Origin of the sequence: Streptomyces sp. NPDC017202 (genome assembly GCF_044331705.1) — a bacterium.
Lineage (GTDB): Bacteria > Actinomycetota > Actinomycetes > Streptomycetales > Streptomycetaceae > Streptomyces.
Genome location: NZ_JBIRNP010000004.1, coordinates 228800 through 286470, shown reverse-complemented (window position 1 = coordinate 286470; position 57671 = coordinate 228800). Strand labels below are relative to the sequence as shown.

Genomic DNA, 57671 nt, shown 5'->3' with positions numbered 1-57671 from the left:
TACGGCCGCACCCTCGACCCCTTCGTCGCCCTCGGCCAGGCGGCGGCCGTGACGGAGCGCCTGGGGCTCGGCACCGGGATCACCCTCGTCGCCCAGCACGACCCGATCGACCTCGCCAAGCAGATCGCGACGGTGGACCACCTCTCCGGCGGCCGCTTCACCCTCGGGCTCGGCTTCGGCTGGAACGTGGAGGAGGCCGCCGACCACGGCGTCGAGTGGCGTACCCGCCGTGAGCTGGTCCGCGACCGGATGGCGTTGATGCGGGCGCTGTGGAGCGAGGAACCCACCGCTTACGAGGGCGAGTTCGGCGGCGTGCGGGCCAGCCACGCGTACCCCAAGCCGGTGCAGAGGCCGCGCGGCCCGGTCACCGGACCCCGCACCCTCGTCGGCGGCGCCGCCGGTCCGAAGCTGTTCGCGCACATCTGCGAGTACGCCGACGGCTGGCTGCCGATCGGCGGGCGCGGCCTGTCCGAGTCGCTGCCCGTGCTGCGCGCTGCCTGGGCGGACGCGGGCCGGGACCCGGCGGGCCTCCAGGTCGTGCCGTACGCCGTCCACCCCTCGCCCGGCAAGCTCGCGCACTACGCCGAGCTGGGCATCGAGGAGGTCGTGGTGCAGCTCCCGCCGGCCGGGGAGGCGGACGTCCTCAAGGCCCTCGACGCGTGCGCCCCCTACCTGCCCGCAGCGGCCGACCTCGCGTGATGCCGACCGGCACGGGCGCCGACCGCCAGTGGCACCGCGTCACGCATGCCGCCGAGGGACGACCCCGGCGCCCCCGCCGGTCCTGATCAGCCCGAACGTATGCTCAAGGGATGACGACTTCCGCGACCTCCGGAACCGGCCCCACCGAGAACTCGCTGCGTCGCGCCCTCAAACGTGCCCGGGACGGCGTCGCCCTCGACGCCGCCGAGGCGGCGGTCCTGCTCCAGGCCCGGGGCGAGCACCTCGTCGACCTGGCCGCGTCCGCCGCCCGGGTGCGGGACGCGGGCCTGGAGGCGGCCGGGCGGCCCGGCGTCATCACGTACTCGAAGAGCGTCTTCGTCCCGCTGACCCGGCTGTGCCGGGACAAGTGCCACTACTGCACGTTCGTCACCGTGCCCGGCAAGCTGCGGCGCGCCGGGCACGGGATGTTCCTGTCCCCGGACGAGGTGCTCGACATCGCCCGCAAGGGCGCGGCCCTCGGCTGCAAGGAAGCGCTCATCACCCTCGGCGACAAGCCCGAGGACCGCTGGCCACAGGCGCGCGAGTGGCTCGACGCGCACGGCTACGACGACACCATCGCCTACGTCCGCGCGATCTCCATCCGCATCCTGGAGGAGACCGGCCTGCTGCCGCACCTCAACCCGGGCGTCATGAGCTGGACGGACTTCCAGCGGCTCAAGCCGGTCGCCCCGTCGATGGGCATGATGCTGGAGACCACCGCGACCCGGCTGTGGTCCGAGCCCGGCGGCCCGCACTTCGGCTCCCCCGACAAGGAACCCGCCGTACGGCTGCGGGTGCTGGAGGACGCCGGCCGCTCCTCGGTCCCGTTCACCTCGGGGATCCTGATCGGCATCGGGGAGACGTACGAGGAGCGCGCCGAGTCGCTGTTCGCGCTCCGCAAGGTCTCCCGCGCCTACCACGGCATCCAGGAACTGATCATCCAGAACTTCCGCGCCAAGCCGGACACGGCGATGCGCGGCATGCCCGACGCCGAACTCGACGAGCTGGTGGCGACGGTGGCCGTCGCCCGCCACCTCATGGGCCCGAGCGCCTGCCTCCAGGCCCCGCCCAACCTGGTGGCCGGCGAGTACGAGCGCCTGATCGGCGCGGGCATCGACGACTGGGGCGGGGTGTCCCCCCTCACCATCGACCACGTCAACCCCGAACGCCCCTGGCCGCAGATCGACGAACTCGCCGCACGGTCGGCGGCTGCCGGCTTCGAGATGCGCGAACGGCTGTGCGTGTACCCGGAGTTCGTGCGGCGCGGCGAGCCGTGGCTGGACCCGCGCCTGCTGCCGCACGTGCGCGCGCTCGCCGACCCGGAGACGGGCCTGGCCGTGCCGGACGCCGTCGTCGAGGGCCGGCCGTGGCAGGAACCGGAGGACACCTTCGAGGCCACCGGCCGCACCGACCTGCACCGCACCATCGACACCGACGGCCGCACCTCCGACCGCCGCGACGACTTCGACGAGGTGTACGGCGACTGGGGCGCCCTGCGGGAGGCCGCCGCGCCCGGCATGGCACCGGAGCGCATCGACACCGACGTACGGCAGGCGCTGGCGACGGCGGCCGACGACCCGACGAGGCTGACGGACGACGAGGCGCTGGCCCTGCTGCACGCCGACGGGCCCGCGCTCGACGCCCTGTGCCGCATCGCCGACGACGTCCGGCGGGCGGCGGTCGGCGACGACGTCACCTACATCGTCACGCGGAACATCAACTTCACCAACGTCTGCTACACCGGCTGCCGTTTCTGCGCCTTCGCGCAGCGCCGCACCGACGCCGACGCCTACACGCTCTCCCTCGACCAGGTGGCCGACCGGGCCCGACAGGCCTGGGACGTCGGCGCGGTGGAGGTCTGCATGCAGGGCGGCATCCACCCGGACCTGCCCGGCACGGCGTACTTCGACATCGCGAGGGCGGTGAAGGAACGGGTGCCGGGGATGCACGTGCACGCCTTCTCGCCGATGGAGGTCGTCAACGGCGCCACCCGCACCGGCCTGTCGATCCGCGAGTGGCTGACGGCCGCCAAGGAGGCCGGCCTGGACACCATCCCCGGCACGGCCGCCGAGATCCTCGACGACGAGGTCCGCTGGGTCCTCACCAAGGGCAAACTGCCGACGGCGACCTGGATCGAGGTCGTCACGACGGCCCACGAACTGGGCATCCGCTCCTCGTCGACGATGATGTACGGCCACGTCGACCAGCCCCGGCACTGGCTCGGCCACCTGCGCACCCTGGCCGGGATCCAGCAACGCACCGGCGGCTTCACGGAGTTCGTGACGCTCCCCTTCATCCACACCAACGCACCGGTGTACCTGGCGGGCATCGCGCGGCCCGGCCCGACCGTGCGGGACAACCGCGCGGTCACGGCGATGGCCCGCCTGCTGCTCCACCCGCACATCCCGAACATCCAGACCAGCTGGGTGAAGCTGGGCGCCGAGGGCGCGGCGGAGATGCTCCGTTCCGGGGCGAACGACCTCGGCGGCACCCTGATGGAGGAGACCATCTCCCGCATGGCGGGCTCCTCCTACGGCTCCTACAAGTCGGTCCGGGACCTGATCGCGGTCGCCGAGGCGGCCGGCCGCCCGGCGAGGCCCCGCACCACCCTGTACGGCGAGGTCCCCGAGGAGCGGCAGCGGGCCGCCGCGGCGTCCGACGGCCACCTGCCGGAGCTGCTGCCGGTGCTGGACTGAGGGCCGGGGGAGCGGGAGACCGGAGGGCCGGGGGACCGGGGCGTCCACTGGGCTGAGGGCCGGGGGACCGGGGGCATCGCAGTACGATGATCGGGCTCCCGGTGTCGGGGGCCCGAGACTGAGGAGATGCGTGCCCGTGCCTGCCCGACGGCTTCCTTCGTGGGCCTGGGTCACCGGTCTGACGGCCGGCGCGATCGTCGTGGTCGGCGCCCTGACGGTGCAGGCCGACAAGGGCCCGCACCCGACGGCGACGACGGCGAAGCCGTCCGCCGCCGCCTCCGCGGACGCCAAGCCCTCGGCCTCCCCGTCCCCGACCCCGAAGGCCGCGCCCGTCCCCGACGGCTCGGGCGCGGGCCGCCGCATCGTCTACTCCCTCGGTCAGGACCGGGTCTGGCTGGTCGACGCCGACGACGCGGCCCGCCGCACCTTCACGGTCTGGCCGGGCACCGTGGACCCGGCGTCCGGCAGCTACACGGTGTCCCTGCGCAAGGACGCCACCACCGGCTCCGACGGCGTGCAGATCGAGCACATCATCTACTTCTCCGCCAAGTCGGGCGTCAACATCGCCTTCTCCAACGCGGTCGACGGCTCCTCCCCGCCCCCCGCCTCGGGGGCGCAGACCGGGGGCATCCGCATGCCGAAGGCGGACGGCGCGGCCCTGTGGGCGTTCGGCGCGACGGGGACGAACGTCCGGGTCGTCGAGTAACCGCGGGAGCGGAGAACGCGACCGCCGCGGGGGAGCTCCGCCCGGACGGTACGTCTGGCATGTTCACGGCCTTCCCCCGGATCCTCCACCTCCGTTCGATTACAGTGACGGACGTCGTACGTACGGACGGTGCCCGGGAGGTCTAGGTGGGTGCGACGGGCGGTGCCGTCTGGGGGCGTACCGAGCAGCAGGACTTCCGCAGCCGGGTGCGCGGCACCCTGCTCGGCGCCGCCGTGGGGGACGCCCTCGGGGCGGCCGTCGACCGGCTCGGCCTGGAGGAGATACGGCGGGCGCACGGGCCCGAGGGGCTCGTCGACCTGGCGCCCGCCCACGGCCGGCGCGGCGCCGTCACCCATCTCACCCAGCTGACCCTGTTCAGCGTGGACGGGCTGATCCGGGCCCAGGTCCGCCGCGACACCGGCGCCTGGCATCCGCCGACCGATCTGCACCGGGCGTACCGGAGATGGGCCGCCACCCAGCGCGACTGGGGGCCCGACCTGCGCCGTGAGGACGACGGCTGGCTGGCCCACGAGGAGTGGCTGTACGTCCGCCGCGACCCCGCCCGGTCCCTGCTGCTCGGCTTCGGCGACGACACCATGGGCACCCTCGACGCACCCAAGAGCCCAGGCGAGGACGGCCCCGAGGCCACCGCCCGCTCGGCGCCCTTCGGGCTGCTCGTCGGCTGGGAGCCGCACCTGGTGGCGCAACTGGCCGTGGAGTGCGCGGCGCAGACCCACGGCCACCCGTGCGGACACCTCGCGGCGGGCGCGTACGCGGTCACCGTGCACGCGCTGGCCCGCGGCGACAGCCTCGACGGCGCGGTGCGGCGGGCGCTCGCCCTGCTGTCCGCCCGGCCGGGGCACGAGCCGGTGTCGGAGGCGCTGCGGCACGCGCTGGACGCCGTACGGCAGGGGGTGCCCGGTCCGGAGCGGGTGGCGGGACTGGCCGGGACGGGGACGGCCCAGGCCGTGCTCGCGGCGGCCGTCTACTGCGCCCTGGTCGCCGAGGACGTACGGCACGGGCTGCGGCTCGCCGTCAACCACGGCGCCCCGTCGGCCGCGACCGGCGCGCTGGTCGGCGGGCTGCTCGGGGCGCTGCACGGCGAGACGGCCCTCCCGCCGGCCTGGGTGGCCGAACTGGAGGGCCGTCCCACGATCCTGGAACTGGCGGACGACTTCGCGATGGAGATGACCCAGGGCCCGGCCCTGCACACCCCGGCGAGCGCCTCCCCGGGCTGGCTCGCCCGGTACCCGCGGGGCGTCTAGCCCCGGCCGGGTGCCGCCCGGTGCTAGTCCTTCACGGGTGCCGGCGTCGAGTCCCGCGGCGCGGGCACCTCGGCCGCCGCCGTGGCCGCCCCGCCGCCCCCGTCCGTGTTGATCCGGTCGATGATCGCGAGCCGTTCCGGGGTGTCCTCCGGCTTCAGGAAGCCGATGAGGACGTAGAGGACGAGGGAGACCGCGAGCGGCACGGAGACCTGGTACTGGAGCGGGACGCCGCCGTCGACGTTCCAGTTGATCGGGTAGTTGACCAGCCAGAAGGCCAGCAGGCCCATGGACCAGCTCACCAGCGCCGCCGTCGGGCCGGAGCGGCGGAACGGCCGCAGCAGACCGAGCATCATCGGGATCGCCATCGGGCCCATCAGGCCGGCCACCCACTTGATGACGACGGTGATGATGTCCTTGAACGCGGGGGAGTTGACCTGCGTGGCCGCAGCCATGGACAGGCCGAGGAAGACCACCGTCGCGACGCGGGCCGCGATCAGCCCCGACCGCTGGTTCCAGGCCCGCGCCCGTGCCGAGATCACCGGCGCGCAGTCACGGGTGAAGACGGCGGCGATGGCGTTGGCGTCGGAGGAGCACATCGCCATCGTGTGGGAGAAGAAACCGACGATGACCAGACCCAGCAGTCCGTGCGGCAGCAGCTGTTCGGTCATCAGACCGTAGGAGTCGGAGCCGTCCGGCTTCTGCGACTCGACCAGCAGCGGTGACATCCACATCGGGTAGAACAGCACCAGCGGCCACACCAGCCACAGCACCGCCGACAGCCGCGCCGACCGCTGGGCCTCCTTCGGGGTGGCGGTGGCCATGTAGCGCTGGGCCTGGTTGAGCATGCCGCCGTTGTACTCGAACAGCTTGATGAAGAGGAACGCGAGCAGGAACACCGTGCCGTACGGCCCCACCAGCGGCTTCCCGTGGCCCTGGAGCTCCGGCTCGTCCCACGCGCCGAGGAAACCGATGCCGAGGTCGGACAGTTCCATCACCACGGCGATGAACATGGCCACGCCCGCGAGGAGTTGGATGATGAACTGCCCCAACTCGGTGAGGGCGTCGGCCCACAGGCCGCCGATCGTGCAGTAGACGGCCGTGATGGCGCCGGTGATGAGGATGCCCTGGTTCAGCGAGATGCCGGTGAACACGGACAACAGGGTGGCGATCGCGGCCCACTTGGCGCCCACGTCCACGATCTTCAGGAGCATCCCGGACCAGGCCAGCGCCTGCTGCGTCTTGAGGTCGTACCGGTTCTTCAGGTACTCCAGCGGGGAGGCCACGTGCAGCCGTGAGCGCAGCCGGTTGATGCGGGGCGCGAACAGCCTGGAACCGATCGCGATGCCCAGGGCGATCGGGAAGGACCAGGTGACGAACGAGGTGACGCCGTAGGTGTAGGCGATGCCGGCGTAACCGGTGAACATGACCGCGCTGTAGCCCGACATGTGGTGCGAGATGCCCGACAGCCACCACGGCATCTTGCCGCCGGCGGTGAAGAAGTCGCTGACGTTGTCGACCCGTTTGTGGGACCAGACACCGATGGCGACCATCACGCCGAAGTAGCCGATGAGCACGGCCCAGTCGAGACCGTTCATGTGCGTCCTCCCAGGGTTCAGCCCGGCGCTCATCGTGGGCGTTGGTGCGTGGACACGACAAGGCGATGTAAGGTCAAGGGGAGGTAAAATCATTCTGTATGGTGGTCCCGGTTCACCTATGTGAACTCATGGTGGCGGTCCTCCGGCACTGACCAGCAGCGACTGCCCGGTGCGCGCCCGCGCCCGGTTCTCCAGATGATCGATGCCGCCGATGCGCGGCAGTACCCCGAGGCAGCACGCGCCCGAGGCGGTGCGCCCCTCGGGGGAGTACGCGCCCCCGGGCGGTGCGCCTTTCGAGGCAGGACCCGACCCGAGCCGGTACCCGCCCCGGGGCGGCGCGCCCCTCGAGCGAGTACGCCCGTACGTTCCGCCCGGCGGCTACTTCTTCAGCTCGTCCGGGCACGGCGTGCCCCGGGGCAGCTGGTACGGCGCCGCCAGCCGGTAGGTGCCCGCCTCCGGCGCGATCAGCACCGTCCACCGGTCGCCGTCCGCGTCCTCCTCCGTCTCGAAGAGGCAGCCGTTGACGTTGTCGTACGCCTTCGGCTCCCCCTCGGCCCGGTCCTTGGACGCCTCCGTCTCCTGCGGCGGCTCCAGGCTCCTGCCCTTTGCGTCGACGATGCTCAGCCACGGCGAGTACGGGATCCGGATCAGGATCCGGCCCGCCTCACGCACGTCGATCGTCATCTCGCCCTGCGCCGCCCGCTGCACGACCGCGTTCGGCTCGGCCAGCGACCCCGGGGCCTTCACCTGGAACAGCTGCCAGTTGGCGTCGCCCCAGATCTGCTCCAGATAGGGCAGCCCCCGCTGCACCAGCTCCCGTTCCCGCTGCCCGCCGTCCCCGTCCGGCACGTCCTTGGGCACGACCACGAAGTGCACCGCCCACCGCTTGAGCCACTCGCGGTAGTTCGCCGAGTTCAGGGTGTCGTCGTAGAAGAGGGGGTTGCGCTCCATGTCGGCCTGCCGGTTCCAGCCGCGGGCCAGGTTGAAGTACGGCGCGAGCGCGGACGCCTCGCGGTGCGAGCGCGCCGGGACGACCTCCACCCGGCCCTTCTCCGCGCCCACCTCCTGCAACTCGTTGACCAGCGGCGCCAGCTCGCGCGCCCAGGACGCCGCCGGAGTCGTCCGGTAGACGTCGTCGACCGACTTGAAGCCGATCCAGCCGACGAAGACCAGCGAGGAGAGAACGATCGCGTACCACTTGCGGCTGCGCGGCACCGCGAACGGCAGCGCGGCCATCAGCACCACACCCGAGAACAGCATCGCGAGCCGGGTGATGTTGGACCCGATCTGCGAACTGATCACCCACACCCCGAGCACCCCGAGGCCGTAGACCGCCGCCGTGATCCGTACGGTCTTCCAGTCGCGCGGGACGACCGCGAAGACGATCACCGAGAACGCCAGCGGCAGCGACGCCGAACCGAAGGACATCGGCTGCGTGCCGGAGAACGGGAACGCCCACGCCGACACCGCGACGACGGCGGTCGGGGCCAGCCCGAGCGCCCACGCGCCCGGCCGCCGCTTCTGCAGGAACAGCGCGACCGCGACCAGCCCCAGGAACAGGCCCGCCACCGGCGACCCCATCGTGGCGAGCGCGGCGAGCGGCGCCGCGCACAGCGCCTTCGCCCACCGCTTGTAGCGCCAGCGGTACGGCCAGCAGAACACGACGGCGACCGCGCCGAGCGCGAACATGTTGCCGAGCCCGAACGTCACCCGGCCCGACGCCGCGTTGCACAGCAGCGCGAACACCCCCGCCAGCGCGGGCCACACCGGGTTCCGCACCGGCCGGCAGCGCAGCAGGATCAGCGTCAGCAGCCCGGCGGAGATCGTCCCGGCGATCATCATCGTCGTCCGGACACCGAGCACCGACATCAGGTACGGCGACACCACGCTGTACGACACCGGGTGCATGCCGCCGTACCAGGCGAGGTTGTACGCGGAGTCGGGGTGCCGGCCGACGAACTCGGCCCACGCGTCCTGGGCGGCGAGATCCCCACCACTGTTCGCGAACGCGAAGAACCAGGCGAGGTGCAGCACGCCGGACAGGACCGTCACCGAGAGCACGAGATGCCGGCGGAGCCGGTCGCGCACCCGGTCGGCGAGCGCCCTCACGCGGGAGTCCCCGGCGGCCGCTCCCCGCTCACCCGCCTCCGGGGCGGAGCCGGGGGCGGGCCCGGCGACGGCCGGCGCACGGTCCTGATCGGCCGCCTGGCCGCGGTCGTGGTCACCGGACTGGGGCGCGGGCAGGCGCACCTGCCGGCCGCCGTCCGGGTCCGGACCGGTTCCGCCGGCGCGTGTCGGCTCCGCAGTCGCCACCTGAAGGCACTCCCCGTGTCCCGTCTTCTGCTCTCGGACGCGCCCCGTTCGCGACCGCTTCGCGGCCGCGTCGCCGCGACCGCCGACCTGTCCCGTTTCGTGACGCTAGCACGCACCCCGCCGAGCGGCTGCCCGGCGGGGTGCGTGCACGACGACGCCCGTGCGGCGGCTCAGCCGACGCGCGTCAGCTTGTCCGGGAAGCCCGGCTCGGTCAGCTCCCGCTGGAGCGAGACGGGCACCTTCACCGCGCCGCCGGAGCCGTCGCCGACCGTCAGCGTGCCGACCTGGGTGCCGGCCTTCGCGGTGTGCGGCACCTCACCGCCGGCGAAGGACAGCTTCACCGTCAGCCCGGCCCAGCCGACCGCCGTGACGTCCTCCGTCACCACGACCGGGGTGTGGTTGCCCATCCTGTCGTCCACGTAGCCGACGACGTCCCCCTTCTTCAGGATCTTCGCCGAGGTCATGGCGTCCTGGGCGGCGAGCATCGCGGTCTTGCTGACCGCGTTCACCGTGTCGATGATCGGCGACCTGTGCTGGCCGAGGACCGCGCCGACGACGGTGACGGTCTCCCCGCCGACCTCCTTGGTGGCGGCGAACAGCAGGTTGCCGCCGGCCTTGGTGGTCGAGCCGGTCTTGATGCCGAGGGCGTTGTTGTAGGGGACGAGCGTGTTGTAGTTGCGCCACTTCTGACCGGAGGGGTCGGTCCACTCCGGCAGCTTGGTGATCTCCATCAGGGCGGGGATCTTCACCAGCTCGTTGCCCAGCTTCACCTGGTCCGCGGCGGTGGAGACGGTGGTCTCCTTCAGTCCCGAGGCGTCGGTGTAGGTCGTGTTCGTCATCCCGAGGTCCTTGGCGGCGTCGTTCATCTTCTTGATGAACTCCGCCTCCGTGCCGGCGTCCCAGCGGGCCAGCAGCCGCGCGATGTTGTTCGCCGACGGGATCATGACCGCCGAGAGGGCCTGGCGGAGCGTGAGCTTGTCGCCCTCCTTGACGGTGTTGAGCGTGGACTCGCCGTCCGCGTCGTAGCCGCCCTCCTTCTCGGCGGTGGCGTCGACGGGGACGGTCTCGCCCTCCTGGCCCGACTTCAGCGCGTGGTCCTTGAGGACGACGTACGCCGTCATCGCCTTGGCGACGGAACCGATCGCGACCGGCTTCTGGTCGCCGAAGCCGTCCATCGTGCCGATGCCGTTCACGTCCATCGCGCCCTGGCCCTCGGACGGCCACGGCAGGGAGAGCTTCCCGCCCTCGAAGGTGTACGAGTCCTTCGCGGTGAGTGTCAGCGCGGCCGCCGGCAGCGGCCGTACGGCCTGCGCGATCGCAAAGGCGATCACCAGCAGGACGACCAGCGGCGTCCAGATCTTCACCCGCCGGGCCAGCGTCCGCAGCGGGGTCGGCGGCGGCGGCGGGGTGTTCGTCAGCTCGGCCAGCAGGTCCAGCGGCGGCTTCGGCGGCAACGGCTGCTGCGTCGTCCGCTCGGGCCCGATCTGCGGCACGACGGCGGTGGCGTCGGCGGCGGGCTTCACCGACCGGCCGGCGGAATCGTCCAGCGGCTTCAGCGCGACGAACTTGCTGGTCCGCCCGGCGGGGGCATCGGTCTTGGCCTCGGGCTCGGGCTCGGGTTCCGCCTTGGTCTCGGGCTCGGACTCGGGTTCGGCCTTGGGCTTGGCTCCGGTCTTGGCCTTGGCCTCGGCTTCGGCCTTGGCTCCGGTCGTGGCCCGCGGTCCGGTCTTGGGCTCGGCTCCGGCCTTGGGCTCGCCCTGGGAACCGGGTCCGGTGCCCGGGGTCTTCGCGTCGGTGCCGGGCTCGGCGTCCGGGGTCTTCGCGTCGGCGGGCTTCCCGGCCCTGGGGACGTCGCCCAGCTTCAGCATGGTGGTCGGCTGGTCGACCCCGCGCCCGGCAGGCGGCCGTACGGCCTTGAAGACGGCGGTGGGCTGGTCGACGGGGGAGTCGGGCTCGTCGGCCCCGGACTCGTCCTCGGCGTCCTGGCCGACGGTCTCGTCCCGAGGCTCGTCCGCCGCGTCGGCGTCGGCGTCGCCGGCCGCGTCGGTCTTCGGTTCGTCGGCCTTGGGCTCGGTCGCCTTCGGCTCGTCGGTCTTCGGTCCGTCGGCCTTCGGTCCGTCGGACTTCGCGGCGGTGGCGCCGAGCCGGGGGTCTGCGGCCTTGACGGCCTTGGCGGCCTCGGTGCCCGTACGGGTTCCGGCCGCGTCGTTCCCGTCGGCGGTGTCGGCCTCGGAGCCGGAGTCCTCGCCGGAATCGTCGGCAGGGTCGGCGGCGTCGGCCTCGGGCTGCTCGCTCCCGTCGCTCCCGGACGTCTCCTCACCGCCCTTCGCCCACTTCGGCGCGGCCTTGGACAGGTTCTGGGGGGTGGAGCCCTCCGCCTCGCCCGACGCCTCGTCCGGTCCTTCCGGCTTCTCGTCCGACGTCTCGTCCGGCTTCCCGTCAGCCGTGGCCACCCACTGGGCCACGGCCGACCGCAGCCGGTCGTCACGGCCCCCGGCGCCGCCGGCCGCCGTCGCGGAGGCGTCGGCGTCCTCGGCGTCCTCCGGGGCCTCGAGGCCCTCCGGAGAGCCTTCAGCGGCCTGCCCGGCCTCTGCCTGCTCCTCCGCGTCGCGCCCGCCCTCCGAGCTCTCGGCGGAACCCCCGTCGGCGTCCGCGCCGGGCTCGTCGGCCGGAGTCTCGGCCGTCTCGGCCGTCTCGTCCGGCCGCTCCGGCTTCTCGGTCGTCTCGTCGGCCCTCTCCTCGGCCGTCAACTCCCGCACGGAGAACACCCGCGTCGCCGTGTCCACCCCGCCCCGGGACGTGGCCGAGGACGCCGTGGAGGCGCTCTCGGCGTCCCGTGCCACCGCGAGCCGCGGATCGCGTGCCTCGGGAACCGCTCCCGCGCTCCCCGACGTCGGTTCCGCCGACGACTCGCGCTGCTTCGACCTGTCGGGGGACTCGCCCGCCACCGATGCCTCCTCGCTGTGCCGCACGCCCACCGCGCGCCTGCCGAACCGTGAACCGCCCGCCCGGGACCCGCCTCGCGGCAGTGTCCGAACCATGTACCAGTGTCCTGTGTAGTGGGCTTGGCTCCTGCGGTAGACGAGAACGACATACCTACTGGTTCCACTACGAACCGGTCACGCACTCTCGACAGATGAATGTGAGAGGGGTCACCCTGTCATTCATCCACGCGGGGAGGCATGGATGGGCAGGAGCCGCAGAACAATTCCGGAAGAGCTTCTTCTGCTGGCATTGGACCCGGCCACGGGTACCACTGCACAGCCGCAGTCGCTCGACCTTGGTCTGGCCGGAGCACAGCTAGTGGAGCTGGCGCTGGCCGGACGGATAGCCCCGGACGGGGATCGTATCGCCGTGGTGTCCCCACGGCCGACCGGAGATCCGACTCTGGACTGCGCGTTGGAGTTGCTGCGAAGGCGTGGCGCTCCCGTACGGGCGGTTCATTGGATCGGCGGACCCCGACTGGGGCTCCGTCAGACGTACCTCTCGCATCTGGAGCGGTGCGGCATGGTGCATGCCGTGGCGGGCCAGATGTGCGGAGTGCTGCCGACGACTCGCTACCAGGCGACGGAGACGGCGATCAGCCGGGAGATCAAGGCCCGGCTGGACACGGCCATCCGCACCGGCGTCCCGCCGGACCCGCGGACGGCGGCGCTCGCCGCGCTGGCGCACGCGGTCGGTCTCGGCAAGCACCTGTACCCGGGGAACGAGGGGCGTTCGTCCCGATCCCGGTTGCGGGACCTGATCAGGCACGACCCCATGGGCGGTCTCGTGGCGCACGCCGTGATGGACGTCCAGAACGGCGCGGTCGCACAGCCGCGCCGCAACCCGGCCCAGGCCGGCCGCCAGGCCGGACCGGGAGCCAGGCCCGCTCCGGAACCCGCCCGTGGTGTTCCGGCGCAACCGCACCGAGGTTCCATGGCACGTGTCGTGGCGCACTGAGCCGCGGTCCCACGACACCGCAGCCGCCAGGCCGTGAGGCCGAGACAGACCCGTTCGGGAGCCGCCGCGCCCGCGCGGGGTGGTGACGTCCTGTGTCCCCGTGACGCAGGGCCCACCGCCCCGCGCGGACGCATGTCCGCGAACGGGCTGCGGGGCGGCCGCATATCCCTGGTTTTCCAGCGGTATGAAGTGCCTTGGTGGCAGTCTGCTCAACAGCAGATACGCAAAGTGTCAGTTCAGGCACGCAGCCGGAGGTGCACGTCCCGTGGCGTCGAATGTCAATCCCACCGTCCGGCGGCGCCGGCTGGGGCAGGAGTTGCGCAGACTCCGCGAGGACAAGGGCATGACGGCCGAACAGGTCGCCGACCGCCTGCTGGTGTCCCAGTCGAAGATCAGCCGCCTCGAGAACGGCAGACGCAGCATCAGCCAGCGCGACGTGCGCGACCTGTGCGGGGTCTACGAGGTGGAGGACCAGCGGATCGTCGACTCGCTGATGCAGATGGCGAAGGACTCCCGCCAGCAGGGCTGGTGGCATGCCTTCGGCGATGTCCCCTACAGCGTGTACATCGGCCTGGAGACGGACGCGGCCAGCCTGCGCGTGTACGACCCGCAGGTGGTGCCCGGCCTGCTGCAGACCCGTCAGTACGCCGAGACCCTGATCTCGGGGGCGCTGCCGGAGACCGCGGCGACCGAGATCGAGAAGCGGGTGCAGGTGCGGATGCGGCGGCAGGAACGCATCAGCGCCGAGGAGAACCCGCTGCGCCTGTGGACGGTGATGGACGAGGCGGCACTGCGCCGGGTCGTCGGCGACAAGTCCCTGATGCGCGACCAGTTGGAGCATCTCGTCGAGCAGTCCCGGCTGCCGCACGTCACCGTGCAGGTGATCCCCTTCGAGATGGGCGCGCATCCCGGTCTCAACGGCCAGTACGCGATCCTGGAGTTCCCCGACGCGGCCGACTCCAGCGTGGTCTACATCGAGGGGGTCACCAGCGACCTGTACCTGGAGAAGCCGAACGACGTCCAGAAGTACAGCGTGATGTACGAGCACCTGCGGGCGCAGGCCCTGAACGTGGACCAGTCCCGCCAGTTCATCGCCGACATCGCCAAGCAGTACACCCTCTGAGCACTCTCTGACGTGCTCCCGGGAGCCTCCCGGCCGGGAAAGTGCCGCACGGTACACCCTCATCCGGCCGGGATGGAAGTCCCGTCTGGAATATGCCATCCGGTCGAGTGAATAGTCGCTTCGGACCTCGAGGGTGGCGAGTAGCGTCGATCACGCCACCGATCAACACCGTTGGCGGAAACCGTGCCGTGGGCCCGCAGTCGGGCCCGCCGCGCGGCGGCAGCAACTCATCACATCTGGCAATCCGGAGCAAAAATGGCAATTCGTCAGGGCACCACGGACGCGTGGACCAAGTCCTCCTACTCGACGGGCAACGGCGCGTGCGTCGAGGTCAAGTCACCGGTCGTCGCGGCCATGGCCGTACGGGACTCCAAGGTCCAGGACGGGCCCGTGCTGGACTTCCCCGCCGACGCGTGGAACCTCTTCGTCGCCTCGGTCAGGGCGTAAGGGGAAGGGACCTTCCGGCCCCACGGCCCGTGCCGCGGCTGACCACCTCGTACGCGGCACCACCGCTCACGCGGTACGACGTCACACGCGGTACCGAAAAGAGCCCTCTCGACGAGCTCGCCGTCCTTGCCGAGAGGGCTCGGTCTCTTCCCCGCCGCCACGGTCTCACCGCACCGGGAACGCCACGTCGCACACCGGGTCCTGCGGTCCCGCCGAGGACCAGTCGGCGAAGTAGACCTCCCGGCACGGGCCGTCGTACTCCAGGCCCTCCCGCCTCGTCCACGCCTCCACCGCCTCGAACGCGGCCAGGATCTGGGGGTACGCGACCTGTGCCTTGCCGATCCGGGTGAAGGCGAGCCGCCTGGCCGGTTCCACCCGGACCGCGACCTCCCGCCCGCGCCCCCGCGCCGCCGCCCAGGCCCGCGCCGCCGTCTCGTCGGCGACCGGCACGCAGGCCTCCACCGGCCCGTCGCTCTCCGTCGTCACCTCGGAGTGGTAGACGACGAACGGCGCCCCGGCGACGCCCCCGCAGCCCCGCGCGGCCTCCTCCAGCCGGCCGAGCGACGCGCCGATCCAGGCGGGCAGTTCGTCCGCCAGTGTGTGCCGCTTCTCGGTGATCACCACCTGTGCGGGCACCTCGACCGTCTCGACCTCGAACGTTCCGTACATCTCGGAGCTCCTCCCCGACAGACGTCCACGGAGGTACTCGGCGAGGGTGCGCTGGGCGGCGATCCGCGCCTCGACGTCCGCCCAGTAGGCGGCGAGCCGGTCGGCGGCCTCGACGCCGTCCGCCGAGCCGATCACCTCGGCGACCCGCGCGAGGGGCATGTCGAGCTGCCGCAGCAGCGCCACCAGCCGAGCGCGTTCCACCTGACCTGCGCGGTAGTAGCGGTACCCGCTCACCTCGTCGACGTGCGCCGGAACCAGCAGCCCGAGCCGGTCGTACAGCCGCAGCGCCTTGGCCGACAGCCGGGCCCGCGCGGCGAACGCGCCGATGGTGAGCAGTGCCTCGTCGTCCATCCGGTGCCTCGTCCTCCGTCGCCGGGCGGCCTTCTCCACCCGGCGACGGGAACGCTCGGCCCTGCCCCAGGGGCAAGGTCAAGCGGGCGGGTCAGCCCAGCTGCTTCTCGACGGCGGCGACGATCTCGGGCGACTCCGGCTCGGTCTGCGGCGAGAAGCGGGCGACGACGGTGCCGTCCCGGCCGACGAGGAACTTCTCGAAGTTCCAGCGGATGTCCCCGCTGTGCCCCTCGCCGTCGGCGAACCCGACGAGCCGCTCGTACAGCGGGTGCCGCCCGTCCCCGTTCACCTCCGTCTTCTCGGTCAGCGGGAAGGTCACGCCGTACGTCGCCGAGCAGAACTCGGCGATCTCCTCGGCGCTGCCGGGCTCCTGCCCGAGGAACTGGTTGCAGGGCACCCCGAGCACGGTGAAGCCCTGGGCGGCGTACCGCTCCTGAAGCTTCTCCAGGCCGTTGTACTGGGGGGTCAGGCCGCACTTGGAGGCCACGTTCACGATCAGGACGACCTGGCCCGCGTACTGCGAGAGGTCCGCGGAACCGCCCTTGAGGGCGCCGATCTCGACATCGAGGGGGGAAGCACCGGCATCAGTAGTCATCCCCGGATGCTAACTCCGCCGGACGGCAGACGGGTTGCGGGGCCTGCCACCGATCCCCCCGGTCGCGCCGCTCACTCCGTTCCGCGCGCCCGCGGCCCCGCCGCTCCCCGTGCTTTCTCCGGTTCTTCCGGTTCCACTGGTTCTTCCGGTTCCACTGGTTCTTCCGGTTCCACTGGTTCTTCCGGTTCCTCTGGTTCCTTCGGTCCCTCCGGTTCCGTCTCCTGCCGGGCCCGCACCAGCACCTCTCCGGCCCCGCTCCGCGAGTACAGAACCGACCGCCCGACCCGGCCCCGCTCCACCAGCCCCGCGTCCCACAGCACGCGCAGGTGCCGCCCGACCGACCCGAGCCCCTGCCCGGTCAGCGCGACCAGCTGCGTCGTGCTCAGCGGCCCCTGCCCGAGCAGGACCAGAACGGCCGCCCGGCCGGGCCCGAGCAGCGCGCTCAGCGCGGCCGGCACGTCCCGCTCGCGCCGATCGGCGGCGAGGACCCCGGAACAGGGGTAGACGACGGCGTACCGCTCCCGCTCCTCCCACGACACCCACCCCGCCCGAGGCGTCACCGGCACGAACAGCAGCTCCGCGCCGGAGATCTCCCGAGGCGGATACTCGTGCAGGTTCACCTGGAACCGGCTCTCCCCGAGCCAGCGCGTCCCCGGCCGCAGCGAGTCCAGCACGGCCGCCCAGCCGCCCCGGCTCACCTGCGCGGTCCGCGCGACGACATCCGCCTCCAGCACCCGGCGCCGCCGCTCCCAGGAAGGCCGTACGGCGCTCTCCCACACCCAGGTCAGCAGGTCCGCCGCCCGTCCGGGCAGGTCGTCGCGGTCCAGGGGGCCCGGCAGCGGTCCGGCGAGGGAGGTCCGCAGATGGGCGCGGGCGTCGGCGGGCCGTACCGCACGGACCCGGGCGACACCGTCCCCGAAGCTCTCGCCGTCCCTCGGCGTGGGGGTGAGGAAGTCCGCGATCCAGTCCCGGCCGAGCCCGGCCCGCACGAGCGCGGCGGTGACCGGGTCGGCGGCCAGCCGGGCGCGATGCGCGGGCAGCCACTCCCGCAGCCACGCCGTCTCGCCGGGATGCGCGCCCACCCCCGCGTGCAGCAGCTTCAGGCACGCGAAGGTCTCGGCCAGCGGCGAGACCACGAACCGGCTGCCCGCCAGCGTGTCGGCGTTCACCTGCCACCAGCCCACGAAGCCCCCGCCCCCACCCACACACACGACACACACGACGCGGGACGCACGGCGTTTCGCGCTCCCGCGAAACAGTAACGACCACGACCGCCGTCGCCCGAGACTCCCCGCATGACCGGCTACCGACAGCTCCTGCGCACCCCCGAGTTCACCCCGCTCCTGCTCTCCTCCGCCGCCCACACCGCCGCCCACACGGTCGCGGGTCTCGCCCTCGGCACCCTCGTCCACCGCGCCACCGGCTCACCGCTGCTGTCGGCGACGAGCATGTTCGGCCCGTCCCTCGTCCAGGTCCTGGGCGCGACCCTCCTGCTCTCCGGCGCCGACCGCCTCCCGCCGAGAACCGCCCTGGCCGGCCTCTCCCTCGCCTTCGCCGCCCTCACGGCCGTCCTCGCCGTCCCCGGACTGCCGGTCGCGGCGGTCTTCGCGGCCGTCCTCGCCACGGGCCTCGTCGCGGCACTCGGCGGCGGGGTCCGCTGGGGGCTGCTCCACGAGATGCTCCCCGAGGACGGCTACCTGCCCGGCCGTTCGGTCTTCAACATGATGAGCGGGCTGACGCAGATCACCGGCTACGCCCTCGGCGGCGCCCTCGTCACCGCCCTCCCGCCCCGCACGGTCCTCCTGCTGGCAGCCTTCCTGCACGCCACCGCGAGCGCGACCGCCCGCCTCGGCCTGACCGACCGCCCGCCCCGCGCCGCGGGCCGCCCCTCCGTCGCGGCGACCTGGCGCGCCAACGCCGTCCTGTGGTCGTCCCGCCCCCGCCGCCTGGTCTACCTGGGCCTGTGGCTCCCCAACGGCCTGGTCGTCGGCTGCGAGGCCCTCTTCGTGTCGTACGACCCCGGCGCCGCGGGCACCCTGTTCGCGTGCGCGGCACTGGGCATGCTGGCCGGCGACCTCACCGTCGGCCGACTGCTCCCGCCCGCCGTCCGCACCCGCCTGGCCACCCCCCTCCTGCTGCTCCTGGCCACCCCGTACGTCTTCTTCGTCCTGCACCCGCCGCTGCCCGTCGCCGCGCTCTGCGCCACGCTCGCCTCGGTCGGCTTCGGCGCGAGCCTGGTCCAGCAGGAACGCCTCATGGCCCTCACACCCGCCGGACTCGGCGGCCACGCCCTCGGACTGCACTCGGCGGGGATGCTCACCCTCCAGGGCGTCGGCGCGGCCTCGGCGGGCGCGGTGGCCGAACTCACCTCACCCGCGACGGCGATGACCGCGCTGGCACTCGCGTCGATCACGGTGACGCTGACCCTGGCGGCGGCCTCCCGCCGACAGACCCGCTGCCCCGCCGAGGTCCGCGTCGCCGACGGACGCGGTACGTGATCCGCCCGCGGGACCTCTTCCGCGGCAGACCCGTCGTCCGCGCGGCGGCCCCGCTCCGCACCCGGGACCCTCCGCCGTCGTCAGGTGCGTCGGCATCCCGGCACCCGGCACTGTCTGTGGGAAAGTGCCGTCCTCCCGGTACCGTACGGGCATGGCAGCGAGCGACCCGACATTCGTGGACCGCGTCCGCGGGGAGGACGGCGACGGCCCGTGTCCCCACCGCCTGGTCATGGAGCACGTCACCAGCCGCTGGGGCACCCTGATCCTGATCGCGCTGCTGGACCGCTCCTACCGGTTCAGCGAACTGCGCCGGGCGATCGGCAAGGTCAGCGAGAAGATGCTGACCCAGAGCCTGCAGACGCTGGAACGCGACGGCCTGGTCCACCGCGACGCCAAACCCGTGATCCCGCCCCGCGTCGACTACTCCCTGACTCCCCTCGGCCGGGAGGCCGCCGAACAGGTCCGCGCCCTGGGCCGGTGGGTCGACGAACGCATGCCGGCGGTCGAGAAGGCCCGCGAGGAGTACGACGCGAAGCGGGCGTCGGCCTGAGACGGCGCCGGCCTGAGCCCCAGGGTGCCGTCCGCTGTCCGCCGACCGCCGTCCGCCGACCGCCGACCCCCGGCCTTCCGGCCGCCCTTCCCGGCCCTTCCGACGTCGAGGACCCGCCTCGCCCCTCGTCAGTGCCGCTTCGACCGTCAGTGCCGCCTCGACCGTCGGTGCACGCTGAGGAAGCAGGCGAGCATGCCCAGGCCCCAGGCGATCAGGAGGGCACCCCAGAGCGGCATGGTCACGGTCGGGACGAGGAGCCGGATCTCGACGCTCGCGCGGTTCTCGAAGATGAAGATCAGGGCGATCGCGGTGGTCACGACGAACGGTGCGAGGCGGCGGACGCCGGGCCGGGAAAGGAACGGCGTCCGGGCCTTGTGGTCGTTGCTCTGAACCATGGGGTGCCTCTCCCTCACCTTGCCCCCACCACCAGCGTCCCCTCCCCGTCCGCGGCGCGCCACCGAGCGCACTCGACAGGCGCCGGGCGGCCCTCGTGGCCGTACCGGGCGGCGCCGACGGCGTCGAGCCCCGGAAGACGACGGCCCGGGTGCCGTGCGCCGCTCCGGGGCCGTCGGAGCGGTGAGGCGAACACGGCCCGGTTCCGGCGGCCCGCGGCTACGGCCCCGCCGAACGGGGCTGGGTGTCCGGGATCCGCGAGGTGAAGAACAGCGCGAGGAGAGCGGTCAGGGCGAGGATCGCCAGCGCGGCGCGCAGACCGTCGATCCTGGCCGCCTCGTTCGCGTCGAGGGCCGCCTGAGTCACCTTCTCGCTCGTGCCCGCCTCGTCGAGGGCGGACTCGAGCTGGGCGTCCGACAGGAACGGTGCCCCGCTCTGGAGCTCGACGTTCGCCTGGGCCTTGACCTCGGACGGGACCGCCGGATTCTGCTCCACACTGGTGAGGAAGGACGTCGTCATCGCGGCGATCAGGAGCGATCCGGCCAGTGCCGTACCGATCGAGGCGCCGAGGTTGGTGACGGCGTTCTGGACGCCGCCGACCTCCGCGCTCTGCGCCTCGGGCACCGCGGACACGGTGACCGACCCGAGCTGGGACGCCAGCGCGCCCATGCCGAGCCCGATCAGCAGCAGGGGGAGGGTGACGATCTCCGCGCCCGCGTCCACGTCGAGCGCCGCCATCAGGAGCACCGCGCCCGCGAGCAACGCGAAGGTCCCGAGCCGCACCACCCGCCGCGGTGACACGTCCGGGAGGAAGCGGGGGATCAGGACGGCGGCCGCCAGCAGGGTCACGGAGAGCGGCAGGATGCGGGCGCCGGTCTGGAGCGCGGACAGGCCGAGCGCCACGGACAGGTAGAGCGGTACGACGAAGAAGACGCCCATCTGGACGAGGTACTGGAAGAAGAACATCGTCAGCCCCCCGGTGAGCTGCCTGTTCCGCAGCATCGCCGGGTCGACGAGCGGCTCCCTGTGCCGCTTCACCGTGCGGGCCTCCCAGCGCAGGAAGAGCCAGACCAGCAGAAGACCGGCCAGCATCAGCCACACGGTCAGCGAGACCCCGAGCCACGAGGGCGCGCCGGGCTTCGGCTGGAACCAGCCCCACTCGTCGGAGCGCAGCACGCCGTAGACGAAGATCCCGAGCCCGAGCGCGGACAGCACGGCGCCGACGAGATCGATGCGGGGGCGTTCACCGACCGGGGCGTCGGCGATGCGGCCGGCGAGCACCAGGATGCCGAGCACCATGACGACCTCACCGGCGAAGACCCACCGCCAGGAGAAGTACGTGGTCGCGATGCCGCCGACGAGCGGCCCGACCGCGATCGCCACGGCTCCCGCGGCGGCGACGAGACCGTAGGCGGCGGGACGGCGTTCGGCGACGAAGTTGCTCGCCACGAGCGCCACGATCGCGGGCAGGATGAGTGCCGCCCCGATCCCCTCGAGGAACGACCAGCCGAGCAGCAGCACGGGCAGGTTCGGTGCGAGTGCCGTGGTCAGGGAGCCGCAGCCGTAGACGACGCAGCCGATCATGAACGCGCGCCTGCGGCCGATCAGCGCCCCCACCTTGCCGCCGAGGATCATGAACATCGCCATCACGAGGGTGTAGGCCGTGATGGCGCCCTGGACACCCGTCACCGTCGTGCCCACGTCCTCGGCCACCGTCGCGATCGAGACGTTCATGACCGAACTGTCGAGCGCCATCAGGAACTGACCGGCCGCGAGTGCCAGCAAAACGATGCGCGCCTTTGCCGAACCCTCGGCAGTGCCTGTCCTGGGTGCCATGCGCGCATCGTCCCAGCCGCCCCGCAGGACGGACCCCGACCCGCTCCGGAGGTCAACCGGTTGGCGGACGGAGACCCGCGAAGCCGTTGCGGGCCGGAGCCGCGGCTCCGTGGCCTTCTGTGCGACGGCGGCCGCACGGATCGTCCGTGCCGGGCCGGTTGCTGCCCTCAGTCCTGGGCCGAGATCTCGGCATCGACGACGGCGATCGCGATGCCGAGGGCCGTGGCGATGTTGCCCGCTGCCGTCATGACGCGGGCCGTGCCAACGATGGGGGCGATGGCGACCAGGACGTCCTGCACCGGTCGGCGGTCAGGCCGGCCTTGAGGGCGGGGTCGATGTGGGCCGCGTAGGAGATCGGCGGGGCGTCCGAGGCGGCGAGTGCCGCGATGCGCGTGAGGACGAGCATGTCCGGGGGCAGGAGAGAGCAGGCGAGGTATTCGCGCGTCCTGACGCGCATCAGTTCGCCGCTGGGCATCTGCATCTCCATGCCCTTCCCCCATCTTTTTCACCCTCTTCAACGACGACTGGCGATCCAGATCGCGTGCTGCCTGGGTGACCACGCTCCGTGATGACGACCAGGCACGGATGCTCATGTCCGTCATCGCCCGCCGTCGTTGACGTCAGCTGTGGATGTCGGAGGGCATGGTCGGCCCAGACGCCCGCGTCCCTTCGTTCCGAATCCCGACGCGAAGTCGACGCGGTCGGCCGGAGCCGCGGTGGTTGCTGCTCCGCTGCTGTACAGCAACCACCGCCGCAGCCTCCGGACGAGGGACATGGCCCGACTGCCCCATGGCAGGTGAGCGCTCGCCGGCCCGGCCACCGCTCTTGGGGCCTGCCGTTTGGATCAGGCCGGGCTCGCGGGGCCTGGTGCCGTCCCTCGCCGCGTTGTCGTCGGTTGCCATGGCTCCGCCATGGCGCCCTCCTCCGCCTTGCGAGGCTCCCCCACTGCCCGAAAGGCGTGGGACGTGCCCCCAGCACCAGGTCCCGCTCCCTGATCCGGCCTGATCCAAACGAAAGACCCTAGCCGTCGGTCACCGTGATGAGCAGCGGTCCGCCCGGCACGGGCAAGCTGTGGCCGCTGGGGTAGCCGTACTGCGTGTGGAGGCCACCCGCGTCCGTGAGGGTGAAGCCGACCGTGTAATCGCCCTTGGCGAGGCCCTGTTGGAGGGGCACGGTCAGTTTGAGCGGGCCGTTCGTCACAGAAGCGATGCCGCCGGACATACCGTTGACGGAAGCGCCGCTCGCGTCGTACACGGTCAGGCTGAAGCGGTTGACGCCCACGAACGACGTCACATCGAGGGTGAGCACGGCGTTGCGCGGCAACATGCTCGCGGGCACGGACGTGACGTCCAGTGAGGCCGAGTTCACCACCGGGGCCGCCGTGTCGGGGATCTGCGTGGCCACGAGGTCCAGCACGGGGCCGTGGAAGGCGGTGCCGTAGGCCGCCGATTCGCCGACGCCGTCCGTGATGCCGATTCCCGTGACGGTGCACCGCTTGGTGTAGATCGGCGGCACCGTGGCCCGCAGCGAGATCGAGCCGTCGGGCGCGATCACGGGGTTCTCCGTGACCGATCCGCTGCAGCCGTCCAGCAGCACCGTCGCGGAGGCGATGCCGTTGCGAAAACCGGACGGTTTCATGGTGATCGTCAGCGGCGCCGTTCCGTCCCAGTTGTTGTACTGGGCGGGGGTGATGGCGAAGTCCGACGCCTGCACCGAGCTGTTCTGCGTGACGTGCACCGGATCCTGCGACAGCCCCTTGACCACGCTGACGTTCCCCGACGCGTCTGTCAGTCCGACTCGAGAGACGGACCACGTACCGGCGGGAGCGCCGGCAGGAAGGGTGACCTCCACCGTGCAGAAGACGTCGTGGCTGTCATACCCGTTGTAGTCCCCGCACCGCAGCGTGCCGTCGGTGTTCTGAGTCAAACGGATGGACCCGCTCGCCGTCGCACCCCGCGGGCCGCTGAGGACGAGCTGTCCGCGGAAGAAGCCGGACTCGGCGTCAGTGATGCTCAACCGGTACCGTGCGGTGACGGAGGCGTCGGCGTTGTAGAGGTACTCCGGCTGGTCGAGCACCGCTCCGAGGCCGTCGTACGTCGGTCCGGTCGAGTCGACGACATGGGTGGCGGTGAATGCCGCGTGGAACCTGCCCAGGTCCTGTCGTCCCACGGTGAACGTGCCGCCCCGGTCGTCCCGCGCCGTAACCTTCACCACGGCCCAACGAGCCGTGGACTGTGCCGCGTACCGCGGTACGGGGAAGGCGTGGCTGTAGTCCGCGGAGGCCATCGTTCCGGCGACCGCACTCGCCTGGTAGGGCCATTGCGGCTCGAACGAGAACGTCAGGGTCTGCGGCGCCCCGATGAGGCGTCCGTCCGTGTCCACCTGCTGAAAGGCGATGTCACCGAACATTTCGGTGGCCGCCGCGTTCCCGTCCGTGATGTGCCAGTTGACGGTGACCGTGGCGTCGCCGGACGTGGCGTCCACCGTGCTCTGCTCGACCGCGAGGGCCGTCAGTTCCGGCCCGGCTTGTCCTGCCTGCCCCTCGGCTTGCGCGGGACCGGCCGCGAGCGTACCGATCAGCAGCCCGCCCACGGCCGCCGCGAACAGCCGGAATCCCCAAGGTCTTTTCTTGACCCGTAACACAAAAATCCCTCCCCTTGAGCCGCTCATGACACTGCGTCGGGCGATGCTAACAGCGGTGACTTCGCGGCACGGAGCGCTTTTCCTGTGGCGACGTCCAACACCACCTGGCCGCCGAAACACCGGTTGCACGCGGGGAAGGACCCGATTTTCCCTGAAGTGACGAAGCCGAACATCCGCACCGAGCCGTCGTCGGTGACCTCGCAGACGCTGATTCGGAGCAGACTCCGCACTCGCAGCGGTACCCGCAAGGCGTGGAACACGGACGAAAACGGCACGGCAAGGGCGCGTTTCCGCAGACTCGTCGGAGTTCCCGTGGCCCATCGGTCATGTTCGGGCGGATTGTTGCTGTCGGTGGCGGTCGGTAAATTTCCGCTATGAGCGACGACGAGGAATACCTGGACAAGAGCCCGGCTGCCGCACGGATGGGGAAGGCGGCCGAGTACCTGGTTGCGGCCTCGTGCATCCTCGCCACGGGCGGTGAGTTGAACGTCTCCACCTCATTGGTGGACGACGAGGGCGTGGATCTCGTCTTCCACCGGCGGGGGAGCTCCGTGACTTTGGCGGTGCAGGTGAAGGCCCGCATGTCTACCGGAGTGCAAGTCCAGCAGGGCAGGTTGATGGCTTTCGTCCGGTCGCAGACTTTCCAGCCGCGGACCGACCTGGACATGCTGTTCGTCGCCGTGGATGTCGAGCTGGGGGCGGTGATGACGGCCTGGCTGATACCGAGTGGCACGTTTGCCGGGATGGTGCCCGAGCCCAACAGCAAGGGACGCTTCCGCTTCTCCGCATCGATGAAGCCCGACTCGAAGGATCGCTGGAGTCCGTTCCGGCTGACAGCTGCGGAACTTCCCAGACGTATCCTCGCCAGGCTGGTCGAACTGGAGGAGGCGGGCATCGAGTAGGTAAGGGACTCAGCAGACCTGCCCCTGACGCCTCCCGCCTGCCGGCGAGACGGGCACTGTGACAGGTGGATCGCCGGCCGGACGCTGACGCCTCAACACGTGGCCATCTCCGCCGCCCGCCTCCTGGAGATCAACCACACCCTGCCCGCTCCTGCCGACCGCCTCTATGTGCGCCCCTGAACGCGCACTGCGGGCACGACGGTCGCCGAGGTCTCCGACGCTGTTCACGGGGCCATTGCCGACCATGGACGAACGCTTGCCGTCAACGACGGTTGCTGTACCGCGGGGATCGGGTGCGGAGCCACCACCAGACCGACGAACGGCGACTGAGGGCAACAGGTGACGGCCTGTCACATGCCTGTGACATGGGGCCGACGATTCCGGAACGCATGATCCAATAACGTTTTTCTCGCTGGTCAGAGAGGCTGGCGCGTCAGAAGCCAAATCGCCAGGAGCCGTCATGCGCACCGCACTCCGTACCGCCCTCACCGTCGTCGCCCTCGTGGGCACGACCACCGCTTCTGTCGTGACAGCCACTGCCGCCGGCGCCGCCACCGCGGCTGCGTCCTCCACGAGCAGCGCCTGCCTTGCCACCAAGACCATCCCCTCCGTCTTCGGCGGCTGGAAGGTCAAGCTGGTCAACAGCGCCGACAGCGGCGCGTCCGCCAAGCTCCTCGACGAGAAGGGCCACGTCGTCTCGACCGTGGACCAGAGCAGGACCGTCGACTCGGCCCGTGGTCTGCGGATCACCGGAGTGCTCAGCGCCAAGCCCGTCTTCGGGCAGCGCAGCCAGGGCGGGTCCACCCCCTGGAAGTCCACCGCCTTCCCGGTGCTGTCCGCCGACTGCACACAGAGCGGCAAGCTCGTGCGCACCCTGCGCCTCGACTCCCGTACGACCGCGCAGATATTCAAGGTCTCCGCCGGCCACTACCAGGCCCGCGTTTTCCAGAGCGGCAAGCTGGTGCGGTTCATCGACGCGCACGGTCGCTCCGGCGCCGCCCTGTTCGGCAGCCGCACGCTGGTGCTGAACCCCGACGGTACGACCGTCACCTGGACCGGGGCCAAGACCGCCGCCAACCCGCGTCTCGGCCGCTACAAGCTTGCCAACGGCGCCATGGTGAAGCTCGTCAAGCGCGCGGGTGTCTACGGGGCGCAGCTGACCACCAGCCACGGCACGTTCTCCGTCGAATACGCCAAGGGTCGCCCGTCCGTCCAGCAGGACGATGTCACCCTGGTCGTCCTGGGCGCCGACGGCACCCTCAGCGGCTACGTCTACGGCAAGGCCCAGAAGCCCCCGGTCTACCTGGGCGCCTGAGGCACCAGCGACCCCTGGCCTGTCTTTCCGGGCAGGTCAGGGGCCATTTCCGTCGGCGAGTTCCTTGGCGGGACCCTCAGAAGCACCTCAACTTGCGAGGCGGTACTTCTGCCGGTGGAGACAACGACTGCGCGGGCTGCTCCATCCGCCACCTGTACCGCAAGAGGGCGTGCGACTGGGCGGCCGACAGCTTCAGGGAGTCCGCATCACGGCCAGGAACACGACCACCACCATGTACATCGGGATCGCCAGGGCCACGGCCAACCCGGCAAGGCAGCCCCATATGGTCAGTCGCATACTGGTTCTCGCGTAGTCATCACTCTTCGACACGTCCATATCCAACAGCGAGAGACACCGACTCTCCGCCCAGGGGATGTGGACTCCGCGTGGACTCAAGTGGCACGCCCCCGAACACGACGAAGGGCCAGCCCAGGAGGAAACCCTCCTGAGCTGGCCCTTCTTCTGTGCCCCCGGCAGGATTCGAACCTGCGACACCCGCTTTAGAACGGCTAACACAATGAGGTGCTCTGGCCCTTGTAGCCGTGCCTGATAGCCGTGGTGAGCGTTGTTCGGGTCGTGGGCACTTCACCGTGGATCGTGTCGGACGACATGTGGGAGCGGATCGAGCCGCTGTTACCGAAGAAGGAACGCCGCTTCCGGTACCCCGGCCGTCTGCCAGTCCCGGACCGCCAGGTGCTGTGCGGGATCCTGTACGTGCTGTACACCGACATCCAGTGGGAACACCTGCCCAGGGAGCTCGGCTTCGGCTCCGGGATGACGTGCTGGCGCCGGCTGCGGGACTGGAACGACGCTGGCGTCTGGCAACGCCTCCACGAGCTCTTGCTGGCCGAGCTGAACGCCGCCGCGCGGCTCGATTGGTCCCGCTGCGTGGTCGACTCTTCCCACGTCAGAGCCCTAAAAGGGGGCTTCACACCGGCCCCTCGCCGGTCGACCGGGGCCGGGCAGGCTCCAAGCACCATCTGATCACCGACGGCCACGGCACCCCGCTTGCCATCATCCTCACCGGCGGCAATCGCAACGACGTCACCCAGCTCATGCCACTACTGGACGCCATCCCGCCCATCCGCGGGCGGATCGGCCATCCGCGGCGCAAGCCGGACTCGCTCTTCGCGGACCGCGGCTACAACCACGACATCTACCGCGACCAGGTCCGAGCCCGTGGCATCGTGCCCGCCATCGACCACCGAAATACCGCCCATAGCAGCGGACTTGGCGTCTACCGATGGGTGGTGGAACGGACCTTCGCCTGGCTCCACAGCTTCCGAAGACTCCGCGTCCGCTGGGAACGCCGAGCCGACATCCACGAAGCGTTCCTCAAGCTGGCCTGCTGCCTGATCACTCACCGGCAGCTGACCATTTTGAGCCAATCGCTAGATTAGTTCCGCTTGAGCACGCCGCTCAGCCCGGCCGCCACGGCTGTGGTCAGCACCCAGCCTGCGCCGGAAAGTAGCCACGAGCAGTAAAGGGCGCTGCCGGTGGGCAGCCACGCCTTCTGTTGTCCAAGGTCAACGATGGGCACCAGGACGTCGAGGGCGTAGGCGATCGGATGGAATATCGGGATCGACTTGCCGGTGGCAGTCATGTGTGTCGGGTAGGCGTGGGTGAAGACGGCGGTGCCAACGGCGAGCAGAGCAAGCAGCCAAAGAGCTGCCAGCCAGGTCCGGTAGCCGTAGCCGACGGTCAAGTACAGCAGCCAGTCGAGCAGCCGCCCGGCCGGGTTGAGAGTACGACGCCGTCGCCGCTGCTTGTGGATGGCCACGAGCCGGGCAGCATCCTCCTGGCCGGCTTGGCGGTAGGCGGCGGCGAGCTGGTCATAGGGCTGCGGGGCGTAGCCGTGCTGCTGTCGCTCCAGCCAGTTCAGCCGGGCGCGCACCGGGACGCTGTCGTTGATCAATGTCTGGTAGACGAATCCGCGCAGGTCAAGTTGCGCTGACCACGCAGCAGGGTCGTCGTGAAGCGTGCCGATCTGTGCGTGACTGAGATCGACGAGCCCTTCCGGGGCACGCTCGGGCAGCAGGTACAGGGCCGAAACGTTGAGCCGCTCGAAGTCCAGAGCGAGGCCCCCAGGATTGGTGAAGGTGGCCTCCCGTAGATCGACGCGAGCGCCGACGCGGGCACCGTACAAGCTGAACTCGCCTCGGGCGGTGAAGCCGCGACGGCAGGAGATCTGGCGGTCGACGGTAAGCCAGCCGCCTTCCAGTGCGAATCCGTTCGGATTGTCCAGCTCGGCTCCGTCAAAAATGAGTTCACCTAGGTGCGCGTTTTGCAGGTCGATGCCGCCGCGTGCGGTGAAGCCGTCGCCGAGGTGCATCTTCTGTGTCAACTGCAGGCCGGAAGCGGTCACCGCCCAGTCCCCGGTATGGGTGAGGCGGGCTCCGGCAAGAGTGAGGGAACCGCTGATACGCGCGCCGCACATCCGTATGGCGCCTTCGGTGACCAGTCCTTCGGCGAGCACACTCTGCGCAATCTGCGACTGGTCGGTGGTCAAGGCGGTACCGCCCGGATTGTCGATGCTCGCGCCGGTGAGAACAAGGTCTCCATGGATCTGTGCGCCCGGGAAGTGGACCGCGCCTCGGGCGTGAAAACCGTCACCGAGGCGCACGTGATGACCAGCGGTGAGCCGAGCAGCGTCCAAGGCGATTGCACCGGGATTGTCGAGCATCGCGCCGTCCAGACACAACACGCCACCAATCCGGGCCCGGGCCACGTTGACCTGACCGCGAACAGTGAACCCCCGGTCCAATGAGAGGTCAGCGTCTACCTGCAAGTTCTCGGCGATCAGGTCGGGCAGGTGGCAGCCGGCCATGCGAATCAGGGGAGCGGCGGCGTGGGTGAGGATAACCGGATCGTCCATCCAGCAGTCGGTCAGCAACAGCCAACGGCCGAGCGTGGCCCCTTCCAAGTCCAACAGGCCCGTTATGCGGACACCGACCAGGCGAAGAGGGGTGCGTGCCTCGGAGTCAGTCAACAGTTGGGCCACCAACTCGGCTCGGATCGTCCGCTCCGGCCCCCATGAGGCGCCGCGTCCCGGGTCACACAGAGTCTCGCTGCCCCGTAGGTCGGCGGTCAGTCCATGGGACGCTGCATACACCAACTGTTGCTCTGCCGCCGTGAGTTCGTCGGCGTCCAGCATCGCCCCCCCGTGGAATCGGCTCCGATCCTCCAGGAGCCTATCCACCTCGGAAGGACTTTCACCAGCAGTCAAGGGATCGACCGCCACTCCAGCTCAGTGACACCACTCGTGAACTGGCTGGCATCGGCACCACACCAGTCATTGTGTTAGTCGTTCTTACGAGTTGGTGCGTGATAGATAGCGGGTGAGGCGTCGTGCCTGGCCGGTGGCATGATCCGTCTGTGGCGATCATGGTCAATCGGACAGTGCTGGCGCATCGGCTGCTCACGGGGATCTCTCGGCGTCATCTCGCTAACCTGATCGAGAAGTTGGCGGTGTCGTGGCAGGCCGGGGTCGAGGGCCGTCGCCATGCTGCGCGAGGTGGAGCCAGGAAGCGGGCCGCGGGAGCCGGCGCCCGCCACCAACTGGTCTTCGTCGACCGGCTGGTGGCGACTCTGATCCACCTGCGGCACGACCTGCCGCACTCGGTACTGGGGCTGCTGTTCGGCGTCGACCGCTCCACCATCACCCGTGCCATCACAGAGATACGTCCGCTCTTGGCCGAGCGGGGGTGCGCGGTCCCCGACCGCCCCGGTCTGCGGTTACGGACACTGGCGGACGTGTTCGCCTACGCCCAGGCCGAAGGCATCGAACTGCGGCTGGACGCCACCGAGATCCAGGTCCGCAGGCCCCCGGCCGGCCGCGGCGGACGGCGTGCGTTCGTGTCCGGGAAGAAAAAGCAGAACACCATGAAGGCCACCGTCATCGCCGACGATCAAGGCCGCACGTTATGGGCCGACGTCCTGCGGCCTGGCCGTATGCACGATGCCACGGCCGCCCGCAACGAAGGCATCGCCGTCTGCTTCCAGCACTTCCCCGACGTCGAGGTCCTCCTGGACGACGGCTACCTCGGCCTGAGCCGCGACCACCGCGGACAAGCGATCACACCGCCGAGGAAACCCCGGCCGGGAGCACTGCCCGGCAGAGTCCAGCAGTGGGAACGCGACCGCCACGGCCACTCCTCCGACCGCATCACCGTTGAACATGCCCTCGCCGACCACAAACGCTGGAAGCAACTGACCCGCTGGACCCACCGTCGCGACCGCCTGCCCGACACCTACCGCGCCATCGCCAGCCTCGTCTCCGACCGCACCGTCACCGCCTGAAAACAGGCCAGGACCAGGCCAAACACGGCTCACCCGCTATCACGCACCAACTCGTTAGGAGTTCGATCACTCCTCGGCATTGCCGGGGAACCACCCGGTCACGCTGGTCACGCCGGACCGCCTGGGAGTGCTGGCGTCCGGAGTCGTTGGTGTCACTCGTGGATGTCAGAACGGTGCAACCGCGCGCGCTCGCTGGCACGATGGTCCCGTGGTCGACCTGGAGCGCATCAAAGCAGAGAGCGTGGCCTACTTCCGAGCACTTGATGAGAACGCCACCCTGCGGCACCACTTCCGCCATGCTGACGAGGAGGGCGGCTGGTGGTACATCGAGGCCGTACCTGACCGCGGCGAGTTGATCGTCATCAAGCAAGCCGAGCTGACTTCGGCTGGCCAGCTCCACCGGTACGGCTGGGAGCACCTGGAGGACGAGCACGGCGGCCTGACAGACCAGGCGATCGACCCTGAAGAGGACCCGCTGGAGACCATCCCGGCCGAGGAGTTCCAGCAGGTGTGGACGCGGTGATTGGGCTGGACAACCACTCTAGGAGAGAGGCTGGGCAATCTCGTGCCTGAGCTGCGACTTCGCCGGCCAAGGGAGTGAGCGGCTACTCGCCCGCAGGGCACCGGTGTTGACCGTGACTGACCCCTGCATCTGGCACGGTTGTGGCACGAACCTCAGCCGACGGCGGTCAGCCACGATGGCGGGTGCGTCAGCCGATCAGGCGCGCGTATGCCTCGTCGCACCCCACCGGCCTCCGCCACGTTTATCTGATTTGATCGTCACCCAAAACAAGCCGCGATTGCCGCTTCCTTCGCAGGTGTGATCCTCTGCTCCCTCATCCAGTGTTAAGGAAGCAGTACCAGTTATACGGGTCCCGCGCGTTTCGATATGTGGCGATAGCTGCTGAATTATTGTATTGCCAAGCGCAGGCGGCAGTCATGTTGATCCCGACACGCTCGGTACCTCGGTGACATTTCCAACCGAAGGCGTTGGGCTGCTCGAGAATCGCACCCCAGTAGCCAATCGATTTGCAATATCCGCCGAGTTCTACGCCACCCAGAACCGTTATGGCTTGTGCTGGTGTGCTAGGTACGAGTGCTGCCCCACTTGCCAGAACAAGTCCAGCGAGCGTAATCCCTGTCAGCCTTCGAATTCTCATGGTGTATACCCCGCATTTCTAGGGTATCGTCTGCCGTGAATGAGGAGTGGAGAATTTCCGTGGAATCCCCCTGGGTTGAGGGTGAGGCTTTACTGGTCACTGGGCTAGATGCCTGGGTTTCGCGTCTCCGGCCTGTCGCTCTGCTTTGACGTAAACCGGCATCAGGCTTGCACTTCACCACTCGGGCGGGCTGCCAGCTCTGCGCCTATGTCTATTTTGCGTCACGCCGTCAGCTATGTCGACTCAGGTTGGCGGAGTGGGTCTGGTGGTTGGTTTGTCTGGTCCAGGGTCGAGTATTGTCAGGGGTAATGTTCTGACCTGTAACTCGAAAAGTTTTGGGCCTGATCATAATGTGTCCGAGTAAGGGCTGTCCCGTAAAAGGTCTCCGGGGGACGACGGCGCTACCCCATGACCGCGCGAGCCGCGTCCAGAAACGCCAGCCGGTTGTCCTCCAGGTAGTCCCGCACGCTTTCACCGTCGGGCAAGCCTTCCCATACCGTCCGGTTGAGGTCGAGGAAGTACGCGCGGGCCGCGTCGTGCACCGGCAGAGGGAACTGGATACGGATGAGCCGCTCCGCAACCCACAGCCTGTTCATGACGTCCCGGGTCGTGAGGAACCAGGCGTCCGTGTCCTCCCACTCGGAAGGCCGACTAAAGGCGGAACGTTCGGCCTCGGCCCCCACCTCGACGAACCGCTCCAGCAGCGCCAGCCGTTCCCCGCGCCGGGCCTCCGACAAGGCGAGCTGCTGTCGTTGCTGTTCAGCGCGTTCCGCCGAGAGTTGAGTTCTGTGCTGGACGAGGTAGGACAACGAGCCGCCGAGGACAACGCCGCCCAGCGATATGAGTGACACCCAGACCTGACCTGACATGCCGGTCATCGTGCCATGCCGTCGATCTTTGAGAGGATCTCGCGGTGGCTGGAGTGATCACGGCGTCCGAGCCGTCCTGGATAGCCCCGTTCACCGGGCTGAGCCCGCGGCAGTTCGGAAAGCTGGTGACAGTTCTGAGGCGCGAGGGTGCAGACGCGGTCCGCAAGGGACGGCCGTGGGGCCTGCCGTTGGAGGACCGGGCCCTGCTGGTCGCCACGTACTGGCGCATGAACCTGACCATGCGCCAGCTCGCTCCGTTGTTCGGGGTGTCGAAGTCGGCGGCGGACCGGATCATCGACCACCTCGGGCCGATGCTTGCTCTCCAGCCCCGCAAGCGGTTCACCAATGGCACCGTGCTCATCGTGGACGGCACCCTGGTCCCCACCCGCGACCACTCCGTGGCCGAGCAGTCCAAGAACTACCGGTACTCCACCAACCACCAGGTCGTAATCGACGCCGACACCCGCCTGGTCGTCGTGGTCGGCCGGCCGCTGCCCGGAAACCGCAACGACTGCAAGGCGTGGGAGGAATCCGGCGCCAAGGCCGCCGTCGGCAAGACCCTCACGATCGCCGACGGCGGTTACCCCGGCACCGGGCTCGTCATGCCCCACCGCCGACGCAAGGGCAAAGACCTGCCCGACTGGAAACAGGAACACAACAAGTCCCACAAGCAGGTCCGTGCCCGCGTCGAGCACGTCTTCGCTCGCATGAAGACCTGGAAGATCCTCCGCGACTGCCGCCTCAAAGGCGACGGAGTCCACCACGCCATGCTCGGCATCGCCCGCATACACAACCTCGCCCTCGCCGGCTAGACGAGCGGATCCATCGTCACAGGCCCGGCCCGGCGACTCAAAGATCATTTACGGGACAGCCCTTAGGAAGAAGTGGCCCCAAGCGGGCGGCACCGGGGAACCCTTGCCGGAGACGATTTCTATCGAGAGGTATGGAGGAAGCGCAGAAGTCAGCCGCGTGCCGGGGCGCTCTTCGTGGACGTGGACGGGTCGCGGTTGTGACGGCACCGACCAGCAGGCAGCGCAGAGCTGCGACAGCCTATGGGCGGCCTTGACCGCAGCTGACGCTTTCCTGCGAGAGCACTTCGTGGGGCTTGGGTGGCGTGACGGTGTCGACGTGCCGTTCGCCCTGGTGGTCCCTGATCGTAAGACTTGCTGGTGTGCCGACACCGACGACTGATACTTGCCGTGAGTGTCGTGGGCGACTCGGCTCTTGCGAGGACGCCCGGGTTGTCGGTGGCTGTCCTCGTTGATGTCAGACGTAGATGTCAAAGGCCCCGGACCATGATCGGTCCGGGGCCTTCTCTCTTGTGCCCCCGGCAGGATTCGAACCTGCGACACCCGCTTTAGGAGAGCGGTGCTCTATCCCCTGAGCTACGAAGGCGTGGGCCCGTGCGTGTGGGTCCAGGCGTCAGCGTACCGGAATCGGTTGGGGGTGTGGGGGTCAGGTCAGGGGGACGGGGGTGAAGCGGGAGGCTGTGTGGAGGTCGGTCTCGAGGTGGGTGGCTGTGGTGGTCAGGGCGGGGAGGAGGGTGTCGAGGCAGTCCTGGGGTGTGCGGCGGGCGGTGTGGGTGGAGGTGGTGAGGGCGGCGACCGTGTGGCCGGTGCGGTCGTGGAGGGGGACGGCGAGGGTGCGGACGCCTTCTTCCAACTCCTCGTCGGCCAGGGCGTGGTCCTGGTTGGCCAGGAGGACGCGGCCCACTGCCGTGTCGGTCGTGGCCGGGATCCGCGTGCCGACGCGGATGTCGACGCGCATGACGTGGCGGGCGGTCACCCGGGCCGTGTACTGGATCTCGTCGCCCGTTTCGGTGAGGGCCGCGAGGCAGGTCGTTTCCCGGATGCGCTCGGTCAGGGTCCGCAGGTGGGGTTCCGCGAGGCGGGGGAGGGGGGTTCCCGCGAGCGGGGGGAAGCCGAGGGAGAGGACGCGGGGGGAGAGGGTGAAGGTGCGGTCGGCGGCGTTGTGGGTCACGAGGTTCAGGTGTTCGTAGGTGATCAGGGCTCTGCGGGCCGTCGCCCTGGCCAGGCCCGTGGCCTTGGCCACCTCTGTCAGGGTCAGGACCGCCCGGCCCTCCCCGAACGCCGTGAGCACGGTCAGGCCGCGGGCCAGGGATTCGACGAACTCGCGGCCCAGTTCCTGCTTCGACGCGCTCGTCCAGCCGGCCAGGCCCGCGGGCGGCGGGCCCGGTTCGGCGTGCGGGGCCCCGCGCAGGTCCTCCTCCATCGCCGCGACGGCGCCGCGGAGCCGGGGGAGGAGGGTGTCGCGCAGGTCGGCCGCCGTGTGCCGGCTGGTGTGGCTGACGACGTTGGCGATGCAGGCGAGGCGTCCCGTACGGGGGTCCCGTACGGGCGCGGAGACCGCCACCAGGCCGGGTTCGATCAACTGGTCGTCCAGGGACCAGCCGTCCGCGGCCGCCCGCTCGGTCCGGCGTACGAAGTCCTTGTCGTCCTCCTCCGGACGCGTGGGCGGGGCCGGGGCCGGGGGGACGGCGGGGAAGGTGCGGTCCTGGGGGTCCTTCGACCGGCGGGTGCGCCAGCGGGTCCAGTCCGCTGGGGTCCATTCGGTCGCGAACAGCGGTCCGGGGGCGGTGCGTTCGGCCGGGAGCAGGTCGCCGATGCGGAAACTGAGGGACATCGCGCGGCGGCGGGTCGCCTGGTGGATGAAGCGGATGCCGTCGCGGTCGGCGACCGCGAGCGACACGGACTCGTCGAGTTCGTCGGCGAGGGCGTCGGCTCGCGGTCCGAGGAGGACGGGCAGGCGCAGTGCGGCCAAGTAGGCGTTGCCGAGCTCCATCACCCGCGGGGTCAGGACGGCGTCCCGGCCGTCCAGGCGGACGTACTCCATACGGGCCAGCGTCGCCACGATCCGGTCGACCGTGGAACGGGCCAGGCCGGTGGCGCGTTCCAGGGCGCTCGGGCTCATCGTGCCGCCCGCCGCGGTCAGCGCCTCCAGGACGGCGACCCCGCGGATCAACGGCGTGACCGCCTCCTCCGGTACCCGGCTGCTGTCCGGGGCGGTGGCGGTCGGTGCGGTCGGGGCGGTCGTCCTGGCGGGCATCGTCTCTCCGGTACGGCGGTCGCGGTCGCGGTCGCGGGTGCGGGTGCGGGTGCGGGTGCGGCGGTGCGGCGGTGCGGCGGTGCGGCGGTGGGGCGGTGGGGCGCGGGTACGGCGGTGGCGGGTACGGCGGTCGCCGCAGGTCGCGGCAGGGCGCAGCAGGTTGGGGCAGGTCGCCTACGGTAGCCCCGCCCCCGCGACCCCGGTGTCCGGGACACCGGCCTCCACCGGCACGCCCGGCCGACGGCGAAGGCCGGTCGCACGCCCCGCGGCCGGCGAAGGCCCGTCGCACGCCCCGCGGCCGGTCGGCTACTTGCGGGTGATCCGCACCCGGTACGTCCCCTCCAGGTCCGCCGCCACCACGGAGATGCGCACCCCCCTCTCCGTGTCCTTGAACGTCTCGCCCGGTACGAGCGGCGCGTCGGACAGTTCGGCGTGGACGTTCGGGCTGCGGGTGCAGCCGCCGCTGTCGCGCTGGGAGTCGTGGACCGTGACCGGGCCCATGCCGGTGTCGACGTTCGCGTCGACCCGGTAGACGAGGACGCCGGGGCGGCACACCGCCTCGTCGTTGCCGCCGCGGGTGCGCAGTTCGACGGCGTACCCGGCGCGGCTGTTGAGCGGGACGAAGACCAGTTTGGGGCCGCCCCGTTCGGAGAGGGGGGTGAGCGCGTACTCGCTGGTGCCGGGGGCGGACGCGCAGCCGACCTGGTCGGCGTCCAGCCAGCCCAGCTTCCATTTGTGCCAGCCCAGGAAGTCGTTGTTGGCGCCCCAGTCCTCGCTCATGATGTCCCAGTGGCCGACCGCGCCGCCGCCCTCCTGGGTGTAGAGGTCGGGCAGGCCGAAGACGTGGCCGTTCTCGTGCGGCAGGACGCGGTAGCCGGTGCGGTCGTAGGAGCCGGAGCCGTCGTCCTGGCGCGAGTAGACGAAGGAGGCGTTCGCGACGGGGACGCCGTCGGCGACCGGGGCCTCGTGGTTGCCGGCGAACGTCACCGACAGGACGGTGTCCAGCGCGGAGGGGCCCGCGTTCGGGGTGACCAGCACGTTCAGGAGGTCGTACGCCCGGAAGTCGACGGTCGGGTCGGCGGCGGCCACGATGTCCTGGACCAGCTCGCGGTAGCCGGGATCGAAGGGCGCGCCGCGCTCTATGCCGTACGACCGGAACGGCTTGGGCATGCGCAGCCAGTCGGGTACGGGGGTCTCGGCGCGGTAGTCGAGGCGGCCGTAGGACGCGGTGCGGAACCATTCCTGGGTCTGGGGGAAGAACTCGTGGAACCGGTCCTTCGCCTTGCCGCGGCCGGGCGCGTCCGAGAAGTCGATCATGAGGGTCAGCGCGCGGACGGTGCCCGTGGTGCGGGCGTAGCCGCCGGTCGTGGGGACGCCCTCGGACATCTGGACGGCGGACCCGGCGGTGATCAGACAGGGGGCGAGGGCGGGGGTGCGGGCCAGTGCGATCGGGCCGGCGCCTGCCGGGCTCGGGCGCGGCGCGAGGTGACCGGTGCCGGCCGAGGTGCTGACCGCGAAGGTCAGCGCGGTCACACAGGCGAGGCCGGCCGTGCGCCGCCGGCGTATGCGTCGGCGGAGCGGCTCCTGGGGCGTGGCGCGACGGCCTGCCCCGAGTCGCTCAGGCTGCGGCTGCATGCGGGAACCCTTCACGCCAGGCAGCCGCCGGTCACCGGCTCGGCTGCACCCTTTCGATCACCCTCGTCGGGAGTGGTCGGCGGCGCGCGCTGGAGCGGCCGATCGTGGGTTACCGGGAGGTAGACGCAAGGCGGGAGGGTCTGTGATCCAGGTCACGTGAAAAGAATCGGTGTCCGGGAAATAACCGGGGATCGTCTCCCCGTTTAGCCATGTGTCCGACCGAAACGGGGAGCGCTTCCCCGGATCGCGCGACAGCGGCACCAGCGCCGGCACGGCACCCGTGCCGGCAACAGTGCCGACAAGCATCGCCCGTCACGTCATCGACCCGAGGAGTACGCCGTGCAGACCGCCACCGCCCCCGCGCAGCGCAAGGTGACCCGGCCGCGCGCCGACGCCCTGCGCAATCGGGAGCGGATCGTCACCGCCGCCCGCGAGCTGTTCGTCGAACTCGGCCCCGAGGTGCCGCTCGACGACGTCGCCCGCCGGGCCGGTGTCGGCAACGCCACGGTGTACCGCAACTTCCCCGACCGGCAGGCGCTCGTCCGCGAGGTCGTCTGCTCCGTCATGGACCGCACCGCCCAGGCGGCGGCCCGGGCACTCGCCGAGACGGGCGACGCCTTCGGCGCGCTGGAGCACTTCGTGCACGTGGCCGCCGACGAACGCGTCAGCGCGCTGTGCCCGATGATCGCCAGCACGTTCGACGAGAACCACCCGGACCTCCTGGCCGCCCGCATGCGGGTCGAGCAGCTCGTCGAGGAGGTCATGGAGCGTGCCCGGCAGGCCGGTCAGCTCCGCGACGACGTCGGCTTCGGTGACCTGATGGTCGCCGTGGCCCAGCTCAGTCGGCCCCCGGCGGGCACCGCCTGCCTCAACGCCGACCGCTTCCTCCACCGCCATCTCCAGGTGTTCCTGGACGGACTGCGGGCCCCGGCCCGGTCGGTCCTGCCGGGTGCGGCCGTGACCATGGAGGACCTGCGCCAGGCCTGAGTCGCCGCCAAGACACCCCAAGGCACCCCAAGACACCGCGGGTTACCGCGAACCACTGCAAGTCACCGGAAACCAACCCGAGCCACCGAGAACGACCACCGGCCCGGTCGCCGACCGACTGATCGGCGCCGTCGGTCGACCGATCCTTCCCGCAGCCGTCGCCGTCGACGAGCCGCTCTTTCGCTCCGCCCGTTTTCTTTGACCAAGTCATGACTTTTCCGTCAAGAAGTTCCGAAGTGGGTACCTCCATGTCTGACACAGCCACCACGGCTCCGGGCCTCCGTCACGCGGACCCGGCCCGCTGGAGAGCGCTCGTGTTCATCGCGCTCGCCCAGCTGATGGTCGTCCTCGACGCGACCATCGTGAACATCGCCCTGCCCTCCGCCCAGCAGGACCTCGGGATCTCCGACGGCAACCGCCAGTGGGTCGTCACGGCCTACGCCCTCGCCTTCGGCGGGCTCCTCCTCTTCGGTGGCCGCATCGCCGACCTCTGGGGCCGCAAGCGCACCTTCGTCCTCGGCCTGGTGGGCTTCGCCGCGGCCTCGGCACTCGGTGGCGCGGCCACCAACGAGGCGATGCTGTTCGGCTCCCGCGCGCTCCAGGGCGCCTTCGGCGCGCTGCTCGCGCCCGCCGCGCTCTCCCTGCTCGCCGTGATGTTCACGGACGCCAGGGAGCGGGCCAAGGCGTTCGGCATCTACGGCGCCATCGCGGGTGGCGGCGGCGCGGTCGGCCTCATCCTCGGCGGTTTCCTCACCGAGTACCTGGACTGGCGCTGGACGTTCTTCGTGAACATCCCGTTCGCGGTCGTCGCCGCGGCCGGTGCCTACTTCGTCATCCGTGAGCCCGAGGGCGGCCGCAACCGCTCCCCGCTCGACATCCCGGGCGTCATCCTGTCGACCCTCGGCCTGGTGGCCCTGGTCTACGGCTTCACCCGCGCCGAGTCCGAGGGCTGGAGCGACGCCCTGACGATCGGCATGTTCGTCGCGTCCGCGGTGCTGCTGGCGACCTTCGTGGCCGTCGAGGCGCGGGTCGCGTCCCCGCTGCTGCCGCTGCGCGTGATCACCGACCGCAACCGCGGCGGCATCTACCTCTCGCTGGGTCTCGCGATCATCGCGATGTTCGGCCTGTTCCTCTTCCTGACCTACTACCTCCAGATCGTGAAGGGCTACACGCCGGTCAAGACCGGTTTCGCCTTCCTCCCGATGATCGTGGGCATGATCACGGGCTCGACCCAGATCGGCACCCGGCTGATGACCCGGGTCGCGCCCCGGCTGCTGATGGGCCCCGGCTTCCTGGTCGCCGCGCTCGGCATGCTGCTGCTGACCCAGCTGGAGATCGGCTCCTCGTACGCGGCCCTGCTGCTGCCGGCGATGCTGCTGCTCGGCCTCGGCATGGGTACGGCGTTCATGCCGGCCATGTCCCTGGCCACCCAGGGTGTCGAGCCGCGGGACGCCGGTGTCGCCTCCGCGATGGTCAACACCTCGCAGCAGGTGGGCGGCGCGATCGGTACGGCGCTGCTGAACACGATCGCCGCCTCGGCCACGACCTCGTACATCGCCGACCACATCGGCACCGCGGGCACCCGCTCCCAGCAGGAGCTGGTCCAGCTGGAGGGTCTGGTGAACGGCTACACCAGCGCGATCTGGTTCGCCGTCGGCATCCTGGTCGTCGCCGCCACGATCGCCCTGACCTTCGTCAACGCCGGCAAGCCGGACATGAGCGCGGTCACGGGCGCCGGCGAGGGCGCCGAGGAGGCCGTCCCGGTCCCGGTGGTCGCCCACTGACGATCTGACGTGACGCCCTGCCCCGGTGGCTAGCGCAGCCAGGGCAGGTCGGCACCCGCTTCGTTCGGCTGGAGTCCCTCGGCGACGATCTGCATGATCTCGCCGAGGGACTTCTGCTGTTCCGGGGTGAGCCGGTCGAAGAGCGCGTTGCGTACGGCGGCCACGTGGCCCGGTGCCGCGCTCCTGAGGACGTCCAGGCCCTCGTCGGTCAGCACCGCGAACTGGCCGCGCTTGTCGGAGGGGCAGTCCTCGCGCCGTACCCAGCCGTTCTTCTCCAGGCGCGCGACGGCGTGCGAGAGGCGGGAGCGGGTGATCTTGGCGTCCCTCGCGAGTTCGGTCATCCGCAGCCGGTTGTGGGGGGACTCGGCGAGCTTGACGAGGAGGCCGTAGTAGACGTGCGGCATCCCGGCGTCGCGTTGCAGCTGCCGGTCCATGTGGTCCTCGAGGAGGGTGGTGGCGTGGAGGTACGAGCGCCAGATGCGCTGCTCCTCCGCGGTGAGCCACTGCGGCTCGGGAGCGGGTGCGGCTGCCTTCGTCATGCGTTCCACTCTACGGGCCTCGTTCTTGAAAATTAAACAAGTGGGGTCTACAGTTACGTACGAACGGGAAATTTAGAGTTCAAGGAAATGTGGGCCCGTCCGAACGCGTCGAGCCGCCGAGGGAGTTGCCGCCATGTCCGCCGCCACCCAGGAACGTGCCGTTCCGCAGGAGCGCATGCCCGCCCTGTACCTCAGCCACGGCGCCCCGCCCCTCGCGGACGACCCCGTCTGGCCCGGCCAGCTCGCCGCCTGGTCCGCCGACCTGCCCCGCCCCAAGGCGATCCTCATGGTCTCCGCCCACTGGGAGGAGGCCCCCCTCGCTCTCGGCGCGGTCGAGCCGGTCCCCCTGGTCCACGACTTCTGGGGCTTCCCCGAGCACTACTACCGGGTGCGCTACGACGCCCCGGGCGCGCCGGCGCTTGCCGAGAGCGTGCGCAAGCTGCTGCGCGCCCCCGGCATCCCCGTGCAGGACATCCCCGACCGGGGCCTCGACCACGGCGCGTACGTCCCGCTCGTCGAGATGTTCCCGGCCGCCGACATCCCGGTCCTCCAGATCTCCATGCCGACCCTCGACCCCGTGAAGCTCATGGAGATCGGCCGCAGGCTCGCGCCCCTGCGCGACGAGGGCGTCCTCATCGTCGGCTCCGGGTTCTTCACCCACAACCTGGCCGCGCTGCGGCACACCGGCGGGGGAGTGCCCACCTGGTCCTCCGAGTTCGACGACTGGGGACGGCACGCCCTGGAGAGCCGTGACTGGGACGCCCTGCTGGACTTCCTGCACAAGGCCCCGGCGGGCCGGTACGCCCACCCGCGCACCGAGCACTTCGCCCCGCTGTTCGTCACCATGGGCGCCGCGGAGGTCTTCGGCGAACTGGACGCGCAGAAGTCGGTGATCGACGGGTTCTGGCTGGGGCTGGCGAAGCGGTCGATGCAGTTCGGCTGACCCGCCTGCCCGCCTGCCCGCCTGCCCGCCTGCCCGCCTGCCTGTCGGCCGCCCCGCCCGCAGACCTGCCCGTCCGCCGGTCGGCCTGCCGGCTACAGGGGCTTCTCGTACCAGGCGACGTCCCAGTAGCGGCCGAACTTGCGGCCCACCTCGCGGTAGGTGCCCACGTGCCGGAAACCGAAGCGTTCGTGCAGCCGCACGGACGCTTCGTTGGGCTGGGCGACGCCCGCGTACGCCCGGTGCAGGTCCTCGCCGGACAGGGCCTCGAAGAGCGCCTCGTACAGCAGCGTGCCGACGCCGCGGCCGCCCGCGTCCGGGCGCAGGTAGACCGTCACCTCGACGGAGGTCGCGTAGGCGGGCTTCGCGCGGAAGGGGCTGGAGGTGGCGTACCCCAGAATTTCCTGTGAGTGCGGGTCCGTGGCAACCATCAGCCGGTACGGGCCGTCTTCAGGGTGGGAGAGCAGCCAGGGACGGCGCTCCTCCGGAGTGAAAATCGCGGTATCGAATGTGATCGGCGTCTCACGTACGTAGTGGTTGTAGAGGTCGGTGAGGGCTTCGAGATCCCTCTCCTCCCCCGGCCTGACCTGCACCTCTGTACGTTCCGGCCGCATGCGTCCTCCTTCTGGGGCCGGACAGGGTACTGCATGATCAGAAAAATCGGGGGACGGGTGGGGAATTCTGTCCTGATTCCAGTCGTTGTATCCATCGGATGCAGGGCACCCGAGGAGAGTCCCGAGAAAGTCCCGGGAGGACCCGAGTCGGTGCCCGGGTGTCCACGGACCACCCGCTGACCCCATCATCGCAAGGGAGCACGCATGGCAACCCGTGCCGTCGCCCGTCGTCAGTCCGCCTCCGGCGAGACCGGCGCGGCAAGCAGCGCTCGCGTCCACGGCGGAGAGATCGCCGACCGCGATCTGGTCGGCATGTACCTCGACGAGATCGCGCGCACGCCTCTGCTCGACGCCGCCAAGGAAGTCGAGCTGTCGCAGATCATCGAGGCGGGTGTGTTCGCGCGGCAGCTCCTCGACGGATACGAGGAGTCCACGGCGGACGCCTCCCGTGAGGAGCTCGAGGCGCTCGTCGCCGAGGGAGAGCGCGCCAAGGACGTCTTCATCCGTTCCAACCTCCGACTGGTCGTCGCGGTCGCCCGCCGCTACCCGCGCAGCGGCCTGCCCCTGCTGGACCTGGTCCAGGAGGGCAACGCCGGCCTGGTCCGCGCGGTCGAGAAGTTCGACTACCGCAAGGGCTTCAAGTTCTCCACGTACGCCACGTGGTGGATCCGCCAGGCCATCACGCGGTCCATAGCGGACCAGTCGCGCACGATCCGGCTGCCCGTCCACCTGGTGGAGGAACTGGGCCGTATCCGCCGCGTGCAGCGGGAGTTCAACCGTGAGCACGGCCGCGACCCGGAGCCCCTGGAGATCGCCACCGAGCTGGGTTCCACGCCGGAGCGCGTCACCGACGTGCTCGACTGGGCGCGCGACCCCGTCTCGCTGAACATGGCGGTCGACGACCAGGGCGAGACCCAGTTCGGCGACCTGCTCGAGGACACCTCGGCGGTCTCGCCGGAGCAGTCCGTGCTCACGCTGCTGCGCAGCGAGGAACTGGACGGCCTCATCGACCGCCTCGACCCCCGCACGGCCTCCATCATCAAGATGCGGTACGGCATCGAGGACGGCCGCGAGCGCACGCTGACCGAGGTCGGCAAGGAGCATGGTCTGACGCGCGAGCGGATCCGTCAGATCGAGAAGCACGCGCTGCTGGAACTGAAGAAGCTGGCCCGGGACACCGGGTTCGAGGCGGCGGCGTAGACAGGCGCCGCACCCGCGGGGGTTCACGTCCGGGGCCGGGGGTCGTCCCGGGCCGGGTCCCCGGCGGGTGCGGAACGCGCCACCGACGGGTGCACGGCTCGCCACGGGCGTACGCGGGTGGCGGAAGTGCGCGCAAACATGGCGCAGAAGGTCGCTTTCAACCGGTGGCCCTGAGGGAAAGAGACTTCTGGGCGCGGGAGTTCGGGCGCAGAGGTGCGAACCGACCCACCGGACCCCGCAGCCCCACGGCGTTTGCGCGACCCCTCGTTCTCCGTGCCCGGTGACCTCTCATGAACGACATGGGTGACATGAGAGACATCCACCGAGTCACGTCCGGCCACGTCCCGACGCACACCCCCCCGGCGCCGGGACTTTCCTGAGTCGGGCTTCGGCGCCTCCCCCCCCCGGCGCCGGAGCCCGACTCTTCTTCTGGCGGGGCACCGGCGGGGCCCTGGAGCCGGGGACGGTCGGAAAGCCAGGCGCGTCCGGACCGGGCCTCGGATTGCGGCCGCACAGGGAAGGGAAGAGCCGCCGCGGGAGCGACGCGGCCACCGGGGGCGCGGCCGTGCGGGCGTAACGGCATGCTGAAGGGCGGGGCACCCCGTACCTGAACTCCGGGGTGACCCGCCTGGATGGCAGATTGTGCCACATGGGCATAGCCTGCCGAGGTGACAAGCTCCACCCCCGTACCGCCTCCCTCCTCCGCCACCCCGCCGGCCCCGGCTTCGCTCACCGAGCGGCGCAAAGCGGCGACCAGGATGGAGATCGCCCGAGCGGCCGCCCGCCTCTTCGCCGGGCGCGGCCTCAGGGCCACCCGCGCCGAGGACATCGCCCAGGCGGCCGGGGTAGCGCCGCGCACGTTCTACCGGTACTTCGCCACCAAGGAGGAGGCGGTCGCCCCGCTGTACGCGGCCGGCGCCCAGCGCTGGGTGGAAGCGGTGCGCGAGGCCCCGCCCCGGCTGTCCCCGCCCGAGGCCCTGGAACACGCGGTACGGCAGACCCTCACGCCCGGCGTCGGCGTGTCGGCGGCGTCCTGGGAGTGGGTCCGCACCCTCATCCGCCTCGCCTCGGCCAGCCCCGCCCTGGGCAAGGTCTGGGCCGAGGTCTGCCATGCCTCGGAGAGCGCCCTGGAGGAGGTGTTCCGGGGGCGGGGCGTCGGGCGGGGCGCCGGGGGTGGGGCCGGGCCCGACAACGTTGCCGAGCGTGCGGAGACCGCCGCGCCCGCCGTGCCCGTCACGCCCGCCGGGTCGGCCGAGCCTGGCGGAACGGCCGCACCCGGTGGACGGGCCGAACCCGGTGGGCGGGCCGGGCCCGTTGGGCGGCCCGGGCCCGGTGGGCGGGCCGGGCCCGGTCGGCGGGCCGAACCCGGTGGACCGGCCGAGCCCGGTGGGCGGGCCGAGCCCGGTGGACCGGCCGGGCCCACCCCCCGCCGGCGCTTCGTCGCGGCGGTCGCGTGTGCCGCGGTCCGTGTCGCCGTGGAGAGCTGGGCCGCGACCGACAGCCCCCCGAGCGGTCCGCAGGGCCCGGCGGAACTGGCCCTGCGGAACCTGGAAGCGGTGCGGGGGATGGAGTGGGGGAGCGGCGCCGGCGCCTCCGGCTGACCGTTCCCACCGGGGTTCGCAGCCCCACCGGGGTTCGCAGCCCCACCGGGGTTCGCGGCCGCGCCGGGTTCCGCGGACCCCTGGGCGTCCCCTGCCACCACGGTCGCCTCCGCTTCTCACCCTGGCTCCGCTCCTCCCCCCGCCTCCGCCCCTCGCCCTGCCTCTGCCTCCGCTGCTGTCGCTTCCGTTCCTGGCCCCGCTGCCGCCTGTGCTCCGGAGCCCGCCCCCGCTCGCGCCAGCCGTCCCCCCAACTCGCGCACACACTTCACCAGTTCATTCGGGGAGTGGACCGTGAACTCGTGGCCCAGCACGGCCAGGCGGACCGCCAGCCATTCCACGGGGTCGCCGGTGACGGACCGCAGCCGGCAGCCTTCGGGGGTCGGCTCCGGGCGTTCGAACCAGGCCGGGAGCTGTGCGGCGACGGCCTCCGCCGGGGCCTGGAAGGTGACCTCGAACTCGTACGTCTCCTGGTGGCGTTGGATCGACCCGCGCAGGTATTCCGCCGCGTCCCCCTGCGGCACCTCGCGCGGGGTGAACCGGGTGCCGGTGGCGAAGGGCTCGCCCACCCGGTCGACGCGGAAGGTGCGCCAGTCGTCGCGTCCGAGGTCGTAGGCGACGAGGTACCAGCGGCGGCCCGTCGAGACCAGGCGGTACGGCTCGGTCAGGCGACGCGACTCGGTGCCGTCCTTCGCGCGGTAGGCGAACCGCAGCCGCTCGTGTCCGGCCACCGTCGAGGCGATGACGGTCAGCGTCTCGGGCGCGATGCTGGCACCGTCCCCGCTGGTCAGCGGGGTGGTCGCGGCCTGGAGGGTGGAGACCCGGTGGCGCAGCCGGGCCGGCAGCACCTGTTCCAGTTTCGCCAGGGCCCGCACCGACGCCTCGTCCACGCCCTCCAGCGCGTGCCCGGCACCCGCCCGCAGACCGACCGCGATCGCCACCGCCTCCTCGTCGTCGAGGACGAGCGGGGGCATCGCCTTGCCCGCGACCAGCCGGTATCCGCCGTCGGAGCCCTTGGTCGCCTGGACGGGGTAGCCCAGTTCCCGCAGCCGGTCGATGTCCCGCCGGACCGTGCGGCGGGACACCCGGAGCCGGTCGGCGAGTTCGCCGCCGGGCCACTCGCGGGGCGTCTGGAGCAGGGAGAGGAGTTGCAGCAGCCGAGCCGGGGTGTCCGTCGTCATGCGTCGAGGATGCCGCACCAGTAGGACACGTTCTGACCTATTGTCCTCCTACTGTCCTCGCATGACCTCCAACGAGACCAAGCTCTCCGCCGGTTCCGGCCCGGCCGAGCACCCCGCAGGGGCCGACATCCGGGCGGCCGGGGACGTGGCCGACCGCCGCCGGTGGTTCGCTCTGGCGATCGTGATGACCGCGGCCTTCATGGACCTCGTCGACGTCACGATCGTCAACATCGCCATCCCGTCCATGCAGCGCGACGCGGGCGCCTCCGACAGCCAGATCCAGTGGATCACCGCCGGTTACGCGCTCGCCTTCGCCGCCGGCCTCATCACCGGCGGCCGCCTGGGCGACATCCACGGCCGCAAGCGGGTGTTCCTCCTCGGCGTCGGCGGCTTCACCCTCGCCTCCGCCCTGTGCGGCTTCGCCGCGAACCCCGAGATGCTCGTCGCCTCCCGGCTCCTCCAGGGCGGCATGGCGGCGCTGATGGTCCCGCAGGTGCTGTCGATCGTGCACGCCACCTTCCCGGCGCACGAACGCGGCAAGGTCTTCGGGCTCTTCGGCGCGATCGTCGGCCTGGGCGCGGTCTCCGGACCGCTGCTGGGCGCGCTGCTGACGGAGTGGAACCTGTTCGGGCTGGAGTGGCGGCCGATCTTCCTCATCAACCTGCCGGTCGGCATCGCGGCCCTGGTCCTGGGCGGCCGCTTCATCACCGAGTCGCGGGCGCCGAGGGCGCTCAAGCTCGACCTGGTCGGCGTCGCGCTGGTGACGCTCGGTCTGCTGATGCTGCTCTACCCGCTGACCCGCGGCCGTGAGCTGGGCTGGCCGCTGTGGGGGTACCTGTCGATGGCCGGCGCGTTCGTCGTCTTCGGCGCGCTGGTGGCGTACGAGCGGCGCAAGGGCGCGCGGGACGGCTCGCCGCTGATCGAGCTGTCCCTCTTCCGGGTCAAGAGCTTCGCCGCCGGCATCGCCGTGCAGACCGTCTTCGGCGTCAGCCTCGGCATCTTCTTCCTGGTCTGGACGCTGTACCTCCAGATCGGCCTCGGCTGGAGCGAACTGCGCGCCGGTCTGACGGGCGTCCCGTTCTCCCTCGCGGTGTCGACGGCCGCCGGTCTCTCCGTGCAGAAGCTGGTCCCCCGCTTCGGCCGCAAGGTGCTCCAGGCGGGCGCGCTGACCATGGGCGCGGGCGTGCTGATCTACCTGTGGGAGTCCGGGCGCCACGGCCTCGGCATCGCCCCGTGGCAGATGATCCTCCCGCTCACGGTGATGGGCGCCGGCATGGGGCTGATCGTCGCCCCGCTGACCGACGCGGTGCTGTCCGAAGTGCCGCGCGAGCACGCCGGGTCGGCGTCCGGCCTGATCAACACCGTGCAGCAGATGGGCAACGCGCTCGGCCTCGGCCTGGTGTCCGTCGTCTTCTTCGGCCGGATCGCCGACCGGCCGGCCCCCGCCGACATCGGCCCGGAGTTCGTGGACGCCTTCCGGTACGCGCTGGGCTGGGTGGCCGCCGTGCTGGGCGTGATCTTCCTGCTGATGTTCGCCCTGCCGAAGCGGCCCGCCCAGCACGTGGAGGGCGCGGGGGAGGCGGAGCTGCCGGTGACCGGGAAGGAGCCGGAACTCGTGTCCTGAGGGGCGGCGGGCCGAACCGGCCGGTTCGGCACCGAACCCGGCCGGGACGCCGCCGAACCGGCCGAGAGGATGCTGGAACCGGCCGGGGAGACTCGACCGGCCGCGAAGGGCCTGTCACCCGCGAGGGTGCCGGGCCCTTCGCGGGTGACAGGCCCTTCGCTCGTCTCCGCGGACGGGCGCCCTCGGGTGCACGCCCTCGGGTGCACCCGAGGGCGTGACCGGGCGGCGACCGAAAGTCCGTTCATGCCCGAATGGCATCCGAACCTGTTTACTTTCCGGAAATTCGGGCGTAGCCTCCAGGCGAAACCACAAATTCGGGCATGGACCCGGGAGCGGTCGGAGGCGAACGGACATGTACGCACCGGAGCGGCAGCAGGAGATCCTGCGGCTCGCCCGTGACGGCGGCCGGGTGGACGTCCTGTCGCTGGCCGAGGAGTTCCAGGTCACGGCGGAGACCATCCGCCGCGATCTGAAGGCCCTCGACCGCGCCGGGCTCGTCCGCCGCGTGCACGGCGGTGCCATACCGGTCGGACGTCTCGACTTCGAGCCGGACCTCGCCGAACGCGAGTCCACCTCCGCCGACGAGAAGGACCGCATCGCCAAGGCCGCCCTGACCGAACTCCCGGCCGAGGGCACGATGATCCTCGACGCCGGTACGACGGTCGCCCGCCTGGCCGCCGCCCTCCCGCTGGAGGCCTCCCTCACGGTGGTCACGCACTCCCTGCCGATCGCGGCCCGCCTCGCCGACCACCCGGGCATGCAGCTCCATCTGATCGGGGGGCGCGTACGGCACCGTACGCGCGCCGCCGTGGACGCCTGGGCGCTGCGCGCGTACGGCGAGATCCGCGCCGACGTCCTGTTCGTCGCCGCGAACGGGTTCTCCGCCGAGCACGGGCTCACCACCCCCGACCTCGCCGAGGCGGCGGTGAAGCGGGCGGCGATGGCCGCGGCCCGCCGGGTCGTGCTGCTCGCCGACTCCTCCAAGCACGGGCAGGAGCACTTCGCCCGCTTCGGCGGCCTGAGCGACGTGGACCTGCTGATCACCGACAGCGGGCTCAGCCCCGACGACGCGGCCGCCATCGAGCGCGGCGGCACGGAAGTAGTACGCGCATGATCCTCACCGTCACCCCGAACCCGTCCCTCGACCGCACCTACGAGGTCCCCTCCCTCGACCGCGGCGAGGTCATCCGCGCCACCGGTGAGCGCATGGATCCCGGCGGCAAGGGCGTGAACGTCTCCCGCGCCGTCGCCGCCGCCGGACGGCGCACGGTCGCCGTCCTGCCCCTGGGCGGTGCGCCGGGCGCGCTCGTCGCCGACCTGCTCGACGCGCAGGGCATCGAGGTCGCGCCGGTCCCGGTCGCCGGGGCCACCCGCTCGAACATCGCGCTCGCGGAGTCCGACGGCGTGCTGACGAAGGTCAACGCGCCGGGGCCGGAACTCTCCCCGGCGGAGCAGGAACTCCTCCTGGAGACCGTGCGCGGACAGTCCCGCGACGCCGACTGGATCGCCTGCTGCGGCAGCCTGCCCCGCGGGCTCGCGCCCTCCTGGTACGCCGAGGTGGTCGCGCGGGCGCACGCCGGGGGCGCGCGGATCGCGTTGGACACCTCGGGGCGCGCACTGCTGGAGGCGCTGCGCGAGCGGCCCGACGTGGTGAAGCCGAACGCCGAGGAGCTCGCCGAGGCCGTCGGACGCCCCCTGGCGACCGTGGGCGACGCGGTGAAGGCGGCGGAGGAACTGCGCGAGATGGGCGCACGCGCCGTGCTCGCGAGCCTGGGCGCCGACGGGCAACTGCTCGTGGAGGACACGGGCACCTGGTTCGCCACCGCGCGCGTCGACGCCGTCCGCAGCAATGTGGGAGCGGGGGACTCCTCCCTCGCCGGATTCCTCATCGCCGGCGGCAGCGGCCCGCAGGCGCTCGCCTCCGCCGTCGCGCACGGTGCGGCCGCCGTCCAGCTGCCCGGCAGCGTGATGCCGACCCCGGCCGACCTGGACCCGGCGGCGGTGACGGTCACCTCGGACGTACCGGTGGACCGCGAACTGAAGGAGCCCGTGTCATGACCCCCGACCCGGCGCCCGGCACGGGCTTCCGTCCGGTCCCCGTCGTGGCTCTTCGAGCGAGGCCCGCCACGGCCGTCCCCTCCGCGTCCGCCACGGCCGTCCACCGTGCGCCCGCCACGGCCGTCCCCTCCGCGTCCGCCACGGCCGTCCACCGTGCGCCCGCCACGGTCCCTCACCCGGGGCCGTGCCGGGCGGTCACGCCGCCGGTCCCGTCCGCACCGGCGGCCCGTACGGAACTCCGTACGGGAGCGAGGGCCGTGACCCGGGCGGAGGCCCCCACACCGGCGCCCGCACCGGCCCGGACAGCGGTCGCGGCGCGGCGGGGTTCCCCCTTACTCGCCGCCCGGCACGGGCGGCGGTGCGTCCTGAGCCGCCCCGCCGACCCGGGCGCGCAGGACCCCGACCGGCCTGCCGCCCCGCGGAGGCGGGGCTTCCCCGGCCCCGTCCCCGTACGCCTCACCTCCCCCCACCGCACCCCCGTCCCCCTTTGCGCCCAGCACACCCCCCGGGCGATACGCGAGCGAAGGAGCCCGCGATGAGCGAGATGATCACCGCGGAACTGGTCGACCTCGACCTGTCCGCCGACACCAAGGAAGCAGCGGCGCGGTCCCTCGCCGAGCGCATGGTGGCCCAGGGCCGGGTGACCGACCTGGAGGGCTTCCTCGCCGACGTGGCCGCCCGTGAGGCCCAGATGCCCACCGGCCTCGACGGCGGCATCGGCATCCCGCACTGCCGCAGCGCCCACGTCACCGAGCCGACGCTCGCCTTCGGGCGCAGCGCCGCCGGCATCGACTTCGGCGCCCCGGACGGCCCGGCCGACCTGATCTTCCTGATCGCCGCTCCCGCGGGAGCCGACGACGCCCATCTGACGATCCTGTCGTCGCTGGCCCGTCAGCTGATGGACGCCGACTTCACCTCCGCGCTGCGGTCGGTGCGGGACGCGGCGGCCGCGGCGGCACTCATCCGCGGGGAGGAGCCGGCCCGGGCAGCCGGGGAGGGCGCGAGCGCCCCCGAGGACACCGCTGTGGCGTCGGCGGCGGCCTCCGCCGACGCCACAGCGGCTGACACGGCACCCACCGGCGCCCCGACCGCCCCGGCTCCGGTTCCCGCCGCGTCCGTGCCCACCCCCGACGCGTCCGCCCCGGACGCCGCCCCCTTCCGCATCGTCGCGGTCACCTCCTGCCCGACCGGCATCGCCCACACCTACATGGCGGCCGAGTCCCTGGAGAACGCCGGACGTGCGGCGGGCGTCGAGCTGGTCGTCGAGACACAGGGCTCGGCCGGTTTCACCCGCCTCGACCCGGCCGTCATCGCCGCCGCGGACGGCGTGATCTTCGCCCACGACGTCCCCGTGCGCGACAAGGACCGCTTCGCGGGCAAGCCCACCGTGGACGTCGGCGTGAAGGCGGGCATCAACCGGCCCGCCGAGCTGATCACCGAGGTGCGCGGCAAGGCGGAGCGCGGCGAGGTCACCTCCGGGTCCGCCCCCGGTACGCCGGTCGAACGCGCCGGCGACTCCACCGAGGGCTACGGCACCAAGCTCCGCAAGTGGCTGATGTCCGGCGTGAGCTACATGGTCCCGTTCGTCGCCGCGGGCGGTCTCCTGATCGCCCTCGGCTTCGCGATCGGCGGCTACGAGATCAACAAGGCGCCGTCGGTCATGGACCACTTCGTCTGGACCCAGGCGGACAGCTGGGGCGCCCTGCTCTTCCAGATCGGCGCCGTCGCCTTCGGCTTCCTCGTCCCGGTCCTGGCCGGTTACATCGCCTACGGCATGGCGGACCGGCCCGGTCTGGTGCCGGGCTTCGTCGGCGGCGCGATCTCGCTGACCGTCAACGCGGGCTTCCTCGGCGGTCTGGCGGCCGGCCTGATCGCCGGTGGCGTGGTGATGGCGATCCAGAAGGTCCGGATCCCGGCGGCGCTGCGCGGCATCATGCCGGTGGTGGTGATCCCGCTGATCTCCTCGGCGGTCGTCGGATTCCTGATGTTCGTGGTCATCGGCAAGCCCATCGCCGAGGCCCAGAAGGGCATGACCGACTGGCTGAACGGCCTCACCGGCACCAACGCCGTCCTCCTCGGCGCCCTGCTCGGCCTGATGATGTGCTTCGACCTCGGCGGTCCGGTCAACAAGGTCGCCTACGCCTTCGCCACCGCCGGTATCGCCGTCGCCGACCCGAGCGACTCCGCGATGAAGGTCATGGCCGCGGTCATGGCGGCCGGCATGGTCCCGCCGCTGGCCATGGCCCTGGCCACAACCGTCCGGGGCAAGCTGTTCACCCGGACGGAACGCGAGAACGGCAAGGCCGCCTGGGTCCTGGGCGCCTCCTTCATCTCCGAGGGCGCGATCCCGTTCGCCGCGGCCGACCCGCTGCGCGTGATCCCCTCCTCGATGGTGGGCGGCGCGATCACCGGTGCCCTGTCGATGGCGTTCGGCGCGACCCTGCGCGCCCCGCACGGCGGCGTCTTCGTGGTCCCGCTGATCGGCAACCCGTTCCTCTACCTGGTCGCCATCGCGGCCGGTGTGTGCGTCACGGCGGCCCTGGTCGTCGTCCTCAAGGGCCTGCGCAAGCCGGTCACCGGGGCCGCCGCCTCCGGCGCGGAGAACGGCGCGGCCGCCACGACGGCGGGGCGGAAGCAGCCGGTGGCGGCGTAACCCCCGCACCGCACGGGGCCTTCGGGCGACCTGCACCCACCTGCGAGATACGTCACGGTCCGGGACGAAAGTCCCGGACCGTGACGTGCGCGGTGTCTACTGGGCGGTATGCCTGAGCACCTCTCGATCCCCCACCCGACGGGCGCGGCGGCCGTCGCCCTCGTCGTGGCGGGAGTCGCCTGGCTGGTCGCGGTGACCGTCCTGCTGCGCCGCGCTCGTCCGGGCGCGGGCGCCTGGGGCTTCCGCGCCGGCGCACGGCGCATGCGGCGCCCGGCCCTGGGCGCGATGCGCCCCGGTCCCGACGCGATGCGCCCGGACACCGGCCCGCGCCGTCCGGGCCTCGTCCGTCCGCCACGCTCGTCGGCCCGGCAGGTCCTCCCCGCCGTCCCGCCCCAGGGGCAGGCGGCACCGCACCGGGAGGCCGTCGAGCTGACCCCGGCGGAGCGGGCCGCCTTCGAGGGTCTCGTACGCCGGCTCAGCGGCGACCGCTGAGCGGAAGCCCGGCGCCCCGGGCGGGGTGCCGGGGGCGGGGTGCCGCAGGTCGGCGGGGCGGGCCGGCGGGGCGGGCCCGGCTCAGGAGACCTGTGCCGCCCGCCGCTCCATCGCCTCGCGGGCCGCGTCCTCGGTGGGATACACCTCGCACATGTGCCGCCCGTCGGGTGTGGCCGTGTGCTCGACCTCCCAGAGGGAGACCTCCCGGCCGTCACGGAGCAGAAATGCGTGCTCGTACAACGCGAAACCGAGGCCGATGCGCCCCGCGCGGCAGGGCCGGCCGAACGCCTGGGTGATCTGGTGCGCGAAGGCCGACCGCAGCAGCGCGGCCGTGTCGGCGCCCGGCCGGTCCGCGTTCTCCGCGCGGCGCAGCAGCCGGCGCGCGTGATCGGCCGAGTCGTCCGGCACGTACACATGCCGGGGGGCGGGGACCGGCGCCAGCTGGACCAGCACCGGCAGTTCGAAGTCCGGCGCGTCCGCCGGGAGCGGCAGCCGCGTCGTGGCGGCCCGCAGCTCCTCCTCGTCGACGTACACCTCGTGCTGCGGTTCGCTGCCGGGGGTGGGGTTGTGGACCAGCTCCCACAGGGTGAGCGCGGAGCCGTCCGACAGCAGCCAGGTGTGCCGGTACGTCTCCCGGTGCAGACCCGCGCTGTGGTGCGCGGAGTGCAGCGAGCTGTCGTGCGCCAGGGCGCAGTCCAGCCGTCTGACGCACTCGTCGGGCAGTTCGAAGGAGTTCAGGGCGCGACCGAGGAGCCGCGCGAGGTGCTCCTCCGGAGTCTCGGGCGACTCGGCTGCTTCGTGCGCTGCCGTCTCGTACGGAACGCTCAAGGTTTCTCCCGGCGTTGCTGCATGTCACCTTGTGGGTGCATACCGTAGCCCCTCGGTCGGACATCATGTCCGGGAACCGAGAAAACGTACGCCGGGAAAACGCGGAAGCCGCGCGAGAAGTTCCCGCGCGGCCCGATGTTCCGTCAGGAACCGCCGGTCGGAGGCCCCTCCCACCGTAACGGGGGCCTCCGACCGTCAGGCCGTGCTCCCCGCGCTTCCCGCGATCCACTCGCTCCACGCCAGGTTCCACCCGTTGAGGCCGTTGTCCGGGGCGACCGTCTTGTCGGGGGAGTTCTTGACGATCACCACGTCACCGACGAGGGAGTTGTCGTAGAGCCACTTGGCGGGGGTGTCGCCCTGCGCGCCCCGCACGTCCGCGAGCCCGACGCAGCCGTGGCTGGTGCCCTCCCGGCCGAAGGGCGGATTGCCCTTGTCGTACCAGTAGTTGCCGTGGATGAAGGTCCCGGACTGCGTCAGACGCATCGCGTGCGGCACGTCCGGGATGTCGTACTCCCCGCCCAGGCCGACCGTCCGGCTGTTCATCCGCGTCTGCGTGAACTTCTCCGTGATCACCATCTGGCCGTTGTACGTCGTGTGCTCGGCGCTGCCCGAGGAGATCGGGACCGTCTTCAGCGTCGTCCCGTCCCGCACCACCGACATGGTCTGGGTACCGACGTCGACCGTGGAGACCTGCGAGCGCCCGATGGTGAAGGTGACCGTCTTCTTCTGCACGCCGTGGACGCCGTCGGCGCCCTGCACGCCGTCCAGGTCGATCTTCATCGTGACCTTGGAGCCGGCCTTCCAGTACTCCTGCGGCCGGAAGTCGAGCCGCTGCGACCCGAACCAGTGCCCGACCACCTGCTGGCCGCTGCTCGACGAGACCGTGATGTGCGACTGCACGGCCTTCTTGTCGTCGATGGCCTTGTCGAAGGTGAAGGACACCGGCATCCCCACCCCCACCGTCGTGCCGTCGTCCGGGGTGTACGTCCCGACGAAGCTGTCGGCCGGGGACACCGTGGTGAAGGCCGAGTCGGCCGCCACCGTCCGGCCGTTCGCGCCCTTCGCGGTCGCCGCTATCTCGTACTTCGTGCCGCGCTCCAGCTGCTCCTTCGGCTTCCAGCTGCTGCCGTCCGCCGCCAGTGAACCCGCCACGACCTGCCGCGTCCCGGCCACCGTCATCCTCACGGTGGTCAGCCGGCCGTCGCTCACCTTCACGCCGGTGCTGTTGATCGACGCCCCCGTCGAACCGTCCTCGGCCGAGATGGTGATCTTCGCGGTGGCCGTACCGGAGGAGTCCTTGCCTCCCCCGCCGTTGTCGTCCTCGGCGTTGGCGCTGCCGCCGCAGGCGGTCAGGGTGAGGGCGCCGACCACCAGGGCGGCACAGGCCCCCAGTGTGCGCCGCGCTGTTCTGTTCGGCGTTGTCACGGTCTGCTCCAGCTTCGTGTGATGTGCGTGTTCCGCTCCAGTACGCCGGTGAAGAGGACCACCACGGCCGCCGGGGTTCCCGTCGTCCGCCCCTGAGGCCGCCGCGTGACAGAACCGGGACAATGACCCCCGCGCCGTGACGATCCGCGGGTCCCTTCCGCCGGCCCTACCGTTTTCCGTACGGCTCCCCGTACAGCTCGCCGTACGACGGCCACGTCCCGCCGGCCGCCGTCACCGACTCCGCGGCGCGCACGGCACGCACGATCGCCCGCGTCACCATGTCCGCGCCCGCCGCCAGGACGTCGTTCAGGGCGAGCGGATGCGCGGTGCCGGCAGGGCCGGTGCCCAGCGGACGCGTGCCGGTCGCCAGCGCGAAGACCGTGTCCCCGTCGTGCAGCAGATGCACCGGCCGCACGGCGCGGGCGATGCCGTCGTGCGCCGTGCCCGCCAGCTTCTGCGCCTGCGCCTTCGTGAGGTCCGCGTCGGTCGCGACCACCGCGAGGGTCGTGTTCAGCGGCGGGGGCGCGCTCGTCGCGGCGCTCTCCGCCAGGCGCCGGCGCGCGGACTCGTGCACCCGCGTCTCCGGATACCGCACCCGCCCCTGGAACAACTCCCCGTACAGCACGCCCGTTTCCGGGTCCGTGACCGAGCCCGCCGCGTTGGCGACCACCAGCGCGGCCACCGTGACGCCCGAGTCGAGCACGATGGCGGCGGTGCCGACGCCGCCCTTCATCGGCCCGACCGCGGCCCCCGTCCCGGCGCCCACACAGCCCTCCGGCACCCGGGCGCCGGGCCCGCTCGCCGCGGCGTCCTCCACCGCGGCCCGGCCCAGCGCGGCGTCCGGCCGGGCCCGGAAGTCGCCGCCGCGCCCCAGGTCGAAGACGCACGCGGCGGGCACCACCGGTACGACGTGCGCGGGGTCCGTGCCGACCGGCACCCCGCGGCCCCGCTCCTCCAGCCAGGCCATCACCCCGGACGCCGCGTCGAGTCCGTAGGCGCTGCCGCCGGTCAGCACGATCGCGTCCACACGCTGCACCACATTGCGCGGATCCAGGGCGTCGGTCTCCTTGGTGCCGGGACCACCGCCACGCACGTCCACGGCGGCCACGGCCCCGCCCTCCGGTGCGAGGACGACCGTGGTGCCGGTCAGCCAGCCGTCACCGGTACGGCCGGCATGCCCCACGTGGATCCCCGCGACATCGGTCAGACCACCGGCTGTCAGAGCGTCAACTGTCATACCGCCCAGTCTCGCGCGCCGCCGTCCCACGCCGCGGCGTCCCGCTCCGGCTCCGGCTCCGGCTCCGGCTCCCGCTCCGGCTCCCGCTCGGGCTCGGGCTCCTGATCGTGTTCCGGCTCCTGCTCCGCCACGTCGCGCCGCCCGGCCGTCCCACGCCGCGGCGTCCCGTTCCGCACGGCGGCCGTGAAGGGGACGTCGTCACCGCCACCGTCACACGGTTCCCCTCACACCACCTCCCCGGCGCCCCGCGGTGCGCCCTCGCGCACGGTCATGCGGGCCGTCAGCGTCGTCCCGACGACCACCGACAGCGCGCACACCAGGCCCGCCGCGAGGACCGCGCGGTCACCGAGGAAGGTGCAGCAGATCACCAGCAGCGCGGCGACCGGCAGCACCATCTGCTGGGCGAGGCCCACCTTGAAGTGGCGGGAGTGCAGCGCCCAGACGGTCAGCAGGTACAGCGCCGTCGGCAGGGTCACCGCCGCCGACGCGGCGAGCGTCGACAGGTGCGCCTCGCCGACCGCCTGCTCGACCGCCACCTCCAGGCCGGCGCCGATCGCGGCGGCCGAGGCGAAGACGACGTAGTGGCCGTAGCCCCACCGGAAGGCCTCCTTGCTGGAGCGCAGCCGGCCGTGGATGGGCACCACGAAGTAGATCCACCAGGCGGAGAAGATGATGAGCAGGCCGCCCGCGGCGATCGGGAGCAGTTCGTCGAGCGCGTCGTTCTCGTCGATGCCGACCTTCACGGCGATTGTGGCCGCGGCGATCGTCTCGCCGAGCACGATGATCGTGAACAGCCCGTAGCGCTCGGCGATGTGGTGCGGGTGCCAGGAGGTCGGGTGGTCCTTCTCCGCGTAGACCGGAACGCTCATCTCCAGCAGCGCCATCACCAGGAACAGCCAGGGTCTGCCGCCCTCGGGCAGGAACAGCAGCCCCAGCCAGCCGAT

At 71.4% G+C, this 57671-nt stretch carries 44 protein-coding genes, 1 tRNA gene and 2 pseudogenes (2 of these 47 running past the window's edge); 25 read left to right on the top strand and 22 right to left on the bottom strand.

All coding sequences use genetic code 11. From position 1 onward, the window contains the following. From ACH4N1_RS11295 to ACH4N1_RS11280, 4 genes are all read left to right on the top strand, one after another. Positions 1 to 699: the 3' portion of an LLM class F420-dependent oxidoreductase gene (locus ACH4N1_RS11295; protein ID WP_398096327.1), read on the top strand. 168 nt of this gene lie to the left of the window's left edge; the window shows 699 of its 867 coding nt (coding positions 169–867); its start codon lies beyond the left edge, outside the window; its stop codon occupies positions 697 to 699. 110 nt (positions 700 to 809) lie between these two features. Beyond that, positions 810 to 3395: a bifunctional FO biosynthesis protein CofGH gene (locus tag ACH4N1_RS11290; RefSeq protein ID WP_398096325.1), complete on the top strand. Its 2586-nt coding sequence runs from the start codon at positions 810 to 812 to the stop codon at positions 3393 to 3395. 130 nt (positions 3396 to 3525) lie between these two features. Next, on the top strand, positions 3526 to 4101 hold the full coding sequence (locus tag ACH4N1_RS11285) for a hypothetical protein (RefSeq protein ID WP_398096323.1): 576 nt from the start codon (positions 3526 to 3528) through the stop codon (positions 4099 to 4101). A 146-nt stretch (positions 4102 to 4247) separates the two neighbouring features. Next, positions 4248 to 5366: an ADP-ribosylglycohydrolase family protein gene (locus ACH4N1_RS11280; RefSeq protein ID WP_398096322.1), complete on the top strand. Its 1119-nt coding sequence runs from the start codon at positions 4248 to 4250 to the stop codon at positions 5364 to 5366. 23 nt (positions 5367 to 5389) lie between these two features. Here the strand turns inward: ACH4N1_RS11280 and ACH4N1_RS11275 are convergent, their stop codons facing one another. The 3 genes from ACH4N1_RS11275 to ACH4N1_RS11265 all read right to left on the bottom strand — a co-directional run bounded on the left by ACH4N1_RS11275 (position 5390) and on the right by ACH4N1_RS11265 (position 12222). Then, the gene (locus ACH4N1_RS11275; RefSeq protein WP_398096320.1) at positions 5390 to 6961 is read right to left on the bottom strand and encodes a sodium:solute symporter family protein; all 1572 of its coding nucleotides are present in this window, start codon (positions 6959 to 6961) and stop codon (positions 5390 to 5392) included. A gap of 378 nt (positions 6962 to 7339) precedes the next feature. Further along, a complete protein-coding gene (locus ACH4N1_RS11270) occupies positions 7340 to 9274 on the bottom strand; it encodes an MFS transporter (protein ID WP_398096318.1) in 1935 nt (644 codons plus the stop codon). A gap of 170 nt (positions 9275 to 9444) precedes the next feature. Continuing rightward, positions 9445 to 12222, bottom strand: a complete 2778-nt coding sequence (locus tag ACH4N1_RS11265) for a serine hydrolase (protein WP_398096316.1) — start codon at positions 12220 to 12222, stop codon at positions 9445 to 9447. A gap of 238 nt (positions 12223 to 12460) precedes the next feature. On the opposite strand from ACH4N1_RS11265, the gene ACH4N1_RS11260 reads away from it, so the two are divergent. From ACH4N1_RS11260 to ACH4N1_RS11250, 3 genes are all read left to right on the top strand, one after another. After that, on the top strand, positions 12461 to 13216 hold the full coding sequence (locus ACH4N1_RS11260) for a GPP34 family phosphoprotein (RefSeq protein WP_398096314.1): 756 nt from the start codon (positions 12461 to 12463) through the stop codon (positions 13214 to 13216). A gap of 265 nt (positions 13217 to 13481) precedes the next feature. After that, positions 13482 to 14339: a helix-turn-helix domain-containing protein gene (locus ACH4N1_RS11255; protein WP_382784619.1), complete on the top strand. Its 858-nt coding sequence runs from the start codon at positions 13482 to 13484 to the stop codon at positions 14337 to 14339. Positions 14340 to 14594: 255 nt separating this feature from the next. Next, complete coding sequence (locus tag ACH4N1_RS11250) at positions 14595 to 14786, top strand: DUF397 domain-containing protein (RefSeq protein WP_398096312.1); 192 nt, start codon at positions 14595 to 14597, stop codon at positions 14784 to 14786. 165 nt (positions 14787 to 14951) lie between these two features. Here the strand turns inward: ACH4N1_RS11250 and ACH4N1_RS11245 are convergent, their stop codons facing one another. From ACH4N1_RS11245 to ACH4N1_RS11235, 3 genes are all read right to left on the bottom strand, one after another. After that, complete coding sequence (locus ACH4N1_RS11245; RefSeq protein ID WP_398096310.1) at positions 14952 to 15806, bottom strand: MerR family transcriptional regulator; 855 nt, start codon at positions 15804 to 15806, stop codon at positions 14952 to 14954. Positions 15807 to 15897: 91 nt separating this feature from the next. Continuing rightward, on the bottom strand, positions 15898 to 16401 hold the full coding sequence (locus ACH4N1_RS11240; protein WP_366062316.1) for a glutathione peroxidase: 504 nt from the start codon (positions 16399 to 16401) through the stop codon (positions 15898 to 15900). A 71-nt stretch (positions 16402 to 16472) separates the two neighbouring features. Beyond that, complete coding sequence (locus ACH4N1_RS11235) at positions 16473 to 17585, bottom strand: ArsR/SmtB family transcription factor (RefSeq protein WP_398096308.1); 1113 nt, start codon at positions 17583 to 17585, stop codon at positions 16473 to 16475. 111 nt (positions 17586 to 17696) lie between these two features. Between ACH4N1_RS11235 and ACH4N1_RS11230 the strand changes: the two genes are divergently transcribed. Beyond that, entirely contained in the window at positions 17697 to 18899 is a 1203-nt protein-coding gene (locus ACH4N1_RS11230; protein ID WP_398096306.1) for an MFS transporter, read from the top strand. Positions 18900 to 19050: 151 nt separating this feature from the next. Next, positions 19051 to 19449 carry a winged helix-turn-helix transcriptional regulator gene (locus ACH4N1_RS11225; protein ID WP_398096305.1) on the top strand — a complete coding sequence of 133 codons (399 nt, stop codon included), beginning with the start codon at positions 19051 to 19053 and terminating at the stop codon, positions 19447 to 19449. 146 nt (positions 19450 to 19595) lie between these two features. Here the strand turns inward: ACH4N1_RS11225 and ACH4N1_RS11220 are convergent, their stop codons facing one another. The 4 genes and pseudogenes from ACH4N1_RS11220 to ACH4N1_RS11205 form a co-directional block, all read right to left on the bottom strand. Further along, positions 19596 to 19844 carry a hypothetical protein gene (locus ACH4N1_RS11220; RefSeq protein ID WP_398096303.1) on the bottom strand — a complete coding sequence of 83 codons (249 nt, stop codon included), beginning with the start codon at positions 19842 to 19844 and terminating at the stop codon, positions 19596 to 19598. A gap of 217 nt (positions 19845 to 20061) precedes the next feature. Continuing rightward, entirely contained in the window at positions 20062 to 21678 is a 1617-nt protein-coding gene (locus ACH4N1_RS11215) for an MFS transporter (RefSeq protein ID WP_398096301.1), read from the bottom strand. Between the two features lie 167 nt (positions 21679 to 21845). Beyond that, positions 21846 to 22135, bottom strand: a pseudogene (locus ACH4N1_RS11210) (carboxymuconolactone decarboxylase family protein). Between the two features lie 563 nt (positions 22136 to 22698). Continuing rightward, positions 22699 to 24348 (bottom strand): hypothetical protein, encoded by a 1650-nt coding sequence (locus tag ACH4N1_RS11205; protein WP_398096300.1) that lies wholly within the window; start codon positions 24346 to 24348, stop codon positions 22699 to 22701. Between the two features lie 347 nt (positions 24349 to 24695). Between ACH4N1_RS11205 and ACH4N1_RS11200 the strand changes: the two genes are divergently transcribed. The 3 genes from ACH4N1_RS11200 (at position 24696) to ACH4N1_RS11190 (ending at position 27938) form a co-directional block, all read left to right on the top strand. After that, entirely contained in the window at positions 24696 to 25223 is a 528-nt protein-coding gene (locus ACH4N1_RS11200; protein ID WP_398096299.1) for a hypothetical protein, read from the top strand. 460 nt (positions 25224 to 25683) lie between these two features. Beyond that, positions 25684 to 26538 (top strand): hypothetical protein, encoded by an 855-nt coding sequence (locus ACH4N1_RS11195; protein ID WP_398096297.1) that lies wholly within the window; start codon positions 25684 to 25686, stop codon positions 26536 to 26538. A 609-nt stretch (positions 26539 to 27147) separates the two neighbouring features. Further along, positions 27148 to 27938 (top strand): IS5 family transposase gene (locus ACH4N1_RS11190; RefSeq protein ID WP_398096676.1). Its coding sequence is split into 2 segments (ribosomal slippage): positions 27148 to 27466 and positions 27466 to 27938, totalling 792 coding nucleotides; the frame shifts between segments, so codons are not numbered across the junction. Here ACH4N1_RS11190 and ACH4N1_RS11185 read toward each other — a convergent pair. Then, positions 27935 to 29692: an oxidoreductase gene (locus ACH4N1_RS11185; RefSeq protein WP_398096296.1), complete on the bottom strand. Its 1758-nt coding sequence runs from the start codon at positions 29690 to 29692 to the stop codon at positions 27935 to 27937. The genes ACH4N1_RS11190 and ACH4N1_RS11185 overlap by 4 nt on opposite strands. A 230-nt stretch (positions 29693 to 29922) precedes the next feature. Between ACH4N1_RS11185 and ACH4N1_RS11180 the strand changes: the two genes are divergently transcribed. After that, entirely contained in the window at positions 29923 to 30837 is a 915-nt protein-coding gene (locus tag ACH4N1_RS11180) for a transposase family protein (protein WP_398096294.1), read from the top strand. A 208-nt stretch (positions 30838 to 31045) separates the two neighbouring features. After that, a complete protein-coding gene (locus ACH4N1_RS11175) occupies positions 31046 to 31360 on the top strand; it encodes a hypothetical protein (protein WP_398096292.1) in 315 nt (104 codons plus the stop codon). 1038 nt (positions 31361 to 32398) lie between these two features. Here ACH4N1_RS11175 and ACH4N1_RS11170 read toward each other — a convergent pair. Continuing rightward, positions 32399 to 32875 carry a hypothetical protein gene (locus tag ACH4N1_RS11170; protein WP_093763578.1) on the bottom strand — a complete coding sequence of 159 codons (477 nt, stop codon included), beginning with the start codon at positions 32873 to 32875 and terminating at the stop codon, positions 32399 to 32401. A gap of 35 nt (positions 32876 to 32910) precedes the next feature. Between ACH4N1_RS11170 and ACH4N1_RS11165 the strand changes: the two genes are divergently transcribed. Then, positions 32911 to 33678, top strand: a complete 768-nt coding sequence (locus ACH4N1_RS11165; RefSeq protein ID WP_398096290.1) for a transposase — start codon at positions 32911 to 32913, stop codon at positions 33676 to 33678. Positions 33679 to 34188: 510 nt separating this feature from the next. On the opposite strand, the gene ACH4N1_RS11160 is transcribed toward ACH4N1_RS11165, so the two are convergent. From ACH4N1_RS11160 to ACH4N1_RS11150, 3 genes are all read right to left on the bottom strand, one after another. Then, positions 34189 to 34261 (bottom strand) — tRNA-Arg (locus tag ACH4N1_RS11160). Between the two features lie 60 nt (positions 34262 to 34321). Further along, a complete protein-coding gene (locus ACH4N1_RS11155; protein WP_398096289.1) occupies positions 34322 to 35932 on the bottom strand; it encodes a helix-turn-helix domain-containing protein in 1611 nt (536 codons plus the stop codon). Between the two features lie 306 nt (positions 35933 to 36238). Then, positions 36239 to 37567 (bottom strand): M6 family metalloprotease domain-containing protein, encoded by a 1329-nt coding sequence (locus ACH4N1_RS11150; RefSeq protein ID WP_398096287.1) that lies wholly within the window; start codon positions 37565 to 37567, stop codon positions 36239 to 36241. A gap of 339 nt (positions 37568 to 37906) precedes the next feature. Here ACH4N1_RS11150 and ACH4N1_RS11145 point away from each other — a divergent pair, with 339 nt between their 5' ends. Further along, positions 37907 to 38554 (top strand): TetR/AcrR family transcriptional regulator, encoded by a 648-nt coding sequence (locus ACH4N1_RS11145; protein WP_398096285.1) that lies wholly within the window; start codon positions 37907 to 37909, stop codon positions 38552 to 38554. 248 nt (positions 38555 to 38802) lie between these two features. Continuing rightward, entirely contained in the window at positions 38803 to 40338 is a 1536-nt protein-coding gene (locus tag ACH4N1_RS11140; protein WP_398096283.1) for an MFS transporter, read from the top strand. 29 nt (positions 40339 to 40367) lie between these two features. Here ACH4N1_RS11140 and ACH4N1_RS11135 read toward each other — a convergent pair whose 3' ends face one another. Next, entirely contained in the window at positions 40368 to 40877 is a 510-nt protein-coding gene (locus ACH4N1_RS11135) for a MarR family winged helix-turn-helix transcriptional regulator (RefSeq protein WP_398096282.1), read from the bottom strand. A gap of 133 nt (positions 40878 to 41010) precedes the next feature. Between ACH4N1_RS11135 and ACH4N1_RS11130 the strand changes: the two genes are divergently transcribed. Then, positions 41011 to 41820, top strand: coding sequence for a dioxygenase (locus tag ACH4N1_RS11130; RefSeq protein WP_398096280.1), 810 nt, complete (start codon positions 41011 to 41013; stop codon positions 41818 to 41820). Between the two features lie 92 nt (positions 41821 to 41912). Here the strand turns inward: ACH4N1_RS11130 and ACH4N1_RS11125 are convergent, their stop codons facing one another. Beyond that, positions 41913 to 42431, bottom strand: coding sequence for a GNAT family N-acetyltransferase (locus ACH4N1_RS11125; protein ID WP_398096279.1), 519 nt, complete (start codon positions 42429 to 42431; stop codon positions 41913 to 41915). A gap of 204 nt (positions 42432 to 42635) precedes the next feature. Between ACH4N1_RS11125 and ACH4N1_RS11120 the strand changes: the two genes are divergently transcribed. After that, positions 42636 to 43631 (top strand): RNA polymerase sigma factor RpoD/SigA, encoded by a 996-nt coding sequence (locus ACH4N1_RS11120; protein WP_398096278.1) that lies wholly within the window; start codon positions 42636 to 42638, stop codon positions 43629 to 43631. A 758-nt stretch (positions 43632 to 44389) separates the two neighbouring features. Further along, positions 44390 to 44836: pseudogene (locus ACH4N1_RS11115) on the top strand (TetR/AcrR family transcriptional regulator); the annotation flags it as partial. 512 nt (positions 44837 to 45348) lie between these two features. Here ACH4N1_RS11115 and ACH4N1_RS11110 read toward each other — a convergent pair. Continuing rightward, positions 45349 to 46410 carry a helix-turn-helix transcriptional regulator gene (locus ACH4N1_RS11110; RefSeq protein ID WP_398096276.1) on the bottom strand — a complete coding sequence of 354 codons (1062 nt, stop codon included), beginning with the start codon at positions 46408 to 46410 and terminating at the stop codon, positions 45349 to 45351. A gap of 61 nt (positions 46411 to 46471) precedes the next feature. Between ACH4N1_RS11110 and ACH4N1_RS11105 the strand changes: the two genes are divergently transcribed. The 5 genes from ACH4N1_RS11105 to ACH4N1_RS11085 all read left to right on the top strand — a co-directional run bounded on the left by ACH4N1_RS11105 (position 46472) and on the right by ACH4N1_RS11085 (position 53237). Next, positions 46472 to 48034, top strand: coding sequence for an MFS transporter (locus ACH4N1_RS11105; protein ID WP_398096274.1), 1563 nt, complete (start codon positions 46472 to 46474; stop codon positions 48032 to 48034). Positions 48035 to 48386: 352 nt separating this feature from the next. Then, complete coding sequence (locus ACH4N1_RS11100) at positions 48387 to 49148, top strand: DeoR/GlpR family DNA-binding transcription regulator (RefSeq protein ID WP_398096272.1); 762 nt, start codon at positions 48387 to 48389, stop codon at positions 49146 to 49148. Next, positions 49145 to 50092 carry a 1-phosphofructokinase gene (pfkB, locus tag ACH4N1_RS11095; RefSeq protein WP_398096270.1) on the top strand — a complete coding sequence of 316 codons (948 nt, stop codon included), beginning with the start codon at positions 49145 to 49147 and terminating at the stop codon, positions 50090 to 50092. The genes ACH4N1_RS11100 and pfkB overlap by 4 nt, the downstream gene beginning before the upstream one ends. Before the next feature lie 535 nt (positions 50093 to 50627). Further along, the gene (locus tag ACH4N1_RS11090) at positions 50628 to 52745 is read left to right on the top strand and encodes a fructose-specific PTS transporter subunit EIIC (RefSeq protein WP_398096269.1); all 2118 of its coding nucleotides are present in this window, start codon (positions 50628 to 50630) and stop codon (positions 52743 to 52745) included. A gap of 108 nt (positions 52746 to 52853) precedes the next feature. Beyond that, positions 52854 to 53237 (top strand): hypothetical protein, encoded by a 384-nt coding sequence (locus ACH4N1_RS11085; protein WP_398096267.1) that lies wholly within the window; start codon positions 52854 to 52856, stop codon positions 53235 to 53237. Between the two features lie 81 nt (positions 53238 to 53318). On the opposite strand, the gene ACH4N1_RS11080 is transcribed toward ACH4N1_RS11085, so the two are convergent. The 4 genes from ACH4N1_RS11080 to ACH4N1_RS11065 all read right to left on the bottom strand — a co-directional run. After that, positions 53319 to 54065, bottom strand: a complete 747-nt coding sequence (locus tag ACH4N1_RS11080; protein ID WP_398096266.1) for a DUF6227 family protein — start codon at positions 54063 to 54065, stop codon at positions 53319 to 53321. 195 nt (positions 54066 to 54260) lie between these two features. Next, entirely contained in the window at positions 54261 to 55490 is a 1230-nt protein-coding gene (locus tag ACH4N1_RS11075) for an Ig-like domain-containing protein (RefSeq protein WP_398096264.1), read from the bottom strand. Between the two features lie 166 nt (positions 55491 to 55656). Continuing rightward, positions 55657 to 56727, bottom strand: a complete 1071-nt coding sequence (locus ACH4N1_RS11070; protein WP_398096263.1) for a P1 family peptidase — start codon at positions 56725 to 56727, stop codon at positions 55657 to 55659. 224 nt (positions 56728 to 56951) lie between these two features. After that, on the bottom strand, positions 56952 to 57671 hold the 3' portion of the coding sequence (locus ACH4N1_RS11065) for a low temperature requirement protein A (RefSeq protein WP_398096261.1). It continues 570 nt past the right edge of the window; the window shows 720 of its 1290 coding nt (coding positions 571–1290); its start codon lies off the right edge, out of view — the gene reads right to left on this strand; the stop codon is at positions 56952 to 56954.

What these genes read in the sequence shown, in the direction of transcription:
- ACH4N1_RS11290 (WP_398096325.1), top strand. Translation starts at nt 810, where the DNA reads ATGACGACTTCCGCGACCTCCGGAACCGGCCCCACCGAGAACTCGCTG.
- ACH4N1_RS11275 (WP_398096320.1), bottom strand. Translation starts at nt 6,961, where the DNA reads ATGAACGGTCTCGACTGGGCCGTGCTCATCGGCTACTTCGGCGTGATG.
- ACH4N1_RS11260 (WP_398096314.1), top strand. Translation starts at nt 12,461, where the DNA reads ATGGGCAGGAGCCGCAGAACAATTCCGGAAGAGCTTCTTCTGCTGGCA.
- ACH4N1_RS11250 (WP_398096312.1), top strand. Translation starts at nt 14,595, where the DNA reads ATGGCAATTCGTCAGGGCACCACGGACGCGTGGACCAAGTCCTCCTAC.
- ACH4N1_RS11245 (WP_398096310.1), bottom strand. Translation starts at nt 15,806, where the DNA reads ATGGACGACGAGGCACTGCTCACCATCGGCGCGTTCGCCGCGCGGGCC.
- ACH4N1_RS11240 (WP_366062316.1), bottom strand. Translation starts at nt 16,401, where the DNA reads ATGACTACTGATGCCGGTGCTTCCCCCCTCGATGTCGAGATCGGCGCC.
- ACH4N1_RS11230 (WP_398096306.1), top strand. Translation starts at nt 17,697, where the DNA reads ATGACCGGCTACCGACAGCTCCTGCGCACCCCCGAGTTCACCCCGCTC.
- ACH4N1_RS11225 (WP_398096305.1), top strand. Translation starts at nt 19,051, where the DNA reads ATGGCAGCGAGCGACCCGACATTCGTGGACCGCGTCCGCGGGGAGGAC.
- ACH4N1_RS11220 (WP_398096303.1), bottom strand. Translation starts at nt 19,844, where the DNA reads ATGGTTCAGAGCAACGACCACAAGGCCCGGACGCCGTTCCTTTCCCGG.
- ACH4N1_RS11215 (WP_398096301.1), bottom strand. Translation starts at nt 21,678, where the DNA reads ATGGCACCCAGGACAGGCACTGCCGAGGGTTCGGCAAAGGCGCGCATC.
- ACH4N1_RS11205 (WP_398096300.1), bottom strand. Translation starts at nt 24,348, where the DNA reads ATGAGCGGCTCAAGGGGAGGGATTTTTGTGTTACGGGTCAAGAAAAGA.
- ACH4N1_RS11200 (WP_398096299.1), top strand. Translation starts at nt 24,696, where the DNA reads ATGAGCGACGACGAGGAATACCTGGACAAGAGCCCGGCTGCCGCACGG.
- ACH4N1_RS11195 (WP_398096297.1), top strand. Translation starts at nt 25,684, where the DNA reads ATGCGCACCGCACTCCGTACCGCCCTCACCGTCGTCGCCCTCGTGGGC.
- ACH4N1_RS11185 (WP_398096296.1), bottom strand. Translation starts at nt 29,692, where the DNA reads ATGCTGGACGCCGACGAACTCACGGCGGCAGAGCAACAGTTGGTGTAT.
- ACH4N1_RS11180 (WP_398096294.1), top strand. Translation starts at nt 29,923, where the DNA reads ATGGTCAATCGGACAGTGCTGGCGCATCGGCTGCTCACGGGGATCTCT.
- ACH4N1_RS11170 (WP_093763578.1), bottom strand. Translation starts at nt 32,875, where the DNA reads ATGACCGGCATGTCAGGTCAGGTCTGGGTGTCACTCATATCGCTGGGC.
- ACH4N1_RS11155 (WP_398096289.1), bottom strand. Translation starts at nt 35,932, where the DNA reads ATGCCCGCCAGGACGACCGCCCCGACCGCACCGACCGCCACCGCCCCG.
- ACH4N1_RS11150 (WP_398096287.1), bottom strand. Translation starts at nt 37,567, where the DNA reads ATGCAGCCGCAGCCTGAGCGACTCGGGGCAGGCCGTCGCGCCACGCCC.
- ACH4N1_RS11140 (WP_398096283.1), top strand. Translation starts at nt 38,803, where the DNA reads ATGTCTGACACAGCCACCACGGCTCCGGGCCTCCGTCACGCGGACCCG.
- ACH4N1_RS11135 (WP_398096282.1), bottom strand. Translation starts at nt 40,877, where the DNA reads ATGACGAAGGCAGCCGCACCCGCTCCCGAGCCGCAGTGGCTCACCGCG.
- ACH4N1_RS11130 (WP_398096280.1), top strand. Translation starts at nt 41,011, where the DNA reads ATGTCCGCCGCCACCCAGGAACGTGCCGTTCCGCAGGAGCGCATGCCC.
- ACH4N1_RS11125 (WP_398096279.1), bottom strand. Translation starts at nt 42,431, where the DNA reads ATGCGGCCGGAACGTACAGAGGTGCAGGTCAGGCCGGGGGAGGAGAGG.
- ACH4N1_RS11120 (WP_398096278.1), top strand. Translation starts at nt 42,636, where the DNA reads ATGGCAACCCGTGCCGTCGCCCGTCGTCAGTCCGCCTCCGGCGAGACC.
- ACH4N1_RS11110 (WP_398096276.1), bottom strand. Translation starts at nt 46,410, where the DNA reads ATGACGACGGACACCCCGGCTCGGCTGCTGCAACTCCTCTCCCTGCTC.
- ACH4N1_RS11105 (WP_398096274.1), top strand. Translation starts at nt 46,472, where the DNA reads ATGACCTCCAACGAGACCAAGCTCTCCGCCGGTTCCGGCCCGGCCGAG.
- ACH4N1_RS11100 (WP_398096272.1), top strand. Translation starts at nt 48,387, where the DNA reads ATGTACGCACCGGAGCGGCAGCAGGAGATCCTGCGGCTCGCCCGTGAC.
- pfkB (WP_398096270.1), top strand. Translation starts at nt 49,145, where the DNA reads ATGATCCTCACCGTCACCCCGAACCCGTCCCTCGACCGCACCTACGAG.
- ACH4N1_RS11090 (WP_398096269.1), top strand. Translation starts at nt 50,628, where the DNA reads ATGAGCGAGATGATCACCGCGGAACTGGTCGACCTCGACCTGTCCGCC.
- ACH4N1_RS11085 (WP_398096267.1), top strand. Translation starts at nt 52,854, where the DNA reads ATGCCTGAGCACCTCTCGATCCCCCACCCGACGGGCGCGGCGGCCGTC.
- ACH4N1_RS11070 (WP_398096263.1), bottom strand. Translation starts at nt 56,727, where the DNA reads ATGACAGTTGACGCTCTGACAGCCGGTGGTCTGACCGATGTCGCGGGG.